Origin of the sequence: Tenacibaculum sp. 47A_GOM-205m, assembly GCF_000518405.1 — a bacterium.
Classification (GTDB): Bacteria; Bacteroidota; Bacteroidia; order Flavobacteriales; family Flavobacteriaceae; genus Polaribacter; species Polaribacter lutimaris.
On sequence record NZ_JADN01000010.1, the window covers coordinates 57,672 to 102,846 of the forward strand.

The following is a 45,175-nucleotide window of genomic DNA, read 5'->3' on the forward strand; positions in this document are numbered from 1 at the left end:
TTTTAAATCAGAATTAATTTGTGTAGCTCTCTTTGCTATAATAGAAATAGCTTCGTAGATATTATGCGTTGGAGCTTCAATAGCCTCTTTGTCATAAGTTATAGTACTTAACGGCGCTTTCGTTTCTTTATAATCCATTTTTTAACCTTTAACTAATTGTTCTTGTTCTTTGTTTAATGTTGCTAACATTTCGTTTGATTCTTCCATGAATTTAGATTCAGGGAAATTTCTTTTAAGCTTATCGTACGCTTTGACTGCTTCTTTTATTCTTTCTGCTTTTCTACGTTGCGTACTCTTCATTGCAAAATCATGAGCTGCTTTTAAACGATAGTATAAAGCTTCTTCTTTATACTTGGTTCCTAAATAATCTTCTAACAAATTATCAAATGCAACAATAGCTGCTTTATAATTTCTAGAATCATAATCTGCAGTTCTATAATATGTTTTTGCTATTTCGAAATATTTCTTTTCTAATTTAGAGCGTAATTCAGTGTAATATTTATTTGCCTCTTCTTGCTTGTCTGAATCAGGATAGGCATCAATAAACTTCTGAAAAGACTCTAAAGCTTTGTTTGTATCTGTTGGATCTAAACTAAAGCTAGGAGCTGCTTTATAATAGCTTAACGCTGATAAAAAAGCGGCTTCTTCTTTCTTAGAACTTTTTGGGTAATTCCCAGTAAATCTATTAAAATAATAACCAGCTAAACTGTAGTTTTTCTCATTAAAATTAGATTGCGCTATCATAAATTGGATACGCTCCATTTGAGGTTTTCCTCTATATGAAGGTACAATTTTTTCAAACAATCGTAAGGCTTTTCCGTACTTTTGTGCTTCGTACATTTTCACAGCCATCTTGTATTGATCTTCTACAGTTCCTTTGTTTAATACTTTTTGGTACTCTCCACATGAAGTTAGTACTAAAAGCATCACGACAATATACGCTAGATTTTTCATTTTTTGCATCTGGCAAAATTAGTGATTAAATATGGATTATTAAAACGATTTTTTTACTCTAAAAATAGAGTTTTACAAGAAACTATAAAATCTGTTATAATTTTTCAAAAAAGTTACTAAATGTTTGTTAATCTTATTGCTGTGCTGCATCGGCTGATTGTGCTACAATCTGCTTCACGTCGTTATCAAACAAATACAAACCTCCTTTATCGTCTCCAATTAAGTTAATTTTATCTAATATATTACGTGCTAAAGCCTCTTCTTCTATTTGCTCAGACACATACCACTGTAAGAAATTATGAGTTGCATAGTCTTTTTCCTGTAAAGTGATATGTACTAAATCGTTAATTGATTGTGATACCATTACCTCATGATCAAATAATGTTTGAAACATATCTTTAAAAGATCCAAATTTTGCTGGTGGTTCTTTTAATTCTGAAACATGGGCATGCCCTCCTCGCTCGTTTACAAACTTTACTAATTTTAGCATATGCATACGCTCTTCATCTGAATGTGCATACATAAACTGTGCAACACCTTCAAAACCTTGAACTTCTGCCCAACATGCCATTGCTAAATATATTTGTGAAGATTCTGCTTCTACTTTAATTTGATCGTTTAATGCTTTCTCTATTACTTTTGATAACATATTTTCTACTTTAAAAATTACTCTTTATACAAAGATGCTAAAAAAAGACCACAATAACGAAATTGTAGTCTTTTGTATTTTTAATTTTTATTTAGATAAATTACATCTTGTCTATAAAATCTGAAATTTCAGTTTGTAATTCTTCTGATGCTTTTACTAAAGGTAAACGCACTTCATCTAAACAAATTCCTAATTTTTGTAATACTGCTTTGATTCCTGCTGGATTGTTTTCTGCAAAAATTAAGTTTACGACCTCCATTAATTTATAATGTATTTCATACGCTTCTTTAGCTTTTCCTTCTAATCCTAACTGAATCATTTTAGAAAATTCTTTTGGTAACGCTTGTCCGATTACAGAAATAACTCCAGATCCTCCTGCTAAAGCTACACCTACTGCTAAATCATCATCACCAGAAATTATTAAGAAATCTTCTGGTTTATCTTTTAACAGTTCATAATACTGTTGTTGATTATTTCCTGCTTCTTTTACTGCTACAATATTTTCAAAATCTCTTGCCAATCGTAAGGTAGTTGCTGGCTCCATATTTTTTGCAGTTCTACCAGGAACATTGTATAAAATAATTGGCAACGGACTTGCTAAAGAAACTGCTTTGTAATGCTGATAAAAACCTTCTTGAGTTGGCTTGCTATAATATGGTGCTACCGATAAAATTCCATCAATACCAGTTAAATCTAACGTTTGTAATTCTTCAACAACTGTCTGCGTGTTGTTTCCTCCAACTCCCAAAACTAAAGGTAAACGACCATTGTTTTCTTCTATTACAACCTTTATTATTTCTAATTTCTCCTCCTTAGTAATGGTTGCACTTTCTCCAGTAGTTCCATTTATTACTAAATAGTTTGTACCGTTTTCAATATTATAGTTTACTAACTTTCTAAGTGCATCAAAATCTACACTTAAATCTTCGTTAAAAGGAGTTACCAAAGCTACTCCTGTTCCTACAAACTTTTGCATTATATTTTATTTAAAATCGTTAGATATTTTTTTAATTCTTGATTCAAAACCGCTTCATTAAAACCTTCATCAGACACAACAATATCGTATAATCTGTCATCAATTTCAGCAAAACCAGCTTTAAAATCTGCTTGCGACAACAAAGTTATTACATTCGTTAATAAGTTGGTGGCTTTTGTATAGTTTATAAGTAAGTCGTAATCATTTTTAACGAAATCTTTCAAATTGTCGGATTTTAAACTCGCTTTAAACCCTAAATCTTTTTCAGTAAAAAATTGTGGTGATGGCTCATCTTTTTTAGAATATTCTCTAAATACCAATACCGATACATCTTCTTTTTTAAACGGAAAATTGTTTGCTAAATTTGCCAATACAACATTAACTAAAGCTTCATTATCTAACAAAATCGCCACTTTTTTAACTTGAGAACTCTTATGTGCTTTTTTGCTTTGTTTAACTACTAACTTATCGTATTCTTTTTGAATAGATTTACTTTTTAATGTACTTATCATGTATGAAAATTAGGGGTAGCTAATTTATTTATTTCTGTTCAATTTCTATCAATAAAAACTGATTCAATTGCTTACCATACACCTGAAAGTTATCATCTGAAGCTAGAATTAACGATTTATTTCCGTTTTGCAATATTGGACCAAAAGTAATTGCTTCAATATTGTCTATGATTCCGTCTGTTAGTTGATTTTCAACAGTGCTAAAATCTAGCAATAACTCTTTTTTTAATGGTGTATATTTTTCTTCTTTCAATGATTCTATAACTAACGTATTTGTTGAAGTATCATCAATCGTAGCTTTAAAAATTCTGACTACATTTCCATGACTTCCATAACCACTTTGATAAATTCTTTCGATGATAAAAAAATGATCTTTTTTATATTCTAAAATTGCAGTTACTCCATTTAAATTCACATTTCCCTTTGCAGGTTTATCAATCTTTTCTAATTGATACGCAAATTGCTTAATTGCTTCATTTGTATTCTTATCGTAATAAGTGATTCTGACTGGTGATTGTGTTTCATGAAATGTTGGTTCTTCCCCATCTGCTCCTAACGGAGCTTCCATTGCTACCCAAAAACCTTTATCGTCAATACTTTTTGATGAACCTTCAAAAACACCATTATGTTTAGGTTTTGCTTCTGAAGCAGCCTTAAAATAATTGGGTATAGCTACCTCATTAATAAAGCTTCCTTTTGTGTCTATGTGAAAAATACTCGGATCTTTTTTATACTGAATTGAGCCTTCACTTGTTAGATTAATGATTCCGTCTTGTATAAAAATAGATTCTAAATCTAACACATGACTTTTAGTAAACTGACTAACAGTATCAACTACAATAACTTTTTCAAAACTTACTGATTGAATCGAGTCATTTTTAACAGTAATATCTCCTACTAAAATCCTCGGATTTGCAGCATCGTCAACAACCATGTAATATTGATTATTGTAATAGTCGATTCCTGAAATCCCTCCTATTACGGTATTATCAATCTGTAAAGAATCTTTTACTACGTATTCATTTAAAAACTTAAGTGAGGTTTGTTCTTGTTTACAAGCTAATAAACCCAAAACCGACAAGGCTAATACTATTTTTTTCATACCTACAAAAATATCGTTTTTAGTTTATGTAAGCATTAAAATTTACAACGTCTAACATAATAGATTATATCAAACATGAAAAAATATATTCTTTTAATCTTAAAGTTAATAGCTGCTGTTATAATGCTTCAAACATTATTTTTCAAATTCACCGGAGCACAAGAAAGTATTGATTTATTTACTAAAATAGCTGGAAGCAACGAAGCTTACATGAGAATAAGCACAGGTGTTTTTGAACTAATTGCTTCTATACTTTTATTTATCCCTAAAAAGACATGGTTAGGTGCTTTACTAACTTTAGGTTTAATGTTTGGTGCAATCATGAGTCACTTAACTATTATTGGCATTGAACATAACGAAGATGGTGGCACTTTGTTTATAAGCGCTATAATAACTTTTATCTCTGGATTAATTTTATTGATTTCCTATCGAAAAAACATCCCTTTAATTGGAAAGAACTTATAAAATAACAACTAAAAAGGACAGTTTTAAAACTGTCCTTTTTTATTAATTTACTCCTATAAATATTTCTACCTCAGCATTTGTTGAATCTGCTGTTTTTGCCCCATACACCTCATAATCGGAAGTGTAAGCTCTATTTATATCTTCGCCCCAAATCTCTAACCATTTATTGTAGACAATATTATCTGCTAAATCTCCTTTTGCTATATATCTTTTATAACTTGGAGCAGCTATTTTTTTACTCACCAAGCCTTCGGGGACATTACTAATTTCATTCACTCTACAACCAATAATTGTTGTGTATGGCTTGGTGTAATCTGATTCATAATCTGTATACACAGCATATACTTCATTTGAAGATTTATTCGGGATTTTATCTGCTATATTTTCAGCTATAAATCGTTGCCATAAAGCAGGTATATCTTTTGCTGCTTGTTGATTCTCATTTGTTGTTCTTACTGAAATTCCTACTACATAAAACGGTTCTTTTTGTTCTGTGCTCATCTTTTGTTTTTAAAATTTTCAACAAAAGTAAAGCCTCGTTATGTCAACCCTATGTCAGGGGTACACCATACTTTTCTTGACAAATTTTAAAGTATTCTTCCAAAGTCATTTTATGAGGAGTAAATGTATCATTTAAGACCTTCATATTCTGAATGCAATCTAGTCTAAACACTCTAAATTCATTTCTCAATCGGCAATACGCAATTAACAACCAATTTTCGTTGGTACTATATAAAGCAAAAGGTTCTACAACTCTATTCGTAAAATTATTTTCAAGAGATAAATACCCTAAGTCTAATAAATAGTAGTTTGTGATTGCTGATTGAATTTGAATGAGATAGTTGCTCGATTGTTCTTTTTCTGCATTGGCTCTAAAAGCAATTCTTTGGGAAAGTAAATCTGCCTTCCCTTTTTGTGAATGTATTAAAACTGCTTTAATTTTCGTAATAGCTTCGCTATAATTTTCAATTAGTGAAGCATCTTTGTTTTTCAGAATTAACTGTTCTGCTGTAATTAGTGCATTAGCCTCATCTTCTGAAAACATAATTGGCGGCAACTGATATCCTTCTTGTAAAAAATATCCTTTTCCTTCTTCGGTAACTACCGGAATTCCTGAATTTTCAAGCGTTCTAATATCTCTGTAAATTGTACGAACACTCACTTGAAACTTTTTTGATAATTCGGTAGCTGTAACTAACCTTTTTGATTGTAGCAAAGTTACAATTTGAGTTAACCTTGTTAACCTCGGTTTTTCCATTAGAAAATTACTTTTCTTTAGCTATTATTGACTTAACAATTAAGTATTGAGAAACGATATATAACACTATTATAGCAATATTAAATAAGTGTTTTGGTGTGTAAAAATTGTTTAACGCTATGAGACTATCAGAAGCTATAAACAAAATAGCCCCTAATAACAACCATGAATTCGCTGTTGTTTTTTGCTGACGATAGTTTAGTAATGCTGCCGTACCAAAAGTTGAAATTGTAATTCCGTATACGATTACTGGCAATAACATATCACCTAAATTACCATAGATTAAACCTAACAATCCTACAAACAATAAGACAAACGGAATTGCCGATGTTATAATTTTTACTGTTAAATCTTTAAATAATAAATCAGTTGTTATTTTAATATAAACAAGATGAGCTACTAAAAAAGATCCTAAACCAAACACAAAAAACTTTTCCTTATCTAACAGAAATACATCACCCCAAAAAGAGAAAAATAGAGCTGATAACAACCAAAAACTTGGCTTTTTTACCGATACTAAATACACTACAGCAAGTGTTGTCATTAGCAATGGTTTAAAAATCATTTCTATGGTTTTGTTTTGTGTAATCACTGCATATACGTCAGTAATAGCTACCAATAAAAAAACAATAGATGCTAGGGTTATTTTAGTTTGTTTAGTCATGTTTCTCTTTTTAATTAAAAATTAAGCAATCATATCAATAAAGTCCTGTTCAGAAATAATTGGAATTCCTAAACTTTCAGCTTTTGTAAGTTTACTTGGTCCCATATTATCACCTGCTACAATATAGGTAGTTTTTTTAGAAATTGAACTCGACACTTTTCCTCCGTTGTCTTCAATTGCTTTTTTAAGTTCATTTCTACTCATTTGATGAAACACTCCTGAAACAACAAATACTTTTCCTACTAACTTATCTGTTTGTCCTTCTAAGCTCTCTGCAGAAACTTCTAACTGAACTCCGTATGATTTTAATCGGTTAATCAATTCAATATTACCCAAATCATTTGAAAAATCGATAATGCTTTGTGCAATTCTATCGCCAATTTCATCCACAGCAACCAATGTTTCAAAATCGGCATTCATTAAATTGTCGATTGACTTAAAGTGTTTCGCTAGCTTTTTAGCCACAGTTTCACCTACAAAACGGATTCCCAAAGCAAACAACACTTTTTCAAACGGAATTTCTTTTGACTTTTCAATTCCTTCAATCATATTTTGCGCTGACTTTTCTGCCATTCGTTCTAACGGAATAACTTGCTGTACCGTTAGGTCGTATAAATCTGCATAGTTCTTTATCAATCCTTCTTTACGCAATAAATCAACCGTTTCACCACCTAATCCATCAATATCCATGGCTTTTCTACTAATAAAATGCTTGATTCTACCTGTAATTTGTGGTGCACACCCAAATTCGTTTGGACAATAATGTTTTGCATCTCCTTCTGTTCTCACCAATTCTGTATGACATTCAGGACAGTGTGTTGCGTATTGAGTTGGCACAGAATCTACCGGACGCTTTGTTAAATCAACTCCCACAATCTTCGGAATAATCTCTCCTCCTTTTTCTACAAAAACAGTATCTCCTATCCTTACATCTAGTTTCGCTATTTGATCGGCGTTGTGTAATGAAGCTCTTTTTACAATTGTTCCTGCTAACTGCACAGGTTCTAAGTTTGCTACTGGGGTAATGGCTCCTGTACGACCTACTTGGTACGTAATTTCATTTAACACAGTTGAAACTTGCTCTGCCTTAAATTTATAAGCAATTGCCCAGCGAGGAGCTTTTGAAGTATATCCTAACTCATCTTGTTGTTGAAATGAGTTTACTTTTACTACTACCCCATCCGTTTCGTAAGGTAATGTATGACGTTTTACATCCCATTCATTTACAAAGCTTAACACCTCCTCTATTGACTTGGCTAAAACAATTGTATCTGGAATTTTAAATCCAACTTTTCTTGCCGCTTCTAAACTTTCAAAATGTGAAGCGTATTTACGTTCTCTCGTTACTAATTGATACAACAGACAATCTAGTGGTCGTTTTGCTACTTCTGAACTATCTTGCAGCTTTAAACTTCCACTAGCGGTATTACGCGGATTTCTATAAGGTTCTTCATCATTTGCAACACGTTCTTCATTCATTTTATTGAATCCTTCTAATGGTAAAATGATTTCTCCTCGCATTTCAAAATCAGAAACAAAGTCATTATTTGGTAATAATGGAATAGATTTTATGGTGCGAATATTAGTTGTTACGTTATCTCCTTGAAATCCATCTCCACGTGTTACTGCTTGTACAAACTCACCATTCTCATAAGTAAGATTTATAGAAGCTCCATCATATTTTAACTCACAAGTATATTCGACTTGATCGGTTCCTAAAATTTTCTGAACACGTTTTTCCCAATCTAACAAATCTTCTTTAGAATATGAATTATCTAATGAATACATCCTATGCTTGTGAGTAACAGTTTCAAAGTTTTTAGTTATTTCTCCTCCTACTCGTTGTGTTGGTGAATTTGGGTCGAAATATTCTGGGTTTTCGTCTTCTAACTGCTGAAGCTCTTTTAATTTAATATCAAACTCATAATCTGAAATGGTTGGTTTATCCAACACATAATAGCTATGATTATGTTGATGTAGCTCTTCTCTTAACTGCTGTATCTTTTCTTGAACTGTCATTAAATTATTGTCTAACGGTACCTGTAAAATGATTAATTTTTGAGTTGATTGGGTTTCCTGATGCGCGTCTAAAAGAAGCTAATTGACCTGCATGCCATGTAGCATCAGCAATAGGTCCGTTAATCGCATTCCATAACGGATATTCTTTATCTCCAAAAATTATTTTGTGTTGCGATACATCTGTACTTTTTCTAAAAATATCACTAGCTAACTTTAAGTTTTCTAAGGTTGCTTTTCTTTTTTCAGCAAATGTCATTTCTGTTTTTACTTCATTATGCGGAATTTTCAATGCTGCATTTTTAATTACTATTGATAAACTTAACACATGGTCTATCGTTTCCCCCGTTGTTTTCGCCTCAGTACTTGGTTTGTATTCTAAATCTTTTTCAGTTAAACCATCCGTAGCCCAATAATAACGAAATCCTAATCCATCTATCATTCTACTTACAACAGTTCCTGCTGTAAATTCCTCAGCTTCTTTAGGTATTTCGTAATAAGGTAATTTGTTTTGTGAATTTGTTGTTATTGCTGCAAACAATAATAATATAGGAGTAAGTATTGCTCTCATTAAATTTATTTTTAGATGCTAATTTAAGGAAAAGATTTATGAGTATTAGAAGTAAACTCTTATCAATTAAAAATAAAAAAACCGAGGTAATCCCTTACCTCGGCTGTTAAAAAAACAAACTATTATTGTTTACCTTTTTAACGACATAGTATAGATAATATCTTCGTCTTTTGCTGAAACCAATAATTCAGTTTCAGTTATTTTTTCAATTTTTAAGTTTTCATCAAAGCTTGTTTTATCAAACTCTAACTCATTTTTTTCTTTTATCAACTTCCAAGTTCCTGCTTCTTTTTGATCATTCATCATTACTTCATATTTTCCTTCAGAAGAAAACTCTAACCAGCTTGATCCTTCTGAAAATTCACAAACTTCATTGCCAACTTTCATTGAATCTACAAACCACTTACCTAAAATTAATGTTTTTAATTCTTGAGAATAACTTAGTGAAGTAGTACCAAGCATTAGAAATAGTAATACAACTATCTTTTTCATTTTAGGGGACATTTTAAGGGGTTACTCTTATTTCAAATATAATAAAAAAAGTCGAAGCTTTAAAAGCTCCGACTTTTTTTATCTATTTATTTACTTTCTATTAATAGTAAGTATAACGACGTACTTTAGCAATGTGCTTTGCTAAACGCATTACTTGGTGAGAGTATCCATACTCATTATCATACCATACGTAAATTACAATCGTATCACCATCTGCAATAGTTGCTTTACTATCAAAGATAGATGGAGCTGTTGTTCCTACAATATCAGAAGAAACTAATTCGTTACTTAATGAGTATTGAATTTGCTCTACTAAATCTCCTTCTAACGCATATTGCTTCATAATAGCGTTAACAGATTCAACTGTTGCTGGAGTTTTTAATTGTAAGTTTAAGATTGCTAATGACCCGTTAGGTACTGGTACACGAATAGCACTTGAAGTTAACTTACCTGCTAATGCTGGTAATGCTTTTGCTACTGCTTTACCTGCCCCAGTTTCGGTAATTACCATATTTAAAGCAGCTGCTCTACCTCTACGGTACTTACTATGCATGTTATCAACCAAGTTTTGGTCGTTTGTATATGCGTGAATCGTTTCTAAGTGTCCTTTTTTAATTCCGAAGTTATCCTCTAATACTTTTAATACTGGAGTAATAGCGTTCGTAGTACAAGAGGCTGCAGAGAAAATATCGATATTATCAGGATTGTTCTCTTCGTGGTTTACACCGTGAACGATGTTTGGTACACCACCACCTGGAGCAGTTAATAATACTTTACTAGCTCCTTTTGCTTTTAAGTGACGACTTAATGCTTCCTCATCTCTAAAAGCACCAGTGTTATCTATAATTAACGCGTCATTAATTCCGTATTCAGTATAATCGATATCTTCAGGTTGATTTGCAGAAATCATATATACAGTAGTTCCGTTAATGATTAATGCATTGTTATCAACATCTACTTGAACAGTACCTAAGAAATCTCCGTGAACTGAATCTACGCTTAATAATGAAGCTCTTTTTTCTAAAACTGTTTGATCTATTTTACCACGAGTAACTACAGCTCTTAAACGTAATTGAGAACCTTTACCCATTTTGCTACTTAGTTCGCGAGCTAATAAACGACCAATACGACCAAAACCGTATAATACTACATCTTTTGGTTTAATATCTTCTGCCTCTGTGGCATCTTTTAATTGCTCTTTTACAAAAGCAACTTTGTCTGCAGAAGCATCATCTTGTAAGTGAAATTCATAGGCTAATTTACCGATATCTAATTTTGATGGTGGTAAATCGATTGATTGAATAGCTTTCGCAATTTCTAAAGCATCTTCAATAGTGATTGGTTTAGCGACAAACTCTTTAGCATAGTTGATTAAGTTTAAAACCTCACTAGCTCTTTTATCTACTAACGGGTTTCTAAATAATACTAACTCGATAGATTTATCGTACCATAAATCGTTAACGATGTTAATAAATTCAACAGTAGCTCTTCTAACCTGCGCTTGATTTACTACTTCTTTTTCGTAATTTGTTATTGTTGACATAGTTGTGTGTTAACTAAAATTAAAAAATTTTTGCAAAAATAGGTATTTCTTCTTGATTTTATCTCTGTTTTTTAAAAGAAAAATCCTGTTGATTTCTATCTCAACAGGATTTATTTCTTCGTATACTTTACTTTTAAAATTTATATCTTTCTACTTCTCCTTTAGGGCTAATTAATTCTAGGTACATTCTTTGGTTACCTGAGTATCTATCTAAAATATCAACTGCTTCAGAAGCACTAGCTACTTCCTTTCCGTTAATCTTAGAAACTACATATCCTTCCCCTACATTATAATATTTAAATCCTTCGTTATTTGTGGCTGTGATTTTTGCACCTCCTTTAATACCTATCTTTTTCCTTTCTTTTTCAGTTAAATCTTTTAACTGTACTCCAAAAGTAAATGAGGTATACGTACTTCTCTTACTCAACTTAACTGTTTTAATTAAATCTTCACCATCTCTATTTACAGTAACATTTACATATTCACCAGGTCTTTTTGCTGTTAACTGACCTTTTAAATCAGAGAATTTAGAAATTTTAACGTTGTTAACTTTTACAATAACATCTCCTTCTTTTAAGCCCGCCTTAATTGCATCACTTTCAGCATCAATAGCTCCAATTTTCACTCCTTCAACACTTTTAGTTTCTGGATCAATATTAATTCCTAGAATAGCTTCCTGTACAACTCCAAACTCTAATAAATCATCTACAATTTTTTTAGCAATGTTTGATGGTACTGCAAACGAATATCCAATAAAAGAACCTGTTCTTGAGGAAATAGCTGTATTTATTCCAATCAACTCACCTCTTGTGTTTACCAATGCTCCACCACTATTTCCCGGATTTACCGCTGCATCAGTTTGAATAAACGAATCTATATTTGTGTTACCATCTAAATCACGCCCTTTTGCGCTTATAATACCTGCAGTAACCGTAGATGTTAAATTATATGGATTTCCTACTGCTAAGACCCATTCTCCTACTTTAATATTATCTGAGTTTCCAAAAGGTAAATTAGGCAATTCAAAATCTGCTTCTACTTTTAACAAAGCAATATCATTTGCCTTATCTGCACCTACTAAAGTAGCTTTTAATTTCTTTTGATTGTTTAAGGTAATCTCTAAATCACTTGCCCCTTCAATAACATGGTTATTCGTAACAATGTAACCATCAGGAGAAATAATTACTCCACTCCCTGTTCCTACTTGTTGATATTTTCTTGTTCCACTACCACTTCCATAAAACAATTCAGCTAACGGGTTTTGCTGAGTTCTTATTGATGTATTCTTAACATGTACTACTGCATGCACCGTTTTATCTGCTGCCTCTGTAAAATCAGTTGGCGTTGATGTAGAGTTTATTACTGTTGGCGTATAACTAGCCTTAACAGTTTGCATTGTTGGCTCTACAGTTTTCTCTACAACCACTTGCTGCTCTTCTATCAATGTTTTATATCCTGCAAGTGCTATTGCTCCTCCTAAGATTGCAATTCCTAAAGTTCCAAATATTTTCTTCATATGCTTACAAAATTTTATATTTCAAATATATCAATTTTAACATTTTAAGTAAATGTGTTTAACTTCTATTTAACGGACTTTAACCGCTATTTAACAGTCCATCCTCCTTGATAAAATATGTATCTTTGTCTACTATTATGGATTTAGAATTTTACAAATATCAAGGAACTGGGAACGATTTTATAATGGTAGATAACCGTTCAAAAACCTTTCCAAAAAATAAAACTGACATTATTGCAAAATTGTGTAATAGAAATTTTGGAATTGGTGCTGATGGTTTAATCTTACTCGAAGAAGATACTGATACCGATTTTAAAATGGTATATTATAACTCTGATGGTAACGAAAGTACTATGTGTGGTAACGGCGGACGATGTATTGTTGCTTTTGCTCGTAAATTAGGGCTTTTTGAAACCAACACAACTTTCATAGCTATTGATGGACTTCATCATGCCTTTATTACTAATGATATTGTATCACTTCAAATGATTGACGTTGATGATGTAAAAATATTTGATAATTATGTTTTTACTAACACAGGTTCTCCTCATCATGTACAATTAGTAAATGAACTAAATGAATATGATGTTTTTTCAAACGGAAGAAAAATCAGAAATAACGTTTATGGAGCAGAGGGAAGTAACGTGAATTTTGTAGAACAAATTACCCCTAACACTTTCAGAGTTCGTACTTACGAACGCGGTGTTGAAGATGAAACTTTGGCTTGTGGAACAGGTGTTACCGCTGTAGCTATTGCAATGCATGCTACCAAAAAAACTAATAATACTTCAATCATTTTACCTGTTGAAGGAGGAGAGTTAGAAGTTTCTTTTGAAGAAAAAAACAATACTTATACTAATGTATTTTTAAAAGGACCTGCTACATTTGTATTTAAAGGTAAAATAAATATTTAGTGCATACGTTAACTGGAACATATATCAACTTAAGGGCTTTAGAACCTGAGGATTTAGAGTTTTTATTTCAAATAGAAAACAACGAACTCTTTTGGGAAGTTAGTCATACACAAGCTCCGTTTTCTAAATTTTTATTAAAACAATATTTAGAAAATTCACATTTAGATATATATGAAGCGAAGCAATTACGTTTAGTTATTGAAGAAAAATCTACTAATAAATCCGTTGGAATGATTGATTTGTTTGATTTTAACCCTCAACATAAAAGAGCTGGGATTGGAATTTTAGTCCACCCAAATTCTCAACATAAAGGACTTGCTTCAGAAGCATTACAATTATTAATAAAGTATTGTTTTACGCATTTACAATTACATCAATTGTATGCAAATATTACAGACGATAACCACAACAGTTTGCATCTTTTTCAAAAACATAACTTTAAACAAATCGGTATTAAAAAAGATTGGACATACCACAAAGGAGTATATAAAAACGAACTACTATTTCAATTAATCAATGAATAAGAAAATTATTTTAGGAAGCATTGTAATTATTTTTTTAATTGGCGGAATTATTGGCTTTAATTACTATCAAAAAATATTTGGAAAAGCAGTTACCAAAGACGGTGCTGTTTTTATTGGCTCAAACGCTTCTTTTACAGATGTTCAAAAACAACTTACTGATTTTGTAAAACATCCCGAAAATTTTGTTTGGGTGGCAGAAAAGAAAAAATTCACCCAACCTAAAGGAGGAAAATACTTATTAAAAAAAGGAATGAGCATGAATGACGTGGTAAACCTTTTACGTAGCGGAAATCAAACTCCAATCACTTTATCATTTAATAATCAAGATACGATAGAAAAGCTTGCAGGAAGAATTGCAGAACAAATTGAAGCTGATTCTACAGCCTTACTACAGGCTATGACCAATGCTAACTTTTTATCTACTAATAATTTCACAGAAAAATCAGTTTTAGGAATGTATATTCCAAATAGTTATGAGTTTTATTGGAATACTTCCGCAGAAAACTTCCGTGATAAAATGTTGCGTGAATACAATCGTTTTTGGACTTCTGCTAGATTAGAAAAAGCTAAAAAACTAAACCTTTCAAAAGAAGAGGTAATAACATTAGCTTCAATTGTTCAAAAAGAAACAGCTAAAAAAATAGAGCGCCCTATTGTTGCTGGTTTATACTTAAATAGATTAAAAGATAATTGGCCTTTACAAGCAGACCCTACCGTTATTTATGCTATTAAAGAAATTAAAGGTCATGATTTTGTTGTAAAAAGGGTTTTAAACAAAGATTTAGTTATAGACTCTCCTTACAATACTTATAAAAACACAGGACTTCCTCCTACTTTGATTGCAATGCCAGATATTTCATCTATTGATGCTGTTTTAAACCATCAAAAACACAATTATTACTATATGTGTGCAAGTGTTGACAAGATTGGTTTTCATGAATTTGCTAACTCTTTAGCGCAGCATAATAGAAATGCAGTAAAATATCAACAATGGATAAATCAACAAGGGATAAGAAGATAAATTAACAAAAATTTATTTTTACTAATTTTAATAAAACATTATTAAAAAGATAATAAAACCTTGTGTTTTTTGTGTTTTAACTAAATAAAACACCAGAAAACAACTTTATACCTAATAGTCAATAAACGGTAATTTATTGATTTATAATCTGTTATAAAAAATTACCGTATCTTTGCACCGCTAAACAGAAAGTATTTAATTATCAGACATTTAGTATTAGTTATTGTAGTATTCGCATTCTTAACTAGTTTTACGGAAGCTACAACTAAACACGAAAAAGCTGCTACTACCCCAGTGCCAGCGAACAAAATCGAAAAAGTGAATGTTCCTTTTTTATTAAATGATTTTGTTGGATTTAAAGAAGCTCTAGCTTTTAAAGAATCTCAAGGTAGATATAGGGTTATTAATGAGCTTGGCTACTTAGGGAAATACCAATTTGGTAAAGAAACTTTAAAAAGATTCCGAATTTACAACACCGACCACTTCTTAAAAACTCCTGAATTACAAGAACGTACATTTATAGCTTATTGTAAGCTAAATAAATGGATTTTACGTAAGGATATTAAAAGAAGTGTTGGGAAAACCATTAACGGAATAAAGATAACCGAATCTGGTATTTTAGCTGCCGCCCACTTAAGTGGTGCTGGAAATGTAAAAAAGTTTTTACGATCAAACGGAGCTATTCAATTTAACGATGCTTTTGGAACATCAATAGAATCGTATTTGAAAAAATTTGCTGACTATGATGTATCTAATATCAAAGCAAACAAAAAGCCCGTAGTTTAATTAAAACACACAGAAACAACAAAAAAGCATCGATATTATCGATGCTTTTTTTATTTATGAATAATGAAAATTGCGGGACGCTTGTGTAAATCTGGTTTAGCGTTTTTCCACTCTTTTATCGTTAATGTTTTAATATACTCTGAAGGAAGTGTAATATCACATGCAACACAAACCCTTGTATCAGGAGATAAAGTAGCTCGTAAATCATCTAGCATTTTCTCATTCCTATAAGGTGTTTCAATAAATATTTGTGATTGATTTTTATCTTTTGATAACTTCTCCAGATCTTTAATCGCTTTTTTTCTTTCAGATTTGTCAATCGGTAAATAACCATTAAAAGCAAAACTTTGTCCATTCATTCCTGACGCCATAATTGCCAACAAAATTGACGATGGACCAACTAATGGTACCACTTGAATTCCTTTTTGATGTGCTAACTTCACTATACTTGCTCCTGGATCAGCTACCGCGGGCACACCTGCTTCAGAAAGCAAACCTACAGATATTCCTTTTTCACAAGCATCCAAATAATTCTTAGTTTCTAAATCATCAGAATACTTATCTAACAACATCAATTGTAAAGAAGGTTGAGATTTAGTAGGAGTAATTCTTTTTATGAATCTTCGAGCCGATTTTTCATTTTCAACAATAAAATAATCTAATTGCTCTACCACTTTTTTTACCGATAATGGCATCACCTCTAAGGGTTCAGTATCTCCTAAGGTAGTAGGAATCAAGTATAATTTACCTTTCATTATTTGTTTTCTAATTTTGAAGCGATAATCGTACACACTTCGTCTAACATTCTATACACATTTTCAAAACCTTGATCTCCTCCATAATACGGATCTGGAACATTGACTGCTTCATCAGGAAACTGTTCACTTAAAATCATTTTTACTTTTTCTCGTTGCATACTGTTTTCAGACATCGTTACAATATCATCGTAATTACTTTTATCCATAGCAAAAATCATGTCAAACTTATCAAAATCAGCTTTTTCAAACTTTCTTGAACGTTGATTCGTAATATCTATACCATATTTATTTGCTACTTGAATAGAACGTTTATCTGGTAATTCACCTACATGATACCCAGCAGTTCCAGCTGAATCTACCTTATAAAACTCTGAAGACAACTTCGATTGCAAGATTCCTTCTGCTAGTGGTGAACGACAAATATTTCCCAAACAAACCATTAATATTTTTTTCATCTCTATAAAATAAAAAAACCTCACTTAGTGAGGCTATTCTTTAAAGCGTTAATTTCTTCGTTAAATCTTCAACGTACTTTTTAAATTGCTTATCAGTTTCCGTTAAATTATCTACAGTCTTACATGCATGTAACACAGTAGCATGATCTCTTTTACCAATTTGACTTCCAATACTTGCTAAAGATGATTTTGTCATACGTTTAGCAAAATACATAGCTAACTGACGTGCTTGTACTATATGACGTTTACGAGTTTTTGATTGTAAAGTTGCTACATCCATATCAAAATACTTTGACACCACTTTTTGAATATAATCTACCGACAACTCTTTTTTCGTGTTCTTAACAAACTTATCTACAATTTGTTTTGCTAACTCAATTGTAAACTCTTTTCTATTAAAAGAAGCTTGTGCAATCATCGAAATAATCACCCCTTCTAACTCACGAACATTCGATTTAATATTTTTAGCAATATACTCTACAATTTCTTCTGGCATTTCAACACCATCTCTGTACAGCTTGTTTTGTAAGATAGAAATTCTTGTTTCGTAATCTGGCGCTTGTAATTCAGCAGACAATCCCCATTTAAAACGAGACAATAATCGTTGCTCAATATCTTGCATATCAACAGGCGCTTTATCTGATGTTAAAATCACCTGTTTTCCATTTTGATGTAAATGATTGAATATATGGAAAAACACATCTTGTGTTCCTGCTTTTCCTGATAAGAACTGTACATCATCAATAATCAACACATCAATCATTTGATAGAAATGAATAAAATCATTTCTAGTATTCGATTTTACCGAATCAATAAACTGTTGTGTGAATTTTTCCGAAGAAATATATAAAACTGTCTTATCCGGATATTTATCTTTTATCTCAACACCAATAGCGTGTGCTAAATGTGTTTTACCTAAACCTACTCCACCATAAACTAATAACGGATTGAAAGAAGTTCCTCCTGGTTTGTTAGCTACTGCCATACCAGCAGAACGCGCTAATCGGTTTGAATCTCCTTCTACAAAATTCACAAAATTGTAGTTCGGGTTTAACTGAGACTCAATCTTTACCTTTTGTAAACCTGGAATAATAAAAGGATTTTTCAACTCACGTTTTGACTCTAACGGAACAGTTACCTTTTGAGGTTTTAACGGGTTACGATTTGAACTTGGTATTTTTACAGTTTGCGGACTATTACTGCTATACGTATTTTCCATACGTACATCGTAAATTAATTTAGCATCACTTCCTAACTGACGAACTAAAGCCACTCTTAGCAATTTGATATAATGCTCCTCTAACCATTCGTAAAAAAATTTACTTGGAACTTGTACTGTTAAAGCCTCCCCTGCTAATTTAATTGGCTTAATTGGCTCGAACCAAGTTTTGTATGCTTGAGGTTTAATATTGTCTTTTATAAAAGACAAGCATTCCATCCAAACTGAATCGGCTGTTTTAGTCATATTTGGTAAAAATCAATTTTAGTTGTTAATTTTTATTCAGATTTAGGGGACACCAAACACCTACGTCTGGGCGAACAAAAGTGTGAATAAATTTTAGTATAAAAAAATTAAATCGCTCTTGACTTTTATTTTTTTTTTGCGTATTGTTTGTGCTAATTAAAAAAATAATCTTTTGCAAAAACATAACACATCTATACGTGTTCGGTATGCTGAAACTGATCAAATGGGGGTAGTTTATCATGGAAACTACGCGCAATTTTTTGAAATTGGTCGTACCGAATGGCTACGTTCTTTGGGCGTTACATACAAATATATGGAAAAAACAGGAATCATGCTACCTGTAATTTCTTTATCTTGTAATTTTAAAAAATCGGCTTTATATGACGACGAATTAACTATTAGCACTACTTTAAAAAAAACACCAACTGTTAAGATTGAATTTGACTACGAAATTACTAATCAAAACAACGAACTAATTTGTACAGGTAACACTATTTTAGCATTTATTAACACTGAAACAAAAAAACCTATGCGTTGTCCTGATTATATTTTGGATAAATTAGCTGTCTTAAAAAAATAATCAAACTAGTAAAAAACATATGAAAATATACACAAAAACAGGTGACAAAGGTACCACTGCCCTATTTGGTGGTACTCGAGTACCAAAATATCACTTACGAATAGAAAGTTACGGAACTGTTGACGAGTTAAACTCTTATGTTGGTTTAATCAGAGATCAAGAAATAGGTAGCTCTTTAAAAGAAGCCTTAACTAAAATTCAAAGTGATTTATTCACGCTTGGAGCAATGTTAGCTACACCTCCAGAAAAAGAAACTTTAAAAAGTGGAAAAGAACGCTTAAACATTCCTAAAATTAATGAAGAGTCAATTCAGTTTTTAGAAGACGAAATTGATTTCATGAATAAAAGCTTACCTCAAATGACTCACTTTATTCTACCTGGCGGACATCAGACCGTGTCATTTTGTCACATAACACGCTGCGTATGCCGTAGATCGGAACGATTGGCTGTCGCTTTAAACGAAGAAGAAACTCTTAGCGATACCGTTTTAAAGTATTTAAACCGACTTTCTGACTACCTTTTTGTGTTGGCACGAAAGTTGACCCAAGACTTACAAGCTGAGGAAATTAAATGGATTCCTGAAAAGCTTTAACTAAGTTCTTTAATTATTGATCTCACATTTTTTAAAAAAAACTTGACTTTTTACAAAAAAAAATTATTTTTGCGGAAAATCTTATTAAACCGATAAAGAAATGTATTGGACACTTGAATTAGCATCTTATTTAGCAGATGCACCATGGCCTGCAACTAAAGACGAATTAATCGATTACGCTATTCGTACTGGAGCTCCTCTAGAAGTGGTTGAAAACTTACAAGATATCGAAGATGAAGGTGATGCGTACGATTCTATTATTGAAATCTGGCCAGATTACCCTACTGAAGAAGATTATCTTTGGAACGAAGATGAATACTAGAAAAAATAAATCATAAAAAGTCTCTTTTACAGAGGCTTTTTTTTTGCTTACTTTTAAGCACCCAAAATAAAAAACAAAAAAACGTTAGCTAAAACAATATAACTAACTAAAAAACAATATTTTACAAATGAGCGTTTTAAATTCGATTATAAAACTATTTGTTGGTGACAAACAACAAAAAGACCTAAAATCATTACAACCGATCGTTGAAAAAGTACGATCTTATGAAAATTCATTAAACAATTTATCTAATGATGAATTACGGGCTAAAACCATCGAATTTAAGACTAAAATTAAAGAAGCTACCCAGTCTTTTACTGATAGAATAACTGAACTTGAAGAAGAAGCTAAAAGTGCAGATATCGATCGTCAAGAAGACATTTATACAGAAATTGATAAATTAAAAGACGAAGCTTACGAAGCTTCAGAAGCTGTTTTGTTAGACATTATGCCAGAGGCTTTTGCAGTTGTAAAAGAAACTGCGAAGCGTTTTACTAACAATACAGAAATAGAAGTAACTGCAACTTCTTTTGATAGAGAGTTATCAGCTACTAGAGAACATATCACACTAGAAGACGACAAAGCTTTTTGGGCTAATTCATGGGACGCTGCAGGTAAAGAGGTTATTTGGGACATGATTCATTATGATGTTCAGTTAATCGGTGGATCTGTATTACACCAAGGTAAAATTGCCGAAATGATGACAGGGGAAGGTAAAACATTAGTTTCTACATTACCTGTATACCTAAACGCTTTAACTGGTAACGGAGTACATGTTGTTACTGTAAACGACTACTTAGCAAAACGTGACCGCGCGTGGATGGCTCCTATTTTTGAGTTCCACGGGTTATCTACTGACTGTATTGATTTCCACCAACCAAACTCAGAAGCACGTAGAGAAGCTTATAACGCAGATATTACCTACGGAACCAATAATGAATTTGGATTCGACTACCTACGTGATAACATGGCAAACTCTAAGAAAGACTTAGTACAACGTGCACCAAACTATGCTATTATTGACGAGGTAGATTCAGTATTAATTGATGATGCTCGTACACCGTTAATTATTTCTGGACCAGTACCACAAGGAGATAGTCACGAATTTAATGAATTAAAACCTCTAGTTGCCGATTTAGTTTCACTTCAAAATAAATATCTAGTAGGTGTTTTAGCAGAAGCTAAACGTTTAATTAAAGAAGGAGACACTAAAGAAGGTGGTTTCTTATTATTAAGAGTTTACAGAGGTCTTCCTAAAAATAAAGCCTTAATTAAGTTTTTATCTCAAGAAGGAGTTAAACAAATCCTTCAAAAAACTGAAAACTTTTACATGCAAGACAACAACAAGCTAATGCCTGAAGTTGACGCAGAATTATGGTTTACTATTGAAGAGAAAAACAATCAAATTGACTTAACAGACAAAGGTATCGCACACCTTTCTGATATCACAAAAAATGAAACGTTCTTCGTTTTACCAGATATTAGTGTAAAAGTTGGGCAAATAGATAAGAGTAACGCTACTCCAGAAGAGAAAGCTGATCAAAAAGAAGAACTATACCGTGAGTTTAGCATAAAGAGTGAGCGTATTCATACCATGAATCAACTTTTAAAAGCATACACTGTTTTTGAAAAAGATGTAGAGTATGTGGTAATGGATAATAAGGTAATGATTGTAGACGAGCAAACAGGTCGTATTATGGACGGTCGTCGTTACTCTGACGGATTACACCAAGCAATTGAAGCTAAAGAAAATGTGAAGATTGAAGACGCTACGCAAACGTTTGCTACCGTTACTTTACAGAACTACTTTAGAATGTACCGTAAGCTATCTGGTATGACAGGTACTGCAATTACAGAAGCTGGTGAATTCTGGGAAATCTACAAATTAGATGTTGTTGAAATTCCAACAAACAAACCAATTCAAAGAGACGACAAACAAGATTTAGTTTATAAAACTACTCGTGAAAAGTACAACGCTGTAATTGAAGATATCGTAAAATTAGTTGGAGAAGGAAGACCAGTACTAGTAGGTACTACTTCTGTTGAAATCTCTGAATTATTAGGAAGAATGTTACAAATCCGTAAGATTCCTCACAATATCTTAAATGCAAAATTACACAAGAAAGAAGCTGATGTAGTTGCTGAAGCTGGTAAACCTGGAGTGGTAACCATTGCAACAAACATGGCTGGTCGTGGTACCGATATTAAATTATCTGAGGAAGTAAAAGCTGCAGGTGGTTTAGCTATTATTGGTACAGAGCGTCATGATTCTCGTCGTGTAGACCGTCAGTTACGTGGTCGTGCAGGACGTCAAGGAGATGTAGGTTCTTCTCAATTCTATGTAGCTTTAGACGACAACTTAATGCGTTTATTTGGTTCAGAAAGAATTGCGAAGATGATGGATAGAATGGGATTAAAAGAAGGCGAAGTAATTCAGCACTCTATGATTTCAAAATCTATTGAAAGAGCTCAGAAAAAAGTAGAAGAAAACAACTTTGGTATTCGTAAGCGTTTATTAGAGTATGATGATATTATGAACGCACAACGTGAGTTTGTATACAAGCGTCGTCGTCATGCTTTAGATGGAAAGCGTTTACAGATTGATATCGCAAACATGATTTATGATACTTGTGATTCAATTGTAAGACAAAATAAAGAAGCAAAAGACTTCCAAAACTTTGAATTCGAATTAATTCGTTTCTCTGCAATGACTTCTCCTTTTTCTGAAGAAGAATTTAATAAAGCTTCTGAACAAGAATTAACTGATAAGCTTTATAAAATAGTTACCGAGCATTATAAGAATGATGCTGAAAGAAATGCTGAAAATGCGTTCCCTGTAATTAAAAGTGTTTTTGAAAATGAAGGTGATCGTTATGAACGCATCGTAGTTCCTTTCACAGATGGTTCTAAAACGTTACAAGTAGTTACTAACTTAAAAGAAGCTTACGAAAGTGAAGGAAAATCATTAGTAAACGATTTTGAGAAAAACATCACTTTAGCTATTATTGATGAAAACTGGAAGGACCACTTACGTAAAATGGATGAGTTGAAACAAACTGTTCAAAATGCTACATACGAGCAAAAAGATCCTTTATTAGTTTATAAATTTGAGGCTTTCGAATTGTTCCAAGAAACAATTGATAAGATTAACAAAGAAGTGTTATCATTCTTGTTCAAAGGAAAATTACCTAGCCAAGAAGCTTCACAAGTATCAGAAGCTCGTGAGCAACAAAGAGAGAAATTAGACTTACGTAAAGACGAAGTTCAAAACTCAACTCAGCAAGCTATTAATAGCGCACGTAACCAACAAACACAAGAACAACAAATAGTTGAAACAGTTGTACGCGAACAACCAAAAATTGGTCGTAACGAAAAAGTCACTATCAAAAATGTGATGACTGGCGAAGAAAAAGATGTTAAATTCAAGCAAGCCATCCCTTTATTAGAACAAGGAACTTGGGTATTACATAACAAATAATTCCTAAAGAATTTCATAAAAAAAAGCTCGGTTAATACCGAGCTTTTTACTTTTACATAACTTTTATAATACTTTTTAATAAAGATTTTATTACCAAGAATTTATAATTACTTCATCTTTTAAAAACATTCGAGAGATAACTTTGAGAAACATCGAAGTATACTCAGAATGAAAAAACACAAAAAACGTAAATTAGATATTGCTGTAATATCAGATGTCCATTTAGGAACTTTTGGTTGCAGAGCCACAGAGCTTCATAATTACCTAAAAACCATCAATCCGAAAATTTTAATTTTAAATGGTGATATTATTGATATTTGGCAATTTAACAAACGTTATTTCCCTAAACCACATATGAAAATCATTAAACAACTGATGAATTTTATTACCTCCGGAACAAAAGTTTACTATATCACAGGAAATCACGATGAGATGTTACGTAGGTTTAAAGGCTTTCGCTTAGGAAGCTTCGAAATCGTAAATAAAGTTGTATTAGATATCGATGGTAAAAAAGGGTGGTTTTTTCACGGAGATGTTTTTGATGTTACCATGCAACATTCAAAATGGCTTGCCAAACTAGGCGGAATGGGCTATGACTTTTTAATCCTTATCAATACAATTGTAAACTGGGTTAGCCATAAAATGGGATTTGGAAGGTTATCTTTCTCTAAAAAAATAAAAAATAGTGTAAAAAGCGCTATAAAATTCATTAATGATTTTGAAACTACCGCAGCAGACATTGCTATAAACGAAGGCTACGATTACGTAGTATGCGGTCATATTCATCAACCAGAAATAAGACCAATTGAAACTGAAAAAGGAAGCACTACTTATTTAAACTCTGGCGATTGGATTGAAAATTTAACAGCTTTAGAATATAAAAATAAAGCGTGGTCTTTATATGAATACGAAAAAGATGAGATAGCTAAAAATATTCATTTAGACTACCCTGTAAAAGATTTAGAGCTAATTAGTTCTGAACACAATAATAGCGAACTTTTTACAGAGCTCCTCAAAGAGTTTAACATTAAAACCCAATAACCATGAAGCCCATTATGGACATTAAGTTAAGGAATGATTAGTATCTATTAAATAGATAATTTTCTGAAAACAACCAATTATAAAAAATTTAAAAAGATGAAAATATTATATGCTTTTCAAGGAACAGGAAATGGACATGCAAGTAGAGCCTTAGAAATTATTCCACATTTACAAAGACGTGGGGATGTAGATGTATTGGTTAGTGGATCACAATACGAAATAGAGCTTCCTTTCAACATAAAATATAAATTACATGGATTGGGCTTCGTTTTTGGTAAAAAGGGTGGAATTGATCTAATTAGCACCTTAAAAGACTTAAACCTAAAGAAAGTTTATAAAGAAATTAAAATGTTACCTGTAAAAGAGTACGATTTAGTTATCAATGATTTTGAGCCAATATCTGCTTGGGCATGTCTTTTTAGAAATGTACCTATTATTTCATTAAGCAACCAAAATGCTTTATTAAATGAGAAAAACTCAGCTTTTAAAAAGTTTAGATTAGAACGTTTAATCATTAAATATTACGCACCCGCAAAAAATAAATTCGGTTTTCATTTTAAAACACACTCGTCTTCTACTTTCTTGCCTATAATCCGTAAAGAAATTCGCTATAGAAATATTACAAACAAAGGACATTATACTGTGTATTTACCTTCTTATAGCGATGAAAAAATAGTCAAAGTACTTTCAAAAGTAAAAGACATAAAGTGGCAAGTCTTTTCTAAGAAAACAAAAGAGCATCAATTTTTTCATAATATTACAATCCTACCTATCAACGACGATGCATTTATCCGAAGTATGGCTTCTGCAAAAGCAGTAATTTGTGGAGCAGGCTTTGCAACACCTACTGAAGCGTTGTATTTACGTAAAAAACTATTGGTTATTCCTATGAAAAATCAATACGAACAACAATGCAATGCTGTTACTTTAAAAGAAATGGGAGTTACTGTTGTAAAAAAATTGAGTAAAAAACAGCTTCCTAAAATTGAAAAATGGATTAACACTAACAAAATTGTTGAAGTTCATTATCCTGATGTTACCGAAGATATGTTGGATGCTATTATTTTACCGTATTACAACAAAACTATTTTACCCGAAATTACCATTGAATAGTTGCTGAACCTATACTTTGTAAAAAATCGTTGGTTTTAGAAAAATGTTTGTTATCAAACCAATACCCTCTATTAGCACTTAATGGTGATGGGTGGCCTGAGGTTAAAATATGATGTTTATTTTTATCAATAAGTTTTGCTTTTTTCTTAGCAAAACCTCCCCAAAGTAAAAACACAACATCCTTTTTTTCTTCAGAAATTTTCTGAATTACGGCATCAGTAAATTGTTCCCAACCTTGCTTTTGGTGGCTTCCTGCCTCACCTGCTCTTACAGTTAAAGTTGCGTTTAATAACAACACTCCTTGTTTTGCCCAACGGGACAAATCGCCACTTTTTGGATATGGAATATTTACGTCCTTTTCAATTTCTTTAAAAATATTAATTAATGATGGTGGATGTGTAATACCATCATGTACCGAAAAGCACAATCCGTTTGCCTGCCCTACCCCATGGTATGGATCTTGACCCAAAATCACCACTTTTAAATCATCTAACGCACAAAAATCAAACGCTGCGAAAATATCTGATCCTTTTGGGTAACACATATGGTTTGAATATTCATTTTTAACAAATTCAGTAAGATTTTCAAAATATGGTTTCTCAAATTCAGGTTGTAAAATATTTTTCCAGCTATCATTAATTTTTACTTGCATTGTTTGTTATTTTTGTCGTGGTTTCAAATATACTATTTTGACTAAAAACATTACAGAAAAAACACTTCAAGATTTAGAGTTTACAACAGTTTTAGAACAAGTTGCAACGCATTGTATTTCAAATTTAGGAAAAGAAAAAACAATGCTAGTTCAGCCTATTTCAAACAAAAAAAAATTATTTTTTGAGTTGAATATGGTAAATGAATATTTGTCTTCTTTTGAAAACGAAAACAGAATTCCTAATCATTATTTTGAAGATATTTCTGAAGAAATTAAGCGACTTGCTATTGAAAATAGTTTTTTAGAAACTGACGGATTTTTAAAAGTAGCTGCAGTTTCTGAAACAGTAAATGAACAAAAGAAGTTTTTAAAGAAGTTTCAAACCTACTATCCTACACTATTTGCTCTAAGTGATGAAATTGAGTTCACCACGGTTATTGTAGATAATATTAAAAAAATTATTACTCCATACGGAGAAGTTGCTGACAATGCTTCTGCTACTTTAAAACAAATACGTAAGGATATTGGTGCTGTTAGAGGAAAAATATCAGAAAGTTTTTCGCGTGCTTTAAGTAAAAACTTATCAAGTGGATATTTAGACGATATTAAAGAAACTGTTATCGACAACCAACGTGTATTAGCTGTTTTGGCAATGCACCGACGTAAAGTTAAAGGTAGTTTATTAGGTTCATCTAAATCTGGTAATATTGTATACATAGCTCCACAAGCTACGCTAGCTTATAGTAGAGAATTACAAAACTTATTATACGAAGAAAAACAAGAAGTTGTTCGTATTTTAAGAGCCTTAGCTACTGAAATACGACCTTATACACCACTTTTAAACGAGTATATTAACTTTTTAACACATATAGATGCTGTAGGCGCCAAAGCTAAGTATGCAAAAAGTATCAACGGTTTATTACCAAAAATCACTAAAGAAAAAAAGGTGTTTTTAAAGGATGCTTTCCACCCTATTTTATGGCAAAAAAATAAAGCAAAAGATATTGAAACCATACCGCAAACGCTTCAGCTAAATGAACAACAACAAATCATTGTTATTTCTGGTCCAAACGCTGGAGGAAAAAGTATTACATTAAAAACAATAGGTTTACTACAACTAATGTTACAAAGCGGATTATTGATTCCTGTTCATGAACGTAGTGAAACAACATTATTCAATACGATTTTAACAGATATCGGAGACAATCAATCTATAGAAAATCAATTGAGCACCTATAGCTATCGATTAAAAAACATGCGTTATTTCTTAAGAAAATGTAATGACAACACCTTATTTTTAATTGATGAATTTGGTACGGGTTCCGATCCTGAATTAGGAGGTGCTTTAGCTGAAATTTTCTTAGAAGAATTTTACGAGAAAAAAGCCTTCGGAATTATAACCACGCACTATGCTAACCTAAAGGTATTAGCAGATGAACTAGAAAACGTTACCAATGCCAATATGCAGTTTGATGAACGTACTTTAGAGCCTTTATACAGATTATATATCGGACAGGCAGGAAGTTCTTTTACGTTTGAGGTAGCACAAAAAAACGGAATTCCATATAGCTTAATTAACAGAGCTAAAAAACGTGTAGAAACTGAAAAAGTACGTTTAGACAAAACTATTTCTAAACTTCAAAAAGAACGAAACCGTTTGCAAAAAACTTCTGAAAGTTTAAACAAACAAAAATCGAAAGGGCAAGAACATATTGAAAATCTTCAAGAAAAAGAATTAAGAATTCGTGAAAAACTAGAAGGTTTTCAAGAGTTATACGATAACAATCAACGTATGCTTACCTTAGGTAGAAAGATAAACGAATTGTTGAATAAATATTTCCAAACCAACAATAAAAAGGAATTATCTACCAACTTTTTTAAATGGGTTACTGCTGAAAAAACAAAACACTTAAAAAAGAATCCTCCTAAAAAGAAAACTAAAACAGAAAAACAACAAGAAAAAGTAGCTGCACAAAAGCAACAAGAAGCCATTAAAGAAGTAGAGAAAGAAGTACTTCAAAAAGTAGTAAAAGTACGAGAAGAAAAGAAAAAAGAAGCGGAAAAAATAGCACAAGAAAAAGCTGCTTATATTTTTAAAGTAAATGATAGGGTACGTTTGGTTGATGGCAATGCCGTTGGTACGATTGACAAAATAGAAAAGAAAAAAGCATTTATCAATTACGGTTTATTCACGACTGAAGCTAAAATAGAACAGTTAGAATTGGTAGAAAGAGCTAAAAAATAGTTTTCAATTAAAAAAACATGAAAAAACTAATTGCTTTTGTACTGTTATTTAACTTACTCTCGTGTACAATTTCAAAAAAAGAGAGCTTTGACAAAACTGAAACTGAAAAAGAAATAATTACGAGTAAACCTAAAAAGATAAATCAAAATCCTATTGACTCTACTTTAATTGTGTTGGACACTACAACAAACTTAATTTGGATGAAAAAAGACTTTAGCTCGATCGAAAAAAGGTTTTTAAGTAATTGGAATGAAATTTTTGAATGGCAACAAAAGATGAACTCTACCAACTATGCGGGGTTCAACGACTGGAGAGTGCCAACTATAAAAGAGTATCGGTCTATTAATAAAAACACAAAAGATCGAGAATATTATAAGAAACATTACATTGAAGTAGATTCCACTTCCTTCTGGGGTAAAGGAGTTTATGCTTTTTGGAGTTCAACAACACCAAATAAAAATACAGCTAGTTACATGAGTTTTAAAAAAGGGTTTGCTGTGTCTGGAAACAGAGAAAAAATTATAACTTACACTAAAGAACATAAAGGGAAATCATTTGGTATGAGTGTTCGATTAGTTAGAAACTAATTCATTTGTTAAAAATTTCCTATTCTTTTGTTTCTTCTCTAGTCTATTATTCTTTATGAATACCTTTGCTAAAAAACTAAGATGATTATTAGAAAAGCTACTCCACAAGACTCTAAAGAAATTGCTATTTATATGATGTTGGCTATGGAAGATATTGTGTACGAGTTCATAGGAGAAAAGTCTACAGAAAAAGCTCTTGATTTCCTAAGGAAATTAATTACCCAAAAAAACAATCAATACTCTTATGAAAACTGCTATGTAATTGAAGATAACAGCAACGTTATTGCTATGGCAAATGTTTATAATGGTGCTAATTTGGAAGATTTAAGACACCCTGTAGCTTCTTTAATAAAAACTATGTTTAACAAATCTTTTCAATGTGAAGATGAAACTCAAAAAGGTGAATTTTACATAGATTGTATTGGTGTAAACCCTAATTATCAAGGTAAAGGACTTGGATCTAAAATGCTTTACTTTTTAATTGATGAATATGTTTACAAACAAAATGAAACGCTAGGACTTCTTGTGGATAAAGATAACCCTAATGCTAAAAAACTCTATTTAAAACTAGGTTTTGACATTGTTGGAGAGAAAACTTTAACAGGAAAAAAAATGGAGCACTTACAAATACAATAACTTTATTAAGAAAACTATAACAAATACTACTTAGTTTATTTTATAAGTTTACAACGTGAGAAAGCTTACTAAAATATCAAATACATCAACTCTATTTCCTATAATAGGGTTGATTTTTTTATTACTATTTTCTCCTTGTAAGGTTAGAAACTTTGTACAAGCAGAACTTAACGTTCCGCAAACAGAGGTTTCTAATAAAAGTCAAACAACATACAACCAAATAAGTTGTTATGATAGTAAAATTACAGATGCTTCATTAATACAAGTAGCATCTTCTATCAAAATTTTACCAGTTTTTCTAACTAGAGCTTTTAACTTCTCTTTTTATTTTATTGAAAGCTTACAGAGTAAACAAACTAATTATCAAAAAAAGAGATTTAGATCATCTTCTATCCCTCTTTATATTTTGTTTAAAAACTTTAAAGTCTCTCTTTAAACCTTCCCTCCCTAACAATTAAAAATAATAATCTACATAATACTATTTTATGTAGTTCATCAGCTATGCTTCAAATTTAAAATAGCATCAGCTTTAATTCCAAAACAAAATATTATGATAAGCAACAATATAAAAAATGATTCAGGGCTTTTGGCGCTGGCAATACGATTAGTTATTGGGTGGACCTACTTCTCTGCCTTTTGGAGAAGAACTATTTTAGCCAACAAACTAGATCCTGAAGTAGCAGGATACATCGGAGAGAAGTTCAACCATTTTCTTCCAAATGCATTAGGTATTAAGCCTCTAATTCAATATTTAGTAGAAAATCCAGACATCCTATGGTTAAATATGGTAATATTTACCATAATTGAAGGTATTGTAGGGCTCTTCATCATTTTTGGTTTATTTACTAGAATAATAAGTATTGGTGTATTCGGTCTTGCTATGGGGATTCTTTTAGGTTCTGGTTGGATAGGTACAACCTGTCTTGATGAGTGGCAAATTGGAGTGCTTGGAATCGCTACTGGTTACGTACTCTTTTTAACAGGAAGCGGTAAATACTCACTAGACAACTACTTTATAAAAAACAACTATTCCTTTACCAAAAAGAAATGGTTTGCATGGTTAGGATCAGGGATTTTACCAATTAAAAACAACATTTTCCCAAGGTTTGTTTTAATAGGATCGTTAGCTATTTTAGGAATGACTTTATTTACCAATCAAGTATTTCATGGTGGTGTTTGGGGAACACTTCATAACAAATCGGTTAAACCTAAATTAGAAATAACAGAAGGAAAAATTAACAACGACACACTTTCTTTTGATGTTTTTAGAACAGAAGGTGTTGATGTATATGGTTCATGGGTTATTGCAATAGAGTTATTAGATCAGAATAACAATAGTATTGTTCAGTATTCGCAAAAAGAATTAGCTTCTTTAGCTAATCAAAGTATATCAAACTATTATGTTGCTAAAATAAAACCCGGTAAACACAGTTTGATTGTTCCTTTAGGAGCCAAAGCAAAAATGACTTTTAGTAATCTAACATTTTCACAGCTTTCTAATGGAACATATACTGTAAAAATAACAGACATTAGTGGTGCTTTTTGGACACACCAAATAACTAAATAAACAAAAAAAGCCATAATGATTGTTTAATCACTATGGCTTTTCTATTTAAAATAGAATCTATTGTAGTGTTCTCAATAAATTTTATTCCAGTCCTTCCATTTCAGCATCATAAAATAATCCTGCAGCTTCAATAAGTCCTTCAAGCTCATTCGCTAAATCTTGTTCATTTTCATCAGATAAATCTTCAAACCACTCTATTTCATCATCTTTTAAATTGATTAAAAAACGAGGATACTCAGTATGTAAAACAAAAATATCTTCTGGATGATTACTATTATCTGCTAATAAAAATTTAGGTAAGTTCATTATGTTTGGTTTTAATCAATTGTAAAGTTAATTTATTAAATCGTATAAAAAGTAAAATTGAAGCGGTAGTTAATCCTGCTAACAATCCTAGCCATATTCCAAAACTACCATACCTTTCTGCTGCTCCAAAATAAAAACTAATAGGAAAACCTACAACCCAATACGATATAAACGTAATTAATGTAGGAATTTTAACGTCTTGTAAACCACGTAAAGCCCCTAACACCATTACTTGTATACTATCACTAATTTGAAAAATAGCTGCTGCAATTAATAAATTAGCTGCAATACTCATTACTTCCATATTATCTACATAGTTTTCAGCATCGCTTAAATCCATATATAAATTTGGTAATGATTTATGAAAAACAAAGAAGAAAGTAGCAAAAATAACGGCTAAAATAGTTCCTAAGAAAAATATAGAAAATGCTATTCTTCTTAACTCTTTATAATCTTGTAACCCTTTCTGATTTCCTACCCTAATCATTGAAGCTACACTTAACCCTGTTGCTACCATAAATGTCATAGAAGATAGGTTCAATGCTATTTGATTTGCTGCTTGCGGATTCTTTCCTAACAATCCACTTAACCAAACAGCTGCAGTAAAAATAGCTACCTCAAAAAACATTTGCATGGCGCTCGGTGTACCTAAACTTATAATTTTTCTCAGCATTAACGTATCTAAAACAAAAAATTTAATATTGGTTACTAAGCGTTTTGAACGTTCTTTTTTACTTAACAGCCACCATAAATAAGTTACCATTACAAATCTTGACAGTAGGGTTCCATAAGCAGCACCTACGATTCCTAACTCAGGAAAACCAAATTTTCCGTAGATTAATAAATAATTCAACAATACATTTAACACATTAGCTATTAATGTTGCATACATAGGGTAACGTGTCATTGACATTCCATCACTAAACTGTTTAAATGCCTGAAAAACAATCATTGGAATTAACGAAAAGGCTACCAAGTCTAAATATGGTATTGCCAACTCAACCACCTCTACAGGTTGTTTCATTAAATACATTAAAGGTTTGGAAAAGAATACTGCTAAAAACAGCATGATTCCCATCATCGTACATAAAAAAAGCCCATGCTTAAAAGCTGATTTTGCTTGATCAAAATTATTTGATGAATCTGCTTCTGCTATTAAAGGGGTTATAGCGGTAGAAAAACCAATACCTAACGACATTGCTATAAACATAAAGCTATTTCCTAATGAAACTGCTGCTAATTCAGCTGTTCCAAGTTGCCCCACCATAATATTATCTATAAAACTTACAAACGTATGTCCTAGCATTCCCAACATTACTGGCGCTGCAAGTTTCAAGTTATATTTAAACTCCGAAGTATATTGTTGTAAATTCAATTTATGTCCTTTTTTCAAGCTGCGAAGATAAGTTTTTTAAGGGTGCTCTAACTTTATCTTCTTCATTTTTTAATTTATTTAACTACCTTTGATTTTTATTAAAACTGGAATAAAATGGCATCAATAACACTAAAAGGAAACCCTATTGAAACAATAGGTAATCTACCTAAAACCGGAACTAAAGCAGTTGATTTTTCATTAGTTGCAACTGATTTATCTGTTAAAAACTTAAGTGATTTTAATGGGCAACGTTTAATTCTTAATATTTTTCCTAGTGTTGATACAGGAACGTGTGCTACCTCAGTAAGAGAATTTAATAAAAAGGCTGCTAACCTAGAAAACACTAAAGTTTTATGTATTTCTAGAGATTTACCTTTCGCACAAGGGCGTTTTTGCGGAGCCGAAGGCATTGAAAATGTAGTTATGCTGTCTGATTTTGCAGCTGGTCGATTTGGTAAAGACTATGGTTTAGAAATTGTCACAGGACCTTTAGCAGGTTTACACTCTCGTTCTGTTATTATTATTGATGAAAATGGAAATATTACTTACACAGAACAAGTAAACGAAACTGTTGATGAGCCTAATTACGAAGCTGCCTTAAAAGCATTGTAATTACCTATGAAGAACCCTAATGACGGCTTTTTAAAAGGACGTATACGTAGTATTAAGTTTGCTGTAAAAGGAATGTGGTTATTAATAACCACTGAAGATAGCATAAAAGCTCAGCTTACATTTGCTATAGTTGCTACTATCTTAGGGTTTTGTTTTCATATTTCTGCTACTGAATGGATGATTCAGTGCTTGGTTATTGGACTTGTTCTAGTTGCAGAAGCTTTAAACACTACTATTGAAGAAGTTGCTGATTTTATACACCCCGATTATCATGAAAAAATAGGTTTTATAAAAGATATAGCTGCTGGTGCTCCTACCTTTGCTGCTATAACTTCATTAATTATCGCGGGTATAATTTACCTTCCTAAAATAATAGCTATATTGTAGCGTTCAATTTATTTCTAACAAAAATACATGGCAAAAAAAAAGACAACTGTTCAAAAAAAACAACCTAAAAAATCTATTTTTAAAAGAATAGGTTCCTTTTTTTCTAATAGACAAAATCAAACTATTCTAGGTTTTTTTCTATTACTGTTTTCTATCTTTTTAACTGTTGCTTTTATCTCTTTTTTCTTTTCGTGGCAAGAAGATCAAAGTACTTTAACCCAGTTTGCAGACAGAACTGTTCAAACTAAAAATTTATTAGGTAAAATAGGTGCTAAACTAAGTAACTTTTTTGTGTATAAAGGTTTTGGTTTAGGTGCTTTTCTTATTCCCATAACCTTATTTTTAACAGGTGCTCGTATTTTATTACAAACAAATTTAAAGCGTATTATCACCTCTTGGAACTGGGGGATTTTAATTATGCTCTGGTTTTCTACTTCACTAGGATTTGTAGAAAAAGAAAATGCTTTACTATCTGGAGTTATCGGTTTTGAATTGAATGAATATTTACAAACATTTTTAGGCAAAACAGGTTTAACTATTTTATTGTTATTCTTTTTTGTTGCTTATTTAATCATCCGTTTTAGTATCACACCTGAAGCGATTAGCGAAAAAGTAAAAAGTCAAAAAGAGAAGAGTAAAGCTATTTTTAATGAAAAAACCACCACAACTCAAGATGACTCTACTATAGTAGAAGAAGACTATTCTGAGACTATAGAACCAAAAACAGATAAATCTAACTTCGAATTATCTGTAGAAAATTTACAACCTACTATTTCAAATTATTCTGATGTAAACAATACAGAAAAAAAAGAAACAGAAGAAATTTCTTTAGACATAAACCAAACAAAAGAACCTACTCTTAAAGTTTCTGAAGAAAGTAAAAACGAAGTTGAAGTTGCTATTGAAAAAATTGCAGAAGAAAAAAGTGTTACCGAAAATTTATCGGATCAACTAATAAAAGATTTTGGAGAATTTGATCCTACTTTAGAGCTAGGAAACTTCAAATTCCCAACCTTTAACTTACTTAAAGAATACAATGAAAGTATTTCGGTTGACCCTAACGAATTAGAAGCTAATAAAAACCAAATTGTAGAAACCTTAAAAAACTACAAAATTGGTATAGCTCAAATTAAAGCTACGGTTGGACCAACAATCACGTTATATGAAATTGTACCAGAAGCTGGTGTTCGTATTTCAAAAATTAAGAATTTAGAAGATGATATTGCCCTTTCACTGTCTGCTTTAGGAATTCGTATTGTTGCCCCAATTCCTGGAAAAGGAACTATTGGTATTGAAGTACCCAACAAGAAAGCAACCACGGTTTCTATGCACTCGGTGATTTCATCAAAAAAATTCCAAGAATCACCAATGCAACTTCCTATTGCTTTAGGAAAAACGATTTCTAACGAAACCTTTATTGTCGATTTAGCTAAAATGCCTCACTTATTAATGGCAGGTGCTACAGGACAAGGTAAATCGGTTGGATTGAATGCTATTCTTACATCACTTTTATACAAAAAGCATCCTGCAGAAGTAAAATTTGTATTGGTCGATCCTAAAAAAGTAGAATTAACATTATTCAACAAAATAGAACGTCATTATTTAGCAAAGCTACCTGATGAATCTGATGCTATTATTACCGACACTACGAAAGTTGTTAATACCCTAAATTCGTTATGTATTGAAATGGACAATCGTTACGATTTACTTAAAGAAGCAATGGTTCGTAACATTAAAGAATACAACACAAAATTCAAAGCTCGTAAATTAAACCCTGAAAACGGACATCGCTTTTTACCTTATATCGTTTTAGTTATTGATGAATTTGCCGATTTAATTATGACTGCGGGTAAAGAAGTTGAAACTCCTATTGCTCGATTAGCTCAATTAGCCCGTGCCATTGGTATTCATTTAATTGTAGCTACACAGCGTCCGTCGGTCAATGTTATTACAGGTATTATCAAAGCCAACTTCCCTTCTAGGATTGCCTTTAGAGTAACTTCAAAAATTGATTCTAGAACGATTTTAGATGCTCCTGGAGCTGATCAATTAATTGGACGAGGAGACTTATTATATTCAGGAGGAAATGACATTACACGTATACAATGTGCCTTTGTTGACACTCCAGAAGTAGAAAAAATCACTGACTTCATAGGTTCTCAACGTGCTTATCCTGAAGCCTATTTATTACCAGAATACGTAGGTGAAGAAGGTGGCACAAATCTTGATATTGATATAGCAGACAGAGATAAATTATTTAATGACGCTGCTGAAATAATTGTAACTGCACAACAAGGTTCGGCATCTTTATTGCAACGTAAATTGAAATTGGGATACAACAGAGCAGGTAGATTAATAGATCAATTAGAAGCTGCTGGTATTGTGGGACCTTTTGAAGGTAGTAAAGCAAGACAAGTTTTAGTAACCGATTTAATTGCTCTAGAGCAATTACTAGAAAACGAAAAGAATTAATAATTATAAACTATTCCGAAAGTGGAAATTAGAAAGACGATGAAAAAAATAGGATTATTATTTATTGGATTATGTATTAGCGTAAGTGCTATGGGACAATCGAAATCTTCTGAAGCAAAAAAATTGCTTGATGAAGTATCTTCTAAAATGGGAGCTTATAAAAACATGGTGATAGGTTTTAACTCATCGCTAGTAAACAAAGCTGCAGGTATTACTAACGACCCACCTATTAGAGGAGAAATAACCTTATCTGGAGAAAAATATAATTTAGACTACTTAGGAAACACTTTTATTTTTGACGGAAAAAAATTAGTTGTAATCAATCAAGACGAAAAAGAAGTAACCATTACCAATGGTAATATTGAAGAAGAAGATGGGTTTATTTATCCTTCTAAGTTATTGACTTTTTACAAGGAAGGTTACAATTACACCATGGGTGCACTAAAAAACAGTAATGGACGCAATGTTCAGTACATTAACTTAACTCCTATTGATAGCAATTCTGATATTGTAAAAGTACAGCTAGGTATTGATGCTAAAACAAAGCACATTTACAAACTTACTCAAATAGGTTCTAACGGTGCTGAAACTACGTTTACTATTACCAAGTTTAAAAGTAACCAACCTATTTCAGAAAAACTTTTTTCTTTTGATAGAACTAAATACACTAAACAAGGTTACTATATCGATTAAAAAATTACACAAAGTTTTGTCAATGATTTGCTATTAAAATCATTAACAAAACTTTTGTGTTTATATGCCACTAACCTACTACCTTTGCATCTGTGAAAACACTAGACAGATATATACTAAAAAGCTTTTTAATACCTTTCTTAGCAACCTTCTTTATCATCTTATTTGTGTTGGTAATGCAGGCATTATGGTTAGTTTTTGACAACCTTGCTGGTAAAGGTATTAGCGTTGAAATAGTCTTAAAATTTTTGTGGTACACTACGCTAATAGTAACTCCACAAGCCTTACCTATTGGAGTATTACTTTCTTCTATTATGACACTAGGTAGTTTATCTGAAAACTACGAGTTTGCTGCAGCAAAATCTGCTGGTGTTTCCTTACAGCGAATGGTACGTCCAATTGTTTTTCTTGCTATTTTTTTAAGTGGAATTAACTTCTTATTTCTCAATTACGTATACCCTTATGCTATGCTTAAACAGCTTAACATGAAGGTTAATATAAAAAAGAAACAACCTGCTATTGCTTTAGTTGCAGGAAGTTTTAATACCGAACTTCCTAACTTTCAAATAAAGTTTAAAGAAAAATACGGAGAAGAAGACAACCTTTTAAAAGAAGTAATGATTTACGATTTATCCTCTAAAAGAGGAAACAATAAAATCATTACAGCCAAAAGAGGAGAAATTCTTTCAGAAGAAGGTAGCCGCTATATGACTTTGATTTTGAAAGATGGTCATTTTTTTGAACACCATATAAAAAATGGTGCTTCTTTTAAAGAACGCGAAAAAATGCCTGCATCCTATGCTAATTTTGATGAATACACTATCAATATTGATATTTCTTCTTTTAGTGATGACGATCTTGAAGAAGAAAAATACAAAACGCAGTACAACATGTTAAGTTTGGCTCAGTTAAAAGATACCTTGCCAACCATGAAACAAAATTATGATGAGTATATTACTAGTAGAGCTAAAAATCTATTTTTAGGTATTGATGTAGAAGACTTATACAAATATCCAGATTCATTAATTAACAAAAAACTTTCAGTAGACATTCTCGATAATTTTGAAATAAAGGAAAAACAAACTATCCTCACTACAGCCACCTCTAAATTAGAGCGCACAATAAACAATAATACAGATTACAAAGAAACCTTAAAAAATAGACGAAAATATTTAAACTTATACGATATTGAATTTTACAATAGGGTCGCATTTTCTTTATCTTGCTTATTACTCTTCTTTATCGGAGCTCCGCTAGGATCTATTATTAGAAAAGGTGGTATGGGATTACCTATGATTTTAGCAATTGCTATTTACGTTTTATACTTTTTCTCCAATACTTTTGGTAGAAATTTAGCAGAAGAAAGCTCACTAACAGCAATTATTGGAGCTTGGTTAAGTGTATTTTTAATGCTACCTTTGGCTATTACTTTAACTATTAGAGCTACTAAAGACAAAGGATTATTCGACATTAATAGTTTTTTAGCCCCAATACGAAACTTTGTAAAAAACATATTCTCTAAAAAAGAGAAAACAACAAAATAATGACAACACAAGCATCAACAAATATTCAATTAAATACAATTGAAGAAGCTATAGAAGACATCAAAAACGGTAAAGTTATTATCGTTGTTGATGATGAAGATCGTGAAAATGAAGGTGACTTTTTAGCAGCGGCTGAAAAAATTACTCCTGAAATGATCAACTTTATGGCAACCCATGGTCGTGGATTAATTTGTACGCCACTTACCGAAACTCGCTGTAAAGAATTAGAACTAGGTATGATGGTTAGTAACAATACCGATCCTATGGAAACTGCTTTTACCGTTTCTGTTGATTTACGCGGAAATGGAGTTACTACTGGTATCTCTGCTTCAGATAGAGCTAAAACTATTGAAGCCTTAATAAATCCAGATACCAAACCTTTTGATTTAGCTAGACCAGGGCATATCTTTCCGCTAAAAGCTAAAAACGGTGGTGTATTGCGTAGAACAGGGCATACCGAAGCAGCTATCGATTTTGCTCGTTTAGCTGGTTTACAGCCCGCCGGAGTTATCGTTGAAATTATGAATGAAGACGGTACAATGGCACGCTTACCTCAACTATTAGAGGTTGCTAAAAAATTCGATTTAAAAATCGTTTCTATTGAAGATTTAGTAGCATATCGTATGGAGCACGATTCTTTAATTGAAAAGAAAGAAGATTTTAATATTCAAACGCGTTTTGGTGATTTCCGCTTACGCGCATACCAACAAACGACTAACAACCAAGTGCATATTGCTTTAACCAAAGGAACTTGGAGTAAAAACGAACCTATTTTAACTCGTGTAAACTCAACTTTAGTTAACAACGATATTTTAGGAACACTTACCAATAATGCTGACAAAAAGCTAGACCAAATGTTTAAGGTTATTAATGATGAAGGTAGAGGTGCTATTTTATTCATTAACCAACAAATGCAAGCATTAAACTTATTAAACAGACTTCGTGTATTGAAAGAAAACCAAGCGAAAGGAGAAATGAAAGCTCCGAATGTGGTAATGGATAACAAAGATTTTGGTATTGGTGCTCAAATTTTACACGATTTACACATTCATAAACTACGCTTAGTTTCTAACACCAAACAAACCAAACGTGTGGGTATGATTGGTTACGGATTAGAAATTGTTGATTACGTAAGTTACTAAATCACAAACAGCATAAAATCAAAAATCCTGAGTTAATTAACTCGGGATTTTTTGTATACTACAAATATAAAACTATATCCTCCACTTTTATTATATTTACTTACGAGTCTAAATTCTTATAAAAATGGAAAACTTGCCTATAATTATATTAGAGCGTAAAACTCACAAAAAAGCTCCTCAGCTTCTAGTTAAATTTAAATACAATGATTCTATAATTAATTTAGTAAGAAAAATTCCAAATGCTAGCTGGAGCTCTTCATTAAAGTCTTGGTATTTTAAAGACACAAAAGAAAATTTAGAATTAGTTTTAAACACTTTTAAAAACATAACAACTATTGATACTAGTAACCTATCAAAAAAAGATACTTTAAGAAGAAATTTAACCGACAACCAAAAGAAGTTACTAAATAGCTTCTATATATATTTAAAAGGCAAGAGATACAGTAAAAGTACTGTAAGAACATATACTTTCTTTGTTGCTGATTTTATAAACTACAATTCTAAGAGAGCTTTAAATCAATTAACCAATAGGGATGTTGAGCTTTTTATTGAAACTGTTTTTATAGAGCGTAACTATTCTATTAGCTCACAAAGACAGTTTATTAGTGCCTTAAAGATATTCATAATCTTTTATCCCCACACAAAAATAAATAACCTAACTTTAGAGAGACCTAAAAAAACAAGAAACCTCCCAAGTGTCTTATCTCAAGAGGAAATTTTAAACATTATAAGTTGTACTCAAAATTTAAAACACAGAGCTGTTATAGCTTTAATTTATTCTTGTGGGTTAAGAATAAGCGAACTAATCAATTTAAAGCTAGCACATTTTCTTCTCGAAAGAAAGCAGCTAATTATTAAAAATGGAAAAGGAAGGAAAGACAGATATGTAAGTTTAGCAGATAGTTTTTATCCACTATTATCTAATTATTATCATTCTTACAAACCAAAAAAATATTTTGTTGAAGGCCGAAAGGGTGAAAGATATAGCGCTCAAAGTGTAAGACATTTTTTAAGAAAAAGTTGCTCTAAAGCTCGAATTAAAAAAACTGTTACACCACACACATTAAGACATAGCTATGCTACTCATCTATTAGAAAATGGTGTAGATATTAGATACATACAATCTTTATTAGGGCACGCAAAACCTGAAACAACTATGATTTACACACATGTTAAAAGAAAGGATTTAATGGAGATTCAAAACCCTTTAGATATTGCTCTACAAAAATTGAACAAAAACAATAAAGACAACAAAAAAGTTTTGTTATCCCGAAATATATAACCAAAATACAATATATTTGATTACATATAACGAGTTGTACGTAAGCTAAACAAAGCGTATGAACACAGAAGAAAAAGAAGAAATTAAATTTGAGAATTTAGTAAAACTAAATCCTAATCAAAGAGATTTTTATACCCTCGCAGAAGGTAGATTAGTTTATGTAAATCATCCTGAAAAAGGAATAGTTTACGCTGATAATATGAATGTATTTATAAATACAATAGAACTAACCGAAGAAGAAAAATCAAGACTCGGCTAATCCTTTTTTAATAGATTTATCCAAGTCCTCTAAATAAACTTTAAATTCTGAATTGCCTAAATATAGTGGATAAACTATGTTACTATTAAAACCATAGTATTTTAAAAAGGCAGTTGTGTGCATTTCAAGTTGACTAAAAGATTCGTTTGACTTATTACTTGAATCGTAATCTTTAAAAAAAGAACGTACTGTTTCAATCATAAAGGATTTATGTTTTTCAAAATCAGCTTCGATAGCTAAATGAATATCATCTACTAAAAACCTATTTAAGTAACCTGTAATTGGATGAAATCTTTCACCGTTGTATGTTAGACTTATCTTATTTACGTGAGAAGGTTTTAGAGAGTCAATGTTATTGGAAAGTGTTTGAGCCAACTCTAAATCTGATTTTTGTTTGTCGGTTAGAGTTTCTAAATTATGAGTGATTGACATATTTAAAAGTTTTTGACTAAATTAACAATCTGAACGGAATAACCAATAAAAAGAACCAAAAAAGCCTATGTACAACACAGTATATAAAAAATAAAGGAGTAGTTTTCTGCCCGAAGTGAAAACACAAACATATACAACAGTTTCAAACCGAAAAGTGAAGTTTCAAAAACCTTTACTTTTCATATACAAACTCGTTGGCGGTAATTATAAAACAAAATCGTTTGGAATAAAATTTGTTTACTATATTTGTAAATAATTGGAATAATTCATTATGGGCGATTCTGTTTTAGATATAAAAAAAGACAATAAGCTTGGTCAATTAAAGGCTATTTTATATTTGTTACAAACAAATTTAGAAGAGTTTAAAGATGAAGTGGATTCGAGTTATGAACTCCTAAAAATAGGAGAAAAAACCTCTTTATCTAAAAAAATAGAACAAAAAATGGATAACCCTATAAAAGATATATTTGAGTTTTCTTCTAAAATAGATAATCAGGTAAACTACATTATTGATAAAGTTGTAAGAGGATTTTTAAAGAAAAATTCAAATATTGTAGAAAAAGCTTTTAAAACTAAAAGCAACCTTGACGATTTACATTACTCTATTGTTTTAAAAGAAGATAATATAGACAACAGAACTAAAATGTTTTCTTTTTTGGACAATTTTGATTTAATGGATATTTCGCAAAAACATCCAATATATTTTCAATTTATACCTAAGCAAATAATTGATAAAATCAATTACAATGAGGAGATAAAATTCGAAAATTAAATATGGATAAGTTTTTAAATCAAGCTTCTCATAATGAGAAGTTTCATCAATGCATTTGCGAAAATTTTTCTGATAAATTTTATGATTGGAAAATCACTACACTCTTTTATATTGCAATTCACTACTTAAAAGCTTTAGCTGCAAAACGAGGAATCGATATTGGACAAACCCATCACGAAATAGAACAAAATGTAAATCCAAAGAAAAACAACGCTTCTATGAGAATAAAACAAGGAGCTTGGATGGAGTACAAAAGTCTTTTAAATTACTCAAGAACATCGAGATATGATGGTATAGTTTCAGACTTTGAAACTTTTGAAATTATAATGGAGAATGATTACAAAATGGCTGTGAAAAATTTAGATAATTTCAAAAAATACATTCAAAAACAAGGCATAGAAGTAAAATAACTACCGCCAACACCGTATAAACGCAATAAGGGAGAAGTTGTTTAGCCCAAAGATAAAGTAAACAGCAAAATTAATCACACAACCGAAAGTACAAGCGTGTCAACTCCTTACTGCGCTTATACAAACACGTTGTGTGTAATGCCGAAAAAAACGAAATGAACAAGAAAATTAAGAAAATATTGACTTTACTGTTTCTGACTTTTTCAGTCGTTTCTTTCAGCCAAAATAATACGATAGAAGAAATGGAATGGTTAACAACCGAAACTGAATACGATGGACTTCCACTCTACTTGCGACTTCCGAATTATCAAAACGTATGGGAATTCAAATCAAAATTCCCTAAACTGATTTGCATTACGCACGAATTTGATAGTGTAAAAGATAACGGTTTACCGACAGCTGAGTACAATGAATCGCTAATTGACTTTGACGGAGAAGTTGTAAATCTATTTGACTCAAATAAAAACGGAATTATTTTTTTAGTAGAAACTTATGGTGGAGCTCGAAACTATTGGTTCTACATAATTGACTCGAAATTCTTTTTCAAAACATTCCATGACTTAAAAGATAAACATTCAGACAAAAAACTTGAATTGGATTATCGAAATGACTCTGACTGGAATTTTATAAAAGATTATCCTGTAAAACTATATGAATCTGAATAAAAAAGCACTACACACAACAATGCATAACCGCAATTACGGCGGATTCGACTACGTCCGAATCCAGCACGAATTGCTAAAACCTGTGCTTAACCCTAACCCTACCAACTAAATACCGTAACTTCGGTTATACCAACCGTTGTACACAAGCTGAAAAAATGATAGTCGGAAATAAAAAATCGTTTGCCGTTGAATTCACTCAATCAGAATCTGACCCAAAAATGGGATTCGGAAAAGTGTGGATACAAAGCGAGTTTTATGGAACAAATGAAGACCTAATCTATTTCCAAGGTTATCTGATTTCATTACTTGAAGAATTAATCAACGTAAATAAAATTGACTTTGAGTCTGATAAACTAACCCAATCGGAATTATTTGAACATTTTGAAAACAAAGAAAACCGAGATGAATATTTAATTCGTGGCTCAACATTTACGGACGATTTTACTGCATACGGATTCGAAAAAAATGGAATAGTTAATTTGATTTGGAAAATGTGGAATGACAAAGATATATTGTTTTCTGACTTAAAAGATTATGGAACGAATATTAAGCTACGTTTTGCAGAAAAGTCAGAAATTGAAAATGTAAAGATTAAATTATTAGAAAAAGCCAGTGTACAACAATGGCTATAAATAATTGCTTGTTCTCGACTACTTCTGAAAATACTCGCGGTTCCGATAGTTATCGGAATTCAGTTTGGTGTGTACTTGCTAAGTTAAGTGCTAAACCACGCAACTATTCATAGCCGAGACCGTTGCCAACAATTATGAAAAACGCACTTCTAATAACATTTCTATTCGGGTTTTTGACCTGTTATTCTCAAAATAAATCCGAACTGATTATTGGAAAGTGGAAGTTTGAAAAAAAAGTTGACTTAAGAACAACCCAAGAAAAAATAGCGGACAAAATTAATGAGCCACAAATCATTGAATCTGACGAAGAATCAGATACATTTTTGACATTTAATAAAACTGACAATTATTATAATGAAAAAGAGTTCGGAAAATGGGAAATCAAAAAAGATTCTTTATTAATTTATCGAAAAGTTTCAAAAGATAAGGAACATCTTGACAAAAAAATAAGAGATAAGTACTTAAAAGACAAATTCCTTATCCTAAAAAAAGACGGAATATACTTTTCTAAGCCATATTCCTTGAAAATAAAATACTTATCGAAAGAAAAGTTAGAGTTTGGGACTGAAAAAAGATTTACGATATGGAAAAGAATAAAATAACTGTTGGCAACACCGTATATAAAAAATTGCTAGTTTTGGCTTAACCAATGTAAGTTGCTTTGTTTGCTAGCTTCTGATTTTCCTTCGGAAAATCCTCGCACACAAACACGCAACTTTTCATATACAAACCCGTTGT

General features: G+C 31.5%; 49 protein-coding genes (1 of these 49 running past the window's edge). 28 read left to right on the plus strand and 21 right to left on the minus strand.

Annotation, left to right across the window (positions count from 1 at the left end):
• From N534_RS0111615 to N534_RS14780, 6 genes are all read right to left on the minus strand, one after another.
• Positions 1-138, minus strand: partial view of a DNA-directed RNA polymerase subunit omega gene (locus N534_RS0111615; protein WP_028892653.1) — the 5' end (the start) only. It extends 183 nt beyond the left edge of the window; only the first 138 of its 321 coding nucleotides appear in the window; the start codon lies at positions 136-138; its stop codon lies beyond the left edge, outside the window.
• Between the two features lie 3 nt (positions 139-141).
• Positions 142-954, minus strand: coding sequence for an outer membrane protein assembly factor BamD (locus N534_RS0111620; RefSeq protein ID WP_231517325.1), 813 nt, complete (start codon positions 952-954; stop codon positions 142-144).
• A 133-nt stretch (positions 955-1,087) separates the two neighbouring features.
• The gene (locus tag N534_RS0111625; protein WP_028892655.1) at positions 1,088-1,603 is read right to left on the minus strand and encodes a ferritin; all 516 of its coding nucleotides are present in this window, start codon (positions 1,601-1,603) and stop codon (positions 1,088-1,090) included.
• A gap of 100 nt (positions 1,604-1,703) precedes the next feature.
• Complete coding sequence (dapA, locus tag N534_RS0111630; protein ID WP_028892656.1) at positions 1,704-2,579, minus strand: 4-hydroxy-tetrahydrodipicolinate synthase; 876 nt, start codon at positions 2,577-2,579, stop codon at positions 1,704-1,706.
• Complete coding sequence (locus N534_RS15130) at positions 2,579-3,091, minus strand: hypothetical protein (RefSeq protein ID WP_051435916.1); 513 nt, start codon at positions 3,089-3,091, stop codon at positions 2,579-2,581. Before N534_RS15130 ends, dapA begins: the two co-directional genes overlap by 1 nt.
• Positions 3,092-3,119: 28 nt before the next feature.
• Entirely contained in the window at positions 3,120-4,193 is a 1,074-nt protein-coding gene (locus N534_RS14780) for an esterase-like activity of phytase family protein (RefSeq protein WP_038006015.1), read from the minus strand.
• Between the two features lie 75 nt (positions 4,194-4,268).
• Here N534_RS14780 and N534_RS0111645 point away from each other — a divergent pair, with 75 nt between their 5' ends.
• Positions 4,269-4,658: a DoxX family membrane protein gene (locus N534_RS0111645; protein WP_028892657.1), complete on the plus strand. Its 390-nt coding sequence runs from the start codon at positions 4,269-4,271 to the stop codon at positions 4,656-4,658.
• Positions 4,659-4,700: 42 nt separating this feature from the next.
• Here N534_RS0111645 and N534_RS0111650 read toward each other — a convergent pair whose 3' ends face one another.
• The 8 genes from N534_RS0111650 to N534_RS0111685 all read right to left on the minus strand — a co-directional run bounded on the left by N534_RS0111650 (position 4,701) and on the right by N534_RS0111685 (position 12,718).
• Positions 4,701-5,159, minus strand: a complete 459-nt coding sequence (locus N534_RS0111650; protein ID WP_028892658.1) for a GyrI-like domain-containing protein — start codon at positions 5,157-5,159, stop codon at positions 4,701-4,703.
• 49 nt (positions 5,160-5,208) lie between these two features.
• Positions 5,209-5,916, minus strand: a complete 708-nt coding sequence (locus N534_RS0111655; protein ID WP_028892659.1) for a YafY family protein — start codon at positions 5,914-5,916, stop codon at positions 5,209-5,211.
• A gap of 7 nt (positions 5,917-5,923) precedes the next feature.
• A complete protein-coding gene (locus N534_RS0111660) occupies positions 5,924-6,580 on the minus strand; it encodes a lysoplasmalogenase (protein WP_028892660.1) in 657 nt (218 codons plus the stop codon).
• Between the two features lie 21 nt (positions 6,581-6,601).
• Positions 6,602-8,599 carry an NAD-dependent DNA ligase LigA gene (gene ligA / locus N534_RS0111665; protein ID WP_028892661.1) on the minus strand — a complete coding sequence of 666 codons (1,998 nt, stop codon included), beginning with the start codon at positions 8,597-8,599 and terminating at the stop codon, positions 6,602-6,604.
• Between the two features lie 4 nt (positions 8,600-8,603).
• Positions 8,604-9,167 (minus strand): hypothetical protein, encoded by a 564-nt coding sequence (locus N534_RS0111670; protein WP_028892662.1) that lies wholly within the window; start codon positions 9,165-9,167, stop codon positions 8,604-8,606.
• A 129-nt stretch (positions 9,168-9,296) separates the two neighbouring features.
• Positions 9,297-9,659 carry a hypothetical protein gene (locus tag N534_RS0111675; protein ID WP_028892663.1) on the minus strand — a complete coding sequence of 121 codons (363 nt, stop codon included), beginning with the start codon at positions 9,657-9,659 and terminating at the stop codon, positions 9,297-9,299.
• 100 nt (positions 9,660-9,759) lie between these two features.
• Positions 9,760-11,202, minus strand: a complete 1,443-nt coding sequence (locus tag N534_RS0111680) for a glyceraldehyde-3-phosphate dehydrogenase (protein ID WP_028892664.1) — start codon at positions 11,200-11,202, stop codon at positions 9,760-9,762.
• 133 nt (positions 11,203-11,335) lie between these two features.
• Positions 11,336-12,718, minus strand: a complete 1,383-nt coding sequence (locus tag N534_RS0111685) for a trypsin-like peptidase domain-containing protein (RefSeq protein WP_028892665.1) — start codon at positions 12,716-12,718, stop codon at positions 11,336-11,338.
• Between the two features lie 137 nt (positions 12,719-12,855).
• Here N534_RS0111685 and dapF point away from each other — a divergent pair, with 137 nt between their 5' ends.
• From dapF to N534_RS0111705, 4 genes are all read left to right on the plus strand, one after another.
• Positions 12,856-13,632 (plus strand): diaminopimelate epimerase, encoded by a 777-nt coding sequence (dapF, locus tag N534_RS0111690; RefSeq protein ID WP_028892666.1) that lies wholly within the window; start codon positions 12,856-12,858, stop codon positions 13,630-13,632.
• Positions 13,632-14,156 carry a GNAT family N-acetyltransferase gene (locus N534_RS0111695; protein ID WP_028892667.1) on the plus strand — a complete coding sequence of 175 codons (525 nt, stop codon included), beginning with the start codon at positions 13,632-13,634 and terminating at the stop codon, positions 14,154-14,156. Before dapF ends, N534_RS0111695 begins: the two co-directional genes overlap by 1 nt.
• The gene (gene mltG / locus N534_RS0111700; protein ID WP_028892668.1) at positions 14,149-15,177 is read left to right on the plus strand and encodes an endolytic transglycosylase MltG; all 1,029 of its coding nucleotides are present in this window, start codon (positions 14,149-14,151) and stop codon (positions 15,175-15,177) included. The genes N534_RS0111695 and mltG overlap by 8 nt, the downstream gene beginning before the upstream one ends.
• 198 nt (positions 15,178-15,375) lie before the next feature.
• Positions 15,376-15,963 (plus strand): hypothetical protein, encoded by a 588-nt coding sequence (locus N534_RS0111705; RefSeq protein ID WP_028892669.1) that lies wholly within the window; start codon positions 15,376-15,378, stop codon positions 15,961-15,963.
• A 50-nt stretch (positions 15,964-16,013) separates the two neighbouring features.
• Here the strand turns inward: N534_RS0111705 and N534_RS0111710 are convergent, their stop codons facing one another.
• Genes N534_RS0111710 through dnaA form a run of 3 tightly spaced genes read right to left on the minus strand, consistent with a single transcriptional unit; the run spans position 16,014 to position 18,641 of the window.
• Positions 16,014-16,718: an SAM-dependent methyltransferase gene (locus tag N534_RS0111710; protein WP_028892670.1), complete on the minus strand. Its 705-nt coding sequence runs from the start codon at positions 16,716-16,718 to the stop codon at positions 16,014-16,016.
• Positions 16,718-17,176, minus strand: coding sequence for a low molecular weight protein-tyrosine-phosphatase (locus tag N534_RS0111715; RefSeq protein WP_028892671.1), 459 nt, complete (start codon positions 17,174-17,176; stop codon positions 16,718-16,720). Before N534_RS0111715 ends, N534_RS0111710 begins: the two co-directional genes overlap by 1 nt.
• Before the next feature lie 40 nt (positions 17,177-17,216).
• Complete coding sequence (dnaA, locus tag N534_RS0111720; protein WP_028892672.1) at positions 17,217-18,641, minus strand: chromosomal replication initiator protein DnaA; 1,425 nt, start codon at positions 18,639-18,641, stop codon at positions 17,217-17,219.
• A gap of 172 nt (positions 18,642-18,813) precedes the next feature.
• Here dnaA and N534_RS0111725 point away from each other — a divergent pair, with 172 nt between their 5' ends.
• The 6 genes from N534_RS0111725 to N534_RS0111750 all read left to right on the plus strand — a co-directional run bounded on the left by N534_RS0111725 (position 18,814) and on the right by N534_RS0111750 (position 25,767).
• Positions 18,814-19,221 (plus strand): thioesterase family protein, encoded by a 408-nt coding sequence (locus N534_RS0111725; protein WP_028892673.1) that lies wholly within the window; start codon positions 18,814-18,816, stop codon positions 19,219-19,221.
• Between the two features lie 19 nt (positions 19,222-19,240).
• Positions 19,241-19,813, plus strand: coding sequence for a cob(I)yrinic acid a,c-diamide adenosyltransferase (locus N534_RS0111730; RefSeq protein ID WP_028892674.1), 573 nt, complete (start codon positions 19,241-19,243; stop codon positions 19,811-19,813).
• Between the two features lie 100 nt (positions 19,814-19,913).
• A complete protein-coding gene (locus N534_RS0111735) occupies positions 19,914-20,135 on the plus strand; it encodes a DUF2795 domain-containing protein (protein ID WP_024739957.1) in 222 nt (73 codons plus the stop codon).
• Between the two features lie 127 nt (positions 20,136-20,262).
• On the plus strand, positions 20,263-23,613 hold the full coding sequence (gene secA, locus N534_RS0111740) for a preprotein translocase subunit SecA (RefSeq protein WP_028892675.1): 3,351 nt from the start codon (positions 20,263-20,265) through the stop codon (positions 23,611-23,613).
• A 168-nt stretch (positions 23,614-23,781) separates the two neighbouring features.
• On the plus strand, positions 23,782-24,654 hold the full coding sequence (locus tag N534_RS0111745) for a UDP-2,3-diacylglucosamine diphosphatase (RefSeq protein ID WP_028892676.1): 873 nt from the start codon (positions 23,782-23,784) through the stop codon (positions 24,652-24,654).
• 96 nt (positions 24,655-24,750) lie between these two features.
• Positions 24,751-25,767, plus strand: coding sequence for a glycosyltransferase family protein (locus N534_RS0111750; protein ID WP_028892677.1), 1,017 nt, complete (start codon positions 24,751-24,753; stop codon positions 25,765-25,767).
• Here N534_RS0111750 and N534_RS0111755 read toward each other — a convergent pair.
• Positions 25,754-26,419, minus strand: coding sequence for a uracil-DNA glycosylase (locus N534_RS0111755; RefSeq protein ID WP_028892678.1), 666 nt, complete (start codon positions 26,417-26,419; stop codon positions 25,754-25,756). The genes N534_RS0111750 and N534_RS0111755 overlap by 14 nt on opposite strands.
• Positions 26,420-26,456: 37 nt before the next feature.
• Here N534_RS0111755 and N534_RS0111760 point away from each other — a divergent pair, with 37 nt between their 5' ends.
• The 4 genes from N534_RS0111760 to N534_RS0111780 all read left to right on the plus strand — a co-directional run bounded on the left by N534_RS0111760 (position 26,457) and on the right by N534_RS0111780 (position 31,454).
• Positions 26,457-28,664 carry a DNA mismatch repair protein MutS gene (locus N534_RS0111760; protein WP_028892679.1) on the plus strand — a complete coding sequence of 736 codons (2,208 nt, stop codon included), beginning with the start codon at positions 26,457-26,459 and terminating at the stop codon, positions 28,662-28,664.
• Between the two features lie 17 nt (positions 28,665-28,681).
• Positions 28,682-29,251 (plus strand): DUF1566 domain-containing protein, encoded by a 570-nt coding sequence (locus N534_RS0111765; RefSeq protein ID WP_028892680.1) that lies wholly within the window; start codon positions 28,682-28,684, stop codon positions 29,249-29,251.
• A gap of 81 nt (positions 29,252-29,332) precedes the next feature.
• A complete protein-coding gene (locus N534_RS0111770) occupies positions 29,333-29,887 on the plus strand; it encodes an N-acetyltransferase (RefSeq protein ID WP_028892681.1) in 555 nt (184 codons plus the stop codon).
• A gap of 550 nt (positions 29,888-30,437) precedes the next feature.
• Positions 30,438-31,454 (plus strand): TQO small subunit DoxD, encoded by a 1,017-nt coding sequence (locus N534_RS0111780; protein ID WP_028892683.1) that lies wholly within the window; start codon positions 30,438-30,440, stop codon positions 31,452-31,454.
• Positions 31,455-31,535: 81 nt separating this feature from the next.
• Here the strand turns inward: N534_RS0111780 and N534_RS0111785 are convergent, their stop codons facing one another.
• Positions 31,536-31,760 carry a hypothetical protein gene (locus tag N534_RS0111785; protein WP_028892684.1) on the minus strand — a complete coding sequence of 75 codons (225 nt, stop codon included), beginning with the start codon at positions 31,758-31,760 and terminating at the stop codon, positions 31,536-31,538.
• The gene (locus N534_RS0111790; RefSeq protein ID WP_028892685.1) at positions 31,747-33,135 is read right to left on the minus strand and encodes an MATE family efflux transporter; all 1,389 of its coding nucleotides are present in this window, start codon (positions 33,133-33,135) and stop codon (positions 31,747-31,749) included. The genes N534_RS0111785 and N534_RS0111790 overlap by 14 nt, the downstream gene beginning before the upstream one ends.
• A gap of 114 nt (positions 33,136-33,249) precedes the next feature.
• Here N534_RS0111790 and tpx point away from each other — a divergent pair, with 114 nt between their 5' ends.
• The 8 genes from tpx to N534_RS0111830 all read left to right on the plus strand — a co-directional run bounded on the left by tpx (position 33,250) and on the right by N534_RS0111830 (position 41,526).
• Entirely contained in the window at positions 33,250-33,747 is a 498-nt protein-coding gene (gene tpx, locus N534_RS0111795) for a thiol peroxidase (RefSeq protein ID WP_028892686.1), read from the plus strand.
• A gap of 6 nt (positions 33,748-33,753) precedes the next feature.
• Positions 33,754-34,134 carry a diacylglycerol kinase family protein gene (locus tag N534_RS0111800; protein WP_028892687.1) on the plus strand — a complete coding sequence of 127 codons (381 nt, stop codon included), beginning with the start codon at positions 33,754-33,756 and terminating at the stop codon, positions 34,132-34,134.
• Positions 34,135-34,161: 27 nt separating this feature from the next.
• Positions 34,162-36,606 carry a DNA translocase FtsK gene (locus N534_RS0111805; protein WP_028892688.1) on the plus strand — a complete coding sequence of 815 codons (2,445 nt, stop codon included), beginning with the start codon at positions 34,162-34,164 and terminating at the stop codon, positions 36,604-36,606.
• A gap of 39 nt (positions 36,607-36,645) precedes the next feature.
• Entirely contained in the window at positions 36,646-37,299 is a 654-nt protein-coding gene (locus N534_RS0111810; RefSeq protein ID WP_028892689.1) for an outer membrane lipoprotein carrier protein LolA, read from the plus strand.
• 92 nt (positions 37,300-37,391) lie between these two features.
• The gene (locus N534_RS0111815) at positions 37,392-38,843 is read left to right on the plus strand and encodes an LptF/LptG family permease (RefSeq protein ID WP_028892690.1); all 1,452 of its coding nucleotides are present in this window, start codon (positions 37,392-37,394) and stop codon (positions 38,841-38,843) included.
• Positions 38,843-39,985 carry a 3,4-dihydroxy-2-butanone-4-phosphate synthase gene (gene ribB, locus N534_RS0111820; RefSeq protein WP_028892691.1) on the plus strand — a complete coding sequence of 381 codons (1,143 nt, stop codon included), beginning with the start codon at positions 38,843-38,845 and terminating at the stop codon, positions 39,983-39,985. Before N534_RS0111815 ends, ribB begins: the two co-directional genes overlap by 1 nt.
• 124 nt (positions 39,986-40,109) lie before the next feature.
• A complete protein-coding gene (locus N534_RS0111825; protein WP_038006024.1) occupies positions 40,110-41,267 on the plus strand; it encodes a site-specific integrase in 1,158 nt (385 codons plus the stop codon).
• A gap of 58 nt (positions 41,268-41,325) precedes the next feature.
• The gene (locus N534_RS0111830; RefSeq protein ID WP_028892693.1) at positions 41,326-41,526 is read left to right on the plus strand and encodes a hypothetical protein; all 201 of its coding nucleotides are present in this window, start codon (positions 41,326-41,328) and stop codon (positions 41,524-41,526) included.
• On the opposite strand, the gene N534_RS0111835 is transcribed toward N534_RS0111830, so the two are convergent.
• Positions 41,512-41,958, minus strand: coding sequence for a hypothetical protein (locus tag N534_RS0111835; RefSeq protein WP_028892694.1), 447 nt, complete (start codon positions 41,956-41,958; stop codon positions 41,512-41,514). The two genes, N534_RS0111830 and N534_RS0111835, sit on opposite strands and share 15 nt — an antisense overlap.
• Before the next feature lie 271 nt (positions 41,959-42,229).
• Here N534_RS0111835 and N534_RS0111840 point away from each other — a divergent pair, with 271 nt between their 5' ends.
• From N534_RS0111840 to N534_RS0111860, 5 genes are all read left to right on the plus strand, one after another.
• Positions 42,230-42,730 (plus strand): hypothetical protein, encoded by a 501-nt coding sequence (locus tag N534_RS0111840; RefSeq protein ID WP_028892695.1) that lies wholly within the window; start codon positions 42,230-42,232, stop codon positions 42,728-42,730.
• Positions 42,731-42,732: 2 nt separating this feature from the next.
• Complete coding sequence (locus N534_RS0111845) at positions 42,733-43,140, plus strand: HEPN domain-containing protein (protein WP_028892696.1); 408 nt, start codon at positions 42,733-42,735, stop codon at positions 43,138-43,140.
• 155 nt (positions 43,141-43,295) lie between these two features.
• The gene (locus N534_RS0111850) at positions 43,296-43,805 is read left to right on the plus strand and encodes a DUF695 domain-containing protein (protein WP_028892697.1); all 510 of its coding nucleotides are present in this window, start codon (positions 43,296-43,298) and stop codon (positions 43,803-43,805) included.
• Positions 43,806-43,960: 155 nt separating this feature from the next.
• Complete coding sequence (locus tag N534_RS0111855) at positions 43,961-44,437, plus strand: hypothetical protein (RefSeq protein WP_028892698.1); 477 nt, start codon at positions 43,961-43,963, stop codon at positions 44,435-44,437.
• 134 nt (positions 44,438-44,571) lie between these two features.
• Complete coding sequence (locus N534_RS0111860) at positions 44,572-45,039, plus strand: hypothetical protein (RefSeq protein WP_028892699.1); 468 nt, start codon at positions 44,572-44,574, stop codon at positions 45,037-45,039.
• Positions 45,040-45,175 lie beyond the last annotated feature (136 nt).

Bases quoted from the DNA above. Each gene is read 5' to 3' on its own strand.
- N534_RS0111620 (WP_231517325.1), bottom strand. From the start codon at position 954: ATGAAAAATCTAGCGTATATTGTCGTGATGCTTTTAGTACTAACTTCA.
- N534_RS0111625 (WP_028892655.1), bottom strand. From the start codon at position 1,603: ATGTTATCAAAAGTAATAGAGAAAGCATTAAACGATCAAATTAAAGTA.
- dapA (WP_028892656.1), bottom strand. From the start codon at position 2,579: ATGCAAAAGTTTGTAGGAACAGGAGTAGCTTTGGTAACTCCTTTTAAC.
- N534_RS15130 (WP_051435916.1), bottom strand. From the start codon at position 3,091: ATGATAAGTACATTAAAAAGTAAATCTATTCAAAAAGAATACGATAAG.
- N534_RS14780 (WP_038006015.1), bottom strand. From the start codon at position 4,193: ATGAAAAAAATAGTATTAGCCTTGTCGGTTTTGGGTTTATTAGCTTGT.
- N534_RS0111645 (WP_028892657.1), top strand. From the start codon at position 4,269: ATGAAAAAATATATTCTTTTAATCTTAAAGTTAATAGCTGCTGTTATA.
- N534_RS0111650 (WP_028892658.1), bottom strand. From the start codon at position 5,159: ATGAGCACAGAACAAAAAGAACCGTTTTATGTAGTAGGAATTTCAGTA.
- N534_RS0111655 (WP_028892659.1), bottom strand. From the start codon at position 5,916: ATGGAAAAACCGAGGTTAACAAGGTTAACTCAAATTGTAACTTTGCTA.
- N534_RS0111660 (WP_028892660.1), bottom strand. From the start codon at position 6,580: ATGACTAAACAAACTAAAATAACCCTAGCATCTATTGTTTTTTTATTG.
- ligA (WP_028892661.1), bottom strand. From the start codon at position 8,599: ATGACAGTTCAAGAAAAGATACAGCAGTTAAGAGAAGAGCTACATCAA.
- N534_RS0111670 (WP_028892662.1), bottom strand. From the start codon at position 9,167: ATGAGAGCAATACTTACTCCTATATTATTATTGTTTGCAGCAATAACA.
- N534_RS0111675 (WP_028892663.1), bottom strand. From the start codon at position 9,659: ATGAAAAAGATAGTTGTATTACTATTTCTAATGCTTGGTACTACTTCA.
- N534_RS0111680 (WP_028892664.1), bottom strand. From the start codon at position 11,202: ATGTCAACAATAACAAATTACGAAAAAGAAGTAGTAAATCAAGCGCAG.
- N534_RS0111685 (WP_028892665.1), bottom strand. From the start codon at position 12,718: ATGAAGAAAATATTTGGAACTTTAGGAATTGCAATCTTAGGAGGAGCA.
- dapF (WP_028892666.1), top strand. From the start codon at position 12,856: ATGGATTTAGAATTTTACAAATATCAAGGAACTGGGAACGATTTTATA.
- mltG (WP_028892668.1), top strand. From the start codon at position 14,149: ATGAATAAGAAAATTATTTTAGGAAGCATTGTAATTATTTTTTTAATT.
- N534_RS0111710 (WP_028892670.1), bottom strand. From the start codon at position 16,718: ATGAAAGGTAAATTATACTTGATTCCTACTACCTTAGGAGATACTGAA.
- N534_RS0111715 (WP_028892671.1), bottom strand. From the start codon at position 17,176: ATGAAAAAAATATTAATGGTTTGTTTGGGAAATATTTGTCGTTCACCA.
- dnaA (WP_028892672.1), bottom strand. From the start codon at position 18,641: ATGACTAAAACAGCCGATTCAGTTTGGATGGAATGCTTGTCTTTTATA.
- N534_RS0111730 (WP_028892674.1), top strand. From the start codon at position 19,241: ATGAAAATATACACAAAAACAGGTGACAAAGGTACCACTGCCCTATTT.
- N534_RS0111735 (WP_024739957.1), top strand. From the start codon at position 19,914: ATGTATTGGACACTTGAATTAGCATCTTATTTAGCAGATGCACCATGG.
- secA (WP_028892675.1), top strand. From the start codon at position 20,263: ATGAGCGTTTTAAATTCGATTATAAAACTATTTGTTGGTGACAAACAA.
- N534_RS0111745 (WP_028892676.1), top strand. From the start codon at position 23,782: ATGAAAAAACACAAAAAACGTAAATTAGATATTGCTGTAATATCAGAT.
- N534_RS0111750 (WP_028892677.1), top strand. From the start codon at position 24,751: ATGAAAATATTATATGCTTTTCAAGGAACAGGAAATGGACATGCAAGT.
- N534_RS0111755 (WP_028892678.1), bottom strand. From the start codon at position 26,419: ATGCAAGTAAAAATTAATGATAGCTGGAAAAATATTTTACAACCTGAA.
- N534_RS0111765 (WP_028892680.1), top strand. From the start codon at position 28,682: ATGAAAAAACTAATTGCTTTTGTACTGTTATTTAACTTACTCTCGTGT.
- N534_RS0111770 (WP_028892681.1), top strand. From the start codon at position 29,333: ATGATTATTAGAAAAGCTACTCCACAAGACTCTAAAGAAATTGCTATT.
- N534_RS0111780 (WP_028892683.1), top strand. From the start codon at position 30,438: ATGATAAGCAACAATATAAAAAATGATTCAGGGCTTTTGGCGCTGGCA.
- N534_RS0111785 (WP_028892684.1), bottom strand. From the start codon at position 31,760: ATGAACTTACCTAAATTTTTATTAGCAGATAATAGTAATCATCCAGAA.
- tpx (WP_028892686.1), top strand. From the start codon at position 33,250: ATGGCATCAATAACACTAAAAGGAAACCCTATTGAAACAATAGGTAAT.
- N534_RS0111800 (WP_028892687.1), top strand. From the start codon at position 33,754: ATGAAGAACCCTAATGACGGCTTTTTAAAAGGACGTATACGTAGTATT.
- N534_RS0111805 (WP_028892688.1), top strand. From the start codon at position 34,162: ATGGCAAAAAAAAAGACAACTGTTCAAAAAAAACAACCTAAAAAATCT.
- N534_RS0111810 (WP_028892689.1), top strand. From the start codon at position 36,646: ATGAAAAAAATAGGATTATTATTTATTGGATTATGTATTAGCGTAAGT.
- ribB (WP_028892691.1), top strand. From the start codon at position 38,843: ATGACAACACAAGCATCAACAAATATTCAATTAAATACAATTGAAGAA.
- N534_RS0111825 (WP_038006024.1), top strand. From the start codon at position 40,110: ATGGAAAACTTGCCTATAATTATATTAGAGCGTAAAACTCACAAAAAA.
- N534_RS0111830 (WP_028892693.1), top strand. From the start codon at position 41,326: ATGAACACAGAAGAAAAAGAAGAAATTAAATTTGAGAATTTAGTAAAA.
- N534_RS0111835 (WP_028892694.1), bottom strand. From the start codon at position 41,958: ATGTCAATCACTCATAATTTAGAAACTCTAACCGACAAACAAAAATCA.
- N534_RS0111840 (WP_028892695.1), top strand. From the start codon at position 42,230: ATGGGCGATTCTGTTTTAGATATAAAAAAAGACAATAAGCTTGGTCAA.
- N534_RS0111845 (WP_028892696.1), top strand. From the start codon at position 42,733: ATGGATAAGTTTTTAAATCAAGCTTCTCATAATGAGAAGTTTCATCAA.
- N534_RS0111850 (WP_028892697.1), top strand. From the start codon at position 43,296: ATGAACAAGAAAATTAAGAAAATATTGACTTTACTGTTTCTGACTTTT.
- N534_RS0111855 (WP_028892698.1), top strand. From the start codon at position 43,961: ATGATAGTCGGAAATAAAAAATCGTTTGCCGTTGAATTCACTCAATCA.
- N534_RS0111860 (WP_028892699.1), top strand. From the start codon at position 44,572: ATGAAAAACGCACTTCTAATAACATTTCTATTCGGGTTTTTGACCTGT.